56 protein-coding genes and 9 pseudogenes (2 of these 65 cut by a window edge) are annotated in these 57,671 nt (G+C 44.1%); 55 read left to right on the forward strand and 10 right to left on the reverse strand.

The genetic code is table 11. The features are described from left to right. Window positions 1–399: pseudogene (rpsD, locus tag JCM19037_RS05010) on the reverse strand (30S ribosomal protein S4); it reaches 203 nt to the left of the window's first position. 291 nt (window positions 400–690) lie between these two features. Between rpsD and deoC the strand changes: the two are divergent. The 4 genes from deoC (at window position 691) to JCM19037_RS24925 (ending at window position 2,195) form a co-directional block, all read left to right on the forward strand. After that, a complete protein-coding gene (gene deoC / locus JCM19037_RS05015; RefSeq protein WP_042398509.1) occupies window positions 691–1,365 on the forward strand; it encodes a deoxyribose-phosphate aldolase in 675 nt (224 codons plus the stop codon). An 80-nt stretch (window positions 1,366–1,445) separates the two neighbouring features. Continuing rightward, window positions 1,446–1,619, forward strand: a complete 174-nt coding sequence (locus JCM19037_RS25520; RefSeq protein WP_193744657.1) for a hypothetical protein — start codon at window positions 1,446–1,448, stop codon at window positions 1,617–1,619. Then, the gene (locus tag JCM19037_RS25525; RefSeq protein WP_193744658.1) at window positions 1,580–1,855 is read left to right on the forward strand and encodes a hypothetical protein; all 276 of its coding nucleotides are present in this window, start codon (window positions 1,580–1,582) and stop codon (window positions 1,853–1,855) included. The genes JCM19037_RS25520 and JCM19037_RS25525 overlap by 40 nt, the downstream gene beginning before the upstream one ends. A 16-nt stretch (window positions 1,856–1,871) precedes the next feature. After that, window positions 1,872–2,195: a PRC-barrel domain-containing protein gene (locus tag JCM19037_RS24925; protein WP_193744659.1), complete on the forward strand. Its 324-nt coding sequence runs from the start codon at window positions 1,872–1,874 to the stop codon at window positions 2,193–2,195. Window positions 2,196–2,241: 46 nt separating this feature from the next. On the opposite strand, the gene JCM19037_RS05030 is transcribed toward JCM19037_RS24925, so the two are convergent. Beyond that, window positions 2,242–2,727 carry a GAF domain-containing protein gene (locus JCM19037_RS05030; protein WP_042398518.1) on the reverse strand — a complete coding sequence of 162 codons (486 nt, stop codon included), beginning with the start codon at window positions 2,725–2,727 and terminating at the stop codon, window positions 2,242–2,244. 144 nt (window positions 2,728–2,871) lie between these two features. Here JCM19037_RS05030 and refZ point away from each other — a divergent pair, with 144 nt between their 5' ends. After that, a complete protein-coding gene (refZ, locus tag JCM19037_RS05035; RefSeq protein ID WP_193744660.1) occupies window positions 2,872–3,519 on the forward strand; it encodes a forespore capture DNA-binding protein RefZ in 648 nt (215 codons plus the stop codon). Here the strand turns inward: refZ and hisJ are convergent. After that, on the reverse strand, window positions 3,499–4,332 hold the full coding sequence (gene hisJ / locus JCM19037_RS05040; RefSeq protein ID WP_042398522.1) for a histidinol-phosphatase HisJ: 834 nt from the start codon (window positions 4,330–4,332) through the stop codon (window positions 3,499–3,501). The two genes, refZ and hisJ, sit on opposite strands and share 21 nt — an antisense overlap. A 201-nt stretch (window positions 4,333–4,533) precedes the next feature. Here hisJ and JCM19037_RS28225 point away from each other — a divergent pair, with 201 nt between their 5' ends. The 10 genes and pseudogenes from JCM19037_RS28225 (at window position 4,534) to tpx (ending at window position 13,963) form a co-directional block, all read left to right on the forward strand. Beyond that, window positions 4,534–4,869 carry a septation ring formation regulator EzrA gene (locus JCM19037_RS28225; RefSeq protein ID WP_042398525.1) on the forward strand — a complete coding sequence of 112 codons (336 nt, stop codon included), beginning with the start codon at window positions 4,534–4,536 and terminating at the stop codon, window positions 4,867–4,869. A gap of 31 nt (window positions 4,870–4,900) precedes the next feature. After that, the gene (locus JCM19037_RS05050) at window positions 4,901–6,202 is read left to right on the forward strand and encodes a septation ring formation regulator EzrA (protein ID WP_081829076.1); all 1,302 of its coding nucleotides are present in this window, start codon (window positions 4,901–4,903) and stop codon (window positions 6,200–6,202) included. Window positions 6,203–6,584: 382 nt separating this feature from the next. Then, on the forward strand, window positions 6,585–7,574 hold the full coding sequence (locus JCM19037_RS05055; protein ID WP_307189732.1) for a cysteine desulfurase family protein: 990 nt from the start codon (window positions 6,585–6,587) through the stop codon (window positions 7,572–7,574). Beyond that, a pseudogene (gene thiI / locus JCM19037_RS05060) lies at window positions 7,571–8,772 on the forward strand (tRNA uracil 4-sulfurtransferase ThiI). The gene JCM19037_RS05055 and the pseudogene thiI overlap by 4 nt, the downstream one beginning before the upstream one ends. Window positions 8,773–8,845: 73 nt before the next feature. After that, entirely contained in the window at window positions 8,846–10,450 is a 1,605-nt protein-coding gene (locus tag JCM19037_RS05065; protein WP_042398530.1) for an amidohydrolase, read from the forward strand. Window positions 10,451–10,464: 14 nt separating this feature from the next. Continuing rightward, entirely contained in the window at window positions 10,465–11,457 is a 993-nt protein-coding gene (gene sppA / locus JCM19037_RS05070) for a signal peptide peptidase SppA (protein WP_042398533.1), read from the forward strand. 15 nt (window positions 11,458–11,472) lie between these two features. Next, window positions 11,473–12,039: an RDD family protein gene (locus JCM19037_RS05075; RefSeq protein WP_052363565.1), complete on the forward strand. Its 567-nt coding sequence runs from the start codon at window positions 11,473–11,475 to the stop codon at window positions 12,037–12,039. Window positions 12,040–12,251: 212 nt separating this feature from the next. After that, window positions 12,252–12,929, forward strand: a complete 678-nt coding sequence (locus tag JCM19037_RS05080) for a DUF2953 domain-containing protein (RefSeq protein ID WP_193744661.1) — start codon at window positions 12,252–12,254, stop codon at window positions 12,927–12,929. Window positions 12,930–12,935: 6 nt separating this feature from the next. After that, the gene (gene ytfJ / locus JCM19037_RS05085; RefSeq protein WP_042398540.1) at window positions 12,936–13,379 is read left to right on the forward strand and encodes a GerW family sporulation protein; all 444 of its coding nucleotides are present in this window, start codon (window positions 12,936–12,938) and stop codon (window positions 13,377–13,379) included. Between the two features lie 77 nt (window positions 13,380–13,456). Then, window positions 13,457–13,963, forward strand: coding sequence for a thiol peroxidase (tpx, locus tag JCM19037_RS05090; RefSeq protein ID WP_042398545.1), 507 nt, complete (start codon window positions 13,457–13,459; stop codon window positions 13,961–13,963). Window positions 13,964–14,533: 570 nt separating this feature from the next. Here tpx and JCM19037_RS22125 read toward each other — a convergent pair. Then, entirely contained in the window at window positions 14,534–15,160 is a 627-nt protein-coding gene (locus JCM19037_RS22125) for a hypothetical protein (RefSeq protein ID WP_052363566.1), read from the reverse strand. 221 nt (window positions 15,161–15,381) lie between these two features. Here JCM19037_RS22125 and JCM19037_RS22130 point away from each other — a divergent pair, with 221 nt between their 5' ends. The 6 genes from JCM19037_RS22130 to argH all read left to right on the forward strand — a co-directional run bounded on the left by JCM19037_RS22130 (window position 15,382) and on the right by argH (window position 20,062). Beyond that, window positions 15,382–15,723 (forward strand): hypothetical protein, encoded by a 342-nt coding sequence (locus JCM19037_RS22130; RefSeq protein ID WP_052363567.1) that lies wholly within the window; start codon window positions 15,382–15,384, stop codon window positions 15,721–15,723. A gap of 14 nt (window positions 15,724–15,737) precedes the next feature. Then, window positions 15,738–15,863 (forward strand): hypothetical protein, encoded by a 126-nt coding sequence (locus JCM19037_RS28230; RefSeq protein ID WP_255357849.1) that lies wholly within the window; start codon window positions 15,738–15,740, stop codon window positions 15,861–15,863. After that, window positions 15,863–16,372: a class I SAM-dependent methyltransferase gene (locus JCM19037_RS22135; protein ID WP_052363568.1), complete on the forward strand. Its 510-nt coding sequence runs from the start codon at window positions 15,863–15,865 to the stop codon at window positions 16,370–16,372. The genes JCM19037_RS28230 and JCM19037_RS22135 overlap by 1 nt, the downstream gene beginning before the upstream one ends. 20 nt (window positions 16,373–16,392) lie before the next feature. Continuing rightward, entirely contained in the window at window positions 16,393–17,226 is an 834-nt protein-coding gene (locus JCM19037_RS05105; RefSeq protein ID WP_042398548.1) for an EcsC family protein, read from the forward strand. A 254-nt stretch (window positions 17,227–17,480) separates the two neighbouring features. Then, window positions 17,481–18,686, forward strand: a complete 1,206-nt coding sequence (locus JCM19037_RS05110; RefSeq protein WP_042398550.1) for an argininosuccinate synthase — start codon at window positions 17,481–17,483, stop codon at window positions 18,684–18,686. After that, window positions 18,683–20,062 (forward strand): argininosuccinate lyase, encoded by a 1,380-nt coding sequence (gene argH / locus JCM19037_RS05115; protein ID WP_042398553.1) that lies wholly within the window; start codon window positions 18,683–18,685, stop codon window positions 20,060–20,062. Before JCM19037_RS05110 ends, argH begins: the two co-directional genes overlap by 4 nt. Window positions 20,063–20,093: 31 nt before the next feature. On the opposite strand, the gene JCM19037_RS05120 is transcribed toward argH, so the two are convergent. After that, the gene (locus JCM19037_RS05120) at window positions 20,094–20,531 is read right to left on the reverse strand and encodes a universal stress protein (protein WP_042398556.1); all 438 of its coding nucleotides are present in this window, start codon (window positions 20,529–20,531) and stop codon (window positions 20,094–20,096) included. 244 nt (window positions 20,532–20,775) lie between these two features. Between JCM19037_RS05120 and JCM19037_RS05125 the strand changes: the two genes are divergently transcribed. The 6 genes and pseudogenes from JCM19037_RS05125 to JCM19037_RS05150 all read left to right on the forward strand — a co-directional run bounded on the left by JCM19037_RS05125 (window position 20,776) and on the right by JCM19037_RS05150 (window position 25,841). Beyond that, the gene (locus JCM19037_RS05125) at window positions 20,776–21,540 is read left to right on the forward strand and encodes an SDR family oxidoreductase (protein ID WP_042398559.1); all 765 of its coding nucleotides are present in this window, start codon (window positions 20,776–20,778) and stop codon (window positions 21,538–21,540) included. Between the two features lie 110 nt (window positions 21,541–21,650). Then, the gene (locus JCM19037_RS05130; RefSeq protein WP_042398561.1) at window positions 21,651–22,007 is read left to right on the forward strand and encodes a hypothetical protein; all 357 of its coding nucleotides are present in this window, start codon (window positions 21,651–21,653) and stop codon (window positions 22,005–22,007) included. A gap of 68 nt (window positions 22,008–22,075) precedes the next feature. After that, a complete protein-coding gene (ald, locus tag JCM19037_RS05135; protein WP_042398563.1) occupies window positions 22,076–23,194 on the forward strand; it encodes an alanine dehydrogenase in 1,119 nt (372 codons plus the stop codon). A 66-nt stretch (window positions 23,195–23,260) separates the two neighbouring features. Then, on the forward strand, window positions 23,261–23,941 hold the full coding sequence (locus JCM19037_RS05140) for a metal-dependent hydrolase (protein WP_042398565.1): 681 nt from the start codon (window positions 23,261–23,263) through the stop codon (window positions 23,939–23,941). Between the two features lie 217 nt (window positions 23,942–24,158). Continuing rightward, window positions 24,159–24,410 (forward strand): hypothetical protein, encoded by a 252-nt coding sequence (locus JCM19037_RS05145; protein ID WP_042398568.1) that lies wholly within the window; start codon window positions 24,159–24,161, stop codon window positions 24,408–24,410. Between the two features lie 121 nt (window positions 24,411–24,531). Beyond that, window positions 24,532–25,841 (forward strand): annotated as a pseudogene (locus JCM19037_RS05150) (DRTGG domain-containing protein). A gap of 31 nt (window positions 25,842–25,872) precedes the next feature. On the opposite strand, the gene JCM19037_RS26735 reads toward JCM19037_RS05150, so the two are convergent. Further along, window positions 25,873–26,088: a hypothetical protein gene (locus JCM19037_RS26735; protein WP_042398571.1), complete on the reverse strand. Its 216-nt coding sequence runs from the start codon at window positions 26,086–26,088 to the stop codon at window positions 25,873–25,875. After that, window positions 26,088–26,381: pseudogene (locus tag JCM19037_RS29890) on the reverse strand (hypothetical protein); the annotation flags it as partial. The gene JCM19037_RS26735 and the pseudogene JCM19037_RS29890, both read right to left, overlap by 1 nt. On the opposite strand from JCM19037_RS29890, the gene JCM19037_RS05160 reads away from it, so the two are divergent. Further along, on the forward strand, window positions 26,269–26,883 hold the full coding sequence (locus JCM19037_RS05160; RefSeq protein ID WP_193744663.1) for a bifunctional oligoribonuclease/PAP phosphatase NrnA: 615 nt from the start codon (window positions 26,269–26,271) through the stop codon (window positions 26,881–26,883). The pseudogene JCM19037_RS29890 and the gene JCM19037_RS05160 overlap by 113 nt on opposite strands. 35 nt (window positions 26,884–26,918) lie before the next feature. Further along, on the forward strand, window positions 26,919–27,227 hold the full coding sequence (locus JCM19037_RS24930; RefSeq protein WP_152548950.1) for a bifunctional oligoribonuclease/PAP phosphatase NrnA: 309 nt from the start codon (window positions 26,919–26,921) through the stop codon (window positions 27,225–27,227). On the opposite strand, the gene ytrI is transcribed toward JCM19037_RS24930, so the two are convergent. Together ytrI and JCM19037_RS05170 are read right to left on the reverse strand one after the other, a co-directional pair. Then, window positions 27,211–27,714 (reverse strand): sporulation membrane protein YtrI, encoded by a 504-nt coding sequence (ytrI, locus tag JCM19037_RS05165; protein WP_042398572.1) that lies wholly within the window; start codon window positions 27,712–27,714, stop codon window positions 27,211–27,213. The two genes, JCM19037_RS24930 and ytrI, sit on opposite strands and share 17 nt — an antisense overlap. Next, window positions 27,711–28,049, reverse strand: coding sequence for a YtrH family sporulation protein (locus tag JCM19037_RS05170; RefSeq protein ID WP_042398575.1), 339 nt, complete (start codon window positions 28,047–28,049; stop codon window positions 27,711–27,713). The genes ytrI and JCM19037_RS05170 overlap by 4 nt, the downstream gene beginning before the upstream one ends. Window positions 28,050–28,164: 115 nt before the next feature. Between JCM19037_RS05170 and JCM19037_RS05175 the strand changes: the two genes are divergently transcribed. The 16 genes and pseudogenes from JCM19037_RS05175 (at window position 28,165) to JCM19037_RS05240 (ending at window position 45,058) form a co-directional block, all read left to right on the forward strand. Next, a complete protein-coding gene (locus JCM19037_RS05175; protein WP_052363569.1) occupies window positions 28,165–30,525 on the forward strand; it encodes a DNA polymerase III subunit alpha in 2,361 nt (786 codons plus the stop codon). Then, the gene (locus tag JCM19037_RS22140) at window positions 30,464–31,237 is read left to right on the forward strand and encodes an OB-fold nucleic acid binding domain-containing protein (RefSeq protein WP_193744664.1); all 774 of its coding nucleotides are present in this window, start codon (window positions 30,464–30,466) and stop codon (window positions 31,235–31,237) included. The genes JCM19037_RS05175 and JCM19037_RS22140 overlap by 62 nt, the downstream gene beginning before the upstream one ends. Beyond that, complete coding sequence (locus JCM19037_RS22145) at window positions 31,234–31,485, forward strand: hypothetical protein (RefSeq protein WP_152548951.1); 252 nt, start codon at window positions 31,234–31,236, stop codon at window positions 31,483–31,485. Before JCM19037_RS22140 ends, JCM19037_RS22145 begins: the two co-directional genes overlap by 4 nt. A gap of 184 nt (window positions 31,486–31,669) precedes the next feature. Continuing rightward, window positions 31,670–32,905, forward strand: a complete 1,236-nt coding sequence (locus tag JCM19037_RS05180) for an NADP-dependent malic enzyme (protein WP_042398578.1) — start codon at window positions 31,670–31,672, stop codon at window positions 32,903–32,905. A gap of 104 nt (window positions 32,906–33,009) precedes the next feature. After that, window positions 33,010–33,893: pseudogene (accD, locus tag JCM19037_RS05185) on the forward strand (acetyl-CoA carboxylase, carboxyltransferase subunit beta). After that, window positions 33,890–34,834, forward strand: a complete 945-nt coding sequence (accA, locus tag JCM19037_RS05190; RefSeq protein WP_042398580.1) for an acetyl-CoA carboxylase carboxyl transferase subunit alpha — start codon at window positions 33,890–33,892, stop codon at window positions 34,832–34,834. Before accD ends, accA begins: the two are co-directional and overlap by 4 nt. Before the next feature lie 34 nt (window positions 34,835–34,868). Beyond that, window positions 34,869–35,827: pseudogene (gene pfkA / locus JCM19037_RS05195) on the forward strand (6-phosphofructokinase). 18 nt (window positions 35,828–35,845) lie between these two features. Beyond that, window positions 35,846–37,599, forward strand: a pseudogene (gene pyk, locus JCM19037_RS05200) (pyruvate kinase). A gap of 43 nt (window positions 37,600–37,642) precedes the next feature. After that, window positions 37,643–38,017 carry an FxsA family protein gene (locus JCM19037_RS05205; RefSeq protein ID WP_052363572.1) on the forward strand — a complete coding sequence of 125 codons (375 nt, stop codon included), beginning with the start codon at window positions 37,643–37,645 and terminating at the stop codon, window positions 38,015–38,017. Between the two features lie 520 nt (window positions 38,018–38,537). Then, window positions 38,538–39,653, forward strand: a complete 1,116-nt coding sequence (gene citZ / locus JCM19037_RS05210; RefSeq protein WP_042398586.1) for a citrate synthase — start codon at window positions 38,538–38,540, stop codon at window positions 39,651–39,653. A gap of 59 nt (window positions 39,654–39,712) precedes the next feature. Next, window positions 39,713–40,981 carry an NADP-dependent isocitrate dehydrogenase gene (gene icd, locus JCM19037_RS05215; protein WP_042398589.1) on the forward strand — a complete coding sequence of 423 codons (1,269 nt, stop codon included), beginning with the start codon at window positions 39,713–39,715 and terminating at the stop codon, window positions 40,979–40,981. Window positions 40,982–41,006: 25 nt separating this feature from the next. Further along, complete coding sequence (mdh, locus tag JCM19037_RS05220) at window positions 41,007–41,951, forward strand: malate dehydrogenase (RefSeq protein WP_042398590.1); 945 nt, start codon at window positions 41,007–41,009, stop codon at window positions 41,949–41,951. A gap of 197 nt (window positions 41,952–42,148) precedes the next feature. After that, window positions 42,149–42,370, forward strand: coding sequence for a twin-arginine translocase TatA/TatE family subunit (tatA, locus tag JCM19037_RS05225; RefSeq protein ID WP_042398593.1), 222 nt, complete (start codon window positions 42,149–42,151; stop codon window positions 42,368–42,370). A 165-nt stretch (window positions 42,371–42,535) separates the two neighbouring features. Then, the gene (locus JCM19037_RS05230) at window positions 42,536–43,258 is read left to right on the forward strand and encodes a response regulator transcription factor (RefSeq protein WP_042398596.1); all 723 of its coding nucleotides are present in this window, start codon (window positions 42,536–42,538) and stop codon (window positions 43,256–43,258) included. Then, window positions 43,255–44,037, forward strand: coding sequence for a HAMP domain-containing protein (locus JCM19037_RS05235; RefSeq protein WP_042398599.1), 783 nt, complete (start codon window positions 43,255–43,257; stop codon window positions 44,035–44,037). The genes JCM19037_RS05230 and JCM19037_RS05235 overlap by 4 nt, the downstream gene beginning before the upstream one ends. A 217-nt stretch (window positions 44,038–44,254) precedes the next feature. Next, complete coding sequence (locus tag JCM19037_RS05240) at window positions 44,255–45,058, forward strand: cell wall metabolism sensor histidine kinase WalK (RefSeq protein ID WP_052363573.1); 804 nt, start codon at window positions 44,255–44,257, stop codon at window positions 45,056–45,058. A gap of 1,035 nt (window positions 45,059–46,093) precedes the next feature. On the opposite strand, the gene JCM19037_RS05245 is transcribed toward JCM19037_RS05240, so the two are convergent. Next, entirely contained in the window at window positions 46,094–46,462 is a 369-nt protein-coding gene (locus tag JCM19037_RS05245; RefSeq protein ID WP_042398602.1) for a YusW family protein, read from the reverse strand. Window positions 46,463–46,593: 131 nt separating this feature from the next. On the opposite strand from JCM19037_RS05245, the pseudogene polA reads away from it, so the two are divergent. The 10 genes and pseudogenes from polA to ytxC form a co-directional block, all read left to right on the forward strand. Continuing rightward, window positions 46,594–49,229, forward strand: a pseudogene (gene polA / locus JCM19037_RS05250) (DNA polymerase I). A gap of 12 nt (window positions 49,230–49,241) precedes the next feature. After that, window positions 49,242–50,061: pseudogene (gene mutM, locus JCM19037_RS05255) on the forward strand (DNA-formamidopyrimidine glycosylase). A gap of 84 nt (window positions 50,062–50,145) precedes the next feature. After that, window positions 50,146–50,805 (forward strand): sporulation membrane protein YtaF, encoded by a 660-nt coding sequence (gene ytaF, locus JCM19037_RS05260; protein WP_042398605.1) that lies wholly within the window; start codon window positions 50,146–50,148, stop codon window positions 50,803–50,805. A gap of 14 nt (window positions 50,806–50,819) precedes the next feature. After that, window positions 50,820–51,416 (forward strand): dephospho-CoA kinase, encoded by a 597-nt coding sequence (coaE, locus tag JCM19037_RS05265; RefSeq protein ID WP_042398608.1) that lies wholly within the window; start codon window positions 50,820–50,822, stop codon window positions 51,414–51,416. 98 nt (window positions 51,417–51,514) lie between these two features. Further along, window positions 51,515–52,543, forward strand: a complete 1,029-nt coding sequence (locus tag JCM19037_RS05270) for a glyceraldehyde-3-phosphate dehydrogenase (protein ID WP_042398610.1) — start codon at window positions 51,515–51,517, stop codon at window positions 52,541–52,543. 128 nt (window positions 52,544–52,671) lie between these two features. Next, a complete protein-coding gene (gene nrdR, locus JCM19037_RS05275; RefSeq protein WP_042398612.1) occupies window positions 52,672–53,145 on the forward strand; it encodes a transcriptional regulator NrdR in 474 nt (157 codons plus the stop codon). Between the two features lie 54 nt (window positions 53,146–53,199). Continuing rightward, window positions 53,200–54,594 (forward strand): replication initiation and membrane attachment family protein, encoded by a 1,395-nt coding sequence (locus JCM19037_RS05280; protein WP_152548953.1) that lies wholly within the window; start codon window positions 53,200–53,202, stop codon window positions 54,592–54,594. A gap of 3 nt (window positions 54,595–54,597) precedes the next feature. Continuing rightward, window positions 54,598–55,539, forward strand: coding sequence for a primosomal protein DnaI (gene dnaI / locus JCM19037_RS05285; RefSeq protein WP_042398614.1), 942 nt, complete (start codon window positions 54,598–54,600; stop codon window positions 55,537–55,539). A gap of 86 nt (window positions 55,540–55,625) precedes the next feature. Further along, a complete protein-coding gene (gene mqnC, locus JCM19037_RS05290; protein WP_042398616.1) occupies window positions 55,626–56,750 on the forward strand; it encodes a cyclic dehypoxanthinyl futalosine synthase in 1,125 nt (374 codons plus the stop codon). 150 nt (window positions 56,751–56,900) lie between these two features. After that, on the forward strand, window positions 56,901–57,671 hold the 5' portion of the coding sequence (gene ytxC, locus JCM19037_RS05295; RefSeq protein ID WP_042398618.1) for a sporulation protein YtxC. It continues 75 nt past the right edge of the window; 771 of the gene's 846 nt are visible here — the first part of the coding sequence; its start codon is at window positions 56,901–56,903; its stop codon lies off the right edge, out of view.

Raw genomic sequence — 57,671 nt, forward strand, 5'->3', positions numbered from 1 at the left:
TAAGCGTGTAAGACGGGATGTCTACGCGCTGACCATCAACAGTAATGTGACCGTGGTTTACGAGTTGGCGCGCCCCACGACGCGTACGAGCAAGACCTGCACGATAAACGAGGTTGTCTAGGCGAGATTCAAGAAGGATCATGAATTCTTCACCGTGTACGCTCCGCGCTTTGCTGCTTTATCGAATGTGCGCTTAAACTGACGCTCAGTCAATCCGTACATAAAACGTAGTTTTTGCTTCTCTTGAAGCTGGACACCGTACTCTGTCAATTTCTTGCGTTGAGTCGGACCGTGTTCACCCGGAACGTAAGGGCGTTTTTCTAGTTCTTTACCTGTACCGCTTAGTGAAATACCAAGACGGCGTGATTTCTTCCAAGATGGACCTGTATAGCGAGCCATAGTATAGCTCCTCCTTTTATCACGTTTATCGTGAAAAAGACGGGCAGGGGTAATCTCTTAGACGCTCATTTTGTTTTCACACATCTTCGCTCCGACAGCGGGGAGTTAGTGATGCACCTCGATTGTGATCAGCCGCAGTCGAGGAACAAAATGAAAGACGAAGTAAGTTTACCTTGGCTGTCTTTTAGCACAACTATCATTGTATAAAGTCCTTGCATAAAAGTCAACCTCAACGAACGAATAAAAACATGATATAGTGGGGGTGACTGAAAGAATGGAAGGTGAAGAATGATGAACAAATCAACACTCGCATCATACATTGATCATACGTTACTGAAACCTGAAGCATCAAGATCAGCCATTGTTACGCTTTGCGAGGAAGCCAAGACGCATGAGTTTAAAACGGTTTGTGTTCACCCGTATTGGGTAGAAACGGCTGTCGCTCTTTTAGAAGGTAGTCAAGTAGGTGTAACAACAGTCATTGGCTTTCCGCACGGCATGAATGTGCCAGAAGTTAAGGCTTATGAAACAGAAATTGCTATCAAACAAGGCGTGGCAGATGTGGATATGGTTATAAACATGGGAGCGCTCAAGTCTGGGGATGACGATCATGTGCTTCGCGATATTCAAGCCGTCGTAAACGCGGCAGCAAATAAAGCGACAGTGAAAGTAATCATTGAAACGAGTCAGCTTACCGACACTGAAAAAGTAAAAGCTTCTGAGTTGTGTGTACAAGCCGGAGCGGACTTTGTTAAGACATCCACAGGGTTTCACACCGGTGGCGCAACGCTTAGTGACGTTCGTTTAATGAAAGAAACCGTCGGTGATCATGCAAAAATTAAAGCTTCAGGCGGTGTGAAGAATGCGGCCGTCGCTGAAGAATATATTGAAGCAGGGACAGATCGAATTGGGACAAGTTCTGGCATTGCGATTGTTTCAGGTGCCGAGTCAGGAAGCGACTACTAGTCTCGATAAAAGATTTCGGGTTTACAATCGGCGCAAAACAGGAAAATTCTCTATAACAACCTGTAAAGGAGAGAGAACCTGTGTTACTACGTGTCGAGGACTTTAGAGACTTTTCACTGTCAGCTACTGACGATGATTTCGGAGCGGTTGACGATGTGTATTTTGACAGTACGGGTCGTTGGAGAGTTCGTTATATCGTTGGGGATACGCGGCGTTGGTTTTTTGGCGGGAAGGTACTCATCAGCCAGAGTTGATTACAAGGCTTGAAATTACTGAACAGCTCGTTGATTTAGACGCTACGAAAGACCAAGTGAAGGACAGTCCGAAGCCAGAAACAGATCAGCCAATCTCAAGGCAATATGAAGCAACGTTGCTTGATCATTACGGCCTTCAGCATTACTGGACCGTTTCGCCTGCGACGCCAGCAGGGTTCCACACTTTCCATATGCAGGGCCAATTGCGCCGTTTCGGGAACGCCAAGTCCAGATGATGTTGCGGGTTCACGTTTGGACGAAGAGAACTATCATTTGCAAAGTTCAAAAGATCTAACATCCTATTCGGTGTACGCCAACGATGAAAAGATGGGCTCCATATCTGATATTTTGTTCGATAGCACAACGTGGCAAGTCCGCTTTATAGAAATTGAGTCAGATGGCATTATGGAACGCGATCGCTACGTTTTGCCAGTCCAAGTGTTTAAAGACTTTGACCCATTGGAAAGTAGAGCTCATGTGCCGGTTGCTTTGCAAGTCATTGAAGATGCTCCGAAATCGGAGACGTTAACCGATGACGACGAGAAAGAGTTAAACGCATATTATGGTATCAAATAAAAACAAAAGGCAAGCTCCTTCAACCAGGAGCTTGCCTTTCTTCATACTAACGTTGTAAGTGAGGAACAAGGTGCTCAACAAATACAGTGAGTAGGCGACCCTCTTCTTCGGAGAAACGCGCCTTTTCTGGAGAGTCAATATCCAAAACACCATAAACTTGATCGTTAATAATGATCGGGACGACTACCTCCGATTGTGAAGCAGCGTCACAAGCGATGTGGCCAGGAAATTGATGCACGTCCTCAACGACTTGCGTTTCTCGTATCTTCGCTGCGGTACCACACACACCTTTGCCGACTTGAATACGTACACAAGCGGGCAATCCTTGGAAAGGCCCGAGCACCAACTCGCCCTCTTTTAAAAGATAAAAACCGACCCAGTTCGTACGATCTAGAAATTGTTGTAACAAGGCAGCCGCATTGGCTAGGTTCGCTGTAGGATCATCCTCATCTTCAAGCAAGGCATCCAGTTGTTTATAAAGCATGTCATATTTCTTCTGCAAATTTCCGTCGTAATTGACAGGTTCAAACATTCGTGTACACCCTCCCCTATATAACACTGTCTAAACTCATAATAACATGTAGAAAGAGTAAATAAGAAGTCGTAAAGCCTTTGCAGGATCGCACCGTCATAGAGCGAATGTATTCGTTAACCGAGTCATGAAAGGATGGAGCAAGTGAGAACTGAAAAACAAAACACAAAAGAAGCTGTCCAAACCGCAGCCATTGACTTGTTTATGACAAAAGGGTTTACGGGGACATCCGTCCGTGCAGTTGCCGATCGAGCGAACGTGAACGTCGCTTTAATTTCATATTACTTTGGTGGAAAAAAAGGTTTGTTAGAATATATTTTGAATGACTATCTCGCTGGATATTTACAAGCAATTGAAGAAGCCATTTCTTCGTCTGAATCTAGTTTTGATCAGCTATTGTCGATGGTGGAGCGGGCGATGGTGTATCAACAACGGCATGATCGTGCTGCCCGCCTCGTTCTACGTGAATTGACGCTCGATTCAATGCTCGTTCGCGAAGTGATGTCGAGTTATTTCATGAAAGAAAAGCATCTATTTTCTCTCGTCTATGATCAAGGAAGAAAAGCGGGTGTGTTCACGCAAATGCGAAAGGAGTGGGCGATCTTACATTTGCGTGGCATGATTACGATGCCGTTTTTACATGCGCAATATATTCGCGAAGTCTTCCATCTTGAACCGAGAGACGAGACGTTTATTGGCAAGTATATGGGTCATGTTCGTCAGTTTGTGGAGCGACAACTTTGTTCGACGCGCATAGCAGATTCCCCGACTTCAAATCTTGTTTACGTCTAAAGGCACTTGCAGTCGGACGCCTCTTAGCTGCTCTCGTCCTTGACTAAGGCCATGAGGGTGGTGAGCATCGGAGCCGTACACGAGGTGAAGTCCTTCCGCTTCTTTTTCTTTTAGGAACGAAAGAGGCGGATACGGTTCTTGACAGCCAGGTTTATTCACACCTGCACCGTTCACATCCACTTGCATCCCTTCGTTTTTTATACAGAGGAGAGTGTCTCTAATCCATTGATCATCCGTTGGGTATGGCAGACTCTTCTGGAATTTACGAGCCAGTGTTGGATGTCCGATTCGTCTCGGTTTGAATACCCCTAAATGACAAGTGACGGATCGTTGCACTGTTTTATAGTAATGCCACACCGCCTCATCTATAGAGGAAAACTGATTTGCGTACATTTGAAACACTTCTGCACTATAATCAATACAAAAGTAACCCGCACTCGTGTGAATGAAATGAACCGAGAGAATGCTATCATCTAGAAAACGTCCGTATTCATCAAGAAAGGCTTTGGTTTCTGTTTCGTACCCTTCGATATAATCAACTTCTAAACCAACGTTTATCGTCAATTTCGATTCGTATTCTTTTTTCAATTTCTGCAATTCATCCAAGTATTTTGCGAGGGACTCCAGTGTCATTGCACTGTCTGAGTTTGGGGTAGGGTCAACAAACCTTTCAGGAAGAGGCGCATGCTCGCAAAACGTCACCCCTTCATACCCGTCGTGAATGAGGGTCTCAATGTATTCTGATATTGCCGCTGAACTTCCGTGGGGACAATACGGACTGTGAACGTGGCCATCGTATACGATCGATTTCATATTTCTCCCACCTTCTTTCCAATTTTCCACTACTCTATTAGGTTACATGTTAATATAGTAATACACCAGTTCAATTCTCTTCAAAAATCGTCAGCGATGTCGATATAATTTAGAGGAGTTTGGACGTATTTGTTGAATTTTGTAAATGGGTATTATTATATACGAAACTAATTATCGATGGAATATATTGGAGTGAGAGAAATGGTTCCTGTAATCATCATTGCCGTTAGCATCCTTGTCGTTGCTGGAATTGCGTATGGTGCCTGGTCAAGGCGGCGGGTCTACCAAAGTGTAGATGAGTTAGATAAAAGAAAGAACAATGTGATTAATGAACCGATTGCGGATGAGATCAGCCGTGTAAAGGGGTTAACCATTTCTGGGGAAACAGAAGAGAACTTCGAGCGGTGGCGAAAAGCATGGGATTCCATCGTTGAAGATCGTTTTCAAGAAATAGAACTCGACTTGTTTGATATTGAAGAAGCCGCAAATAAATATCAGTTCAAGAAAGCGAAAGAAAGATTGAAAAGGTTAGCGTAACATTAACTAGCGTAGAAAACGAAATTGTTCCATCCGTGAAGAAGTGGATGAACTCGTTAGTAGTGAACAACAAAATCGCGATGAAATTGAGGCCGTATCCGAGAAATTAAAAGATACACGTGCGATGTTGTCTCGCCAACAAAAATCGATGGGTGAATCGGTGGAAGCGATTCGTGAAGAAGTGGAACATTGCCGCAGTGAGCTTGACAACTATTACGAAGATACTGCGCAAGGAAACTACATGAGTGCAAGGAGTCGTTTATTAACGATCTCTGAGACGATTGAAAGACTTGACCACTTGATGAATAAGATTCCTGGCATGCTCATGGAAGTTAGCGTCTCCTTGCCAGAAGAAATTCGCAATTTAAGAAGTGGAATCGAAGAGTTATCAGAACAAGGGTTTAACTTTGATCATTTTACGATTGAAGCGGACTTGCGTGAATTGACAACGTCGCTTCCGAAGATTAAAGAAGCGGTTGATCGTTTGCAAGTAGAGTATGGGGAAGAGCAAATTGAACGCTCCAAAGAGCAAATCGAAGAGATGTACCAAACGCTAGAACAAGAAGTCGAAGCCAAGCAACGTGTGGAACATGGCGTGAAGCAACTTGGTGAAAAATACGAAGCGGTTCGTACAAAACTGGAACACTTAGAAAAAGAACGTCAGAAGGTGAAAGAAAGCTATCAACTTCCTGAAGAAGAAACGAATCTCTATGAACAGATGAAAAAGGAACTAAAAGATGCGGAGAAGGACCAGCAAGTGTTTGCTGATTTGCACGCCAATCGTAGACAGTCTTATATCGACTTAGAGCAGACGATGGTGAAACTTCAAGACAAGCTACAGACAGTTAAAGAAGATATAGATTCATCAATGGAACGACTCGATGAGCTTAGAAGTGAGGAGCTAAGTGCGTATGAGCAATTAACGACGTTACGAAGACGGATGAAGTCGATTCAAATGAAAGTACACAAGAGTCACATCCCTGCTATGCCTGAGCATTTGCTCTCGCAGTTGGATGATGCAGAGAAAGAGTTGGAAAAGGCGAGAGCTCAATTAGACGTGACTCCGCTGCAAATGAAAGCGGTGAAAGAAGCGATTGAGCTCGGTCAGCATCAAGTAGGAAAGGCTGCTCATACGGTTGACGATACGTTGGCGCGTTCCGCTTGGGCAGAGCGGTTGATTCAGTTTGGCAATCGCTATCGCAACGAACATCCTAGTCTCAGACAAGTTCTTAAAGAGAGTGAATGGCAATTTAGGAATGGCTATTATGACGATGCGGTTGAGAACTTGACAGAGGCGTTAACCGAAGCTGTACCTGTCGCACTAGGAATTTAGAATCGTCTTGGAATGAAAGTGAAGAAAGTGTTTATCAAAACGCTTAAATGAAGATGTGACAAGAAGAGCTGGGCAAACGAGCCTAACGTTGAAGCACAAGTGCGATCATAACGCACTGTGCTTCTCGTTTGTTTACTCCACTTCTCGGCACACAGGTGAATTTATGATATAATGTTCCGTTGCTAGCGAACAGTTGAAAACAAGAGGTGTCAAGCTCAATGATCTATCTAGATAATAGTGCAACGACAGAACCTTATCCAGAGGTTATTCATACATTTGTAACGGCTAACGAACGTTACTTTGGGAACCCATCTTCATTACACCAAAAAGTTCTGAAGCAGAGAACCTTCTGCGGGAAGCGAGACGGGCCATCGCTCGACTGCTGAATGCACAACCATCAGAGGTTGTGTTTACTTCAGGTGGCAGTGAAAGCAATAACTTGGCAATCCAAGGAATCGCAAGGGCGAGAGAAAAGCGGGGAAGGCATCTGATCACAACGGCTGTTGAACACCCGTCAGTACTTGAGACGTGCGAGTTTCTAGAAACGGTTGGGTTTTCAGTGACGTATTTGCCAGTGAACGAAGAAGGTGTCGTATCTTTAACTGACTTAAAACAGGCAATAACGGAAGAGACAATTCTCGTGTCGGTCATGCATGTAAATCATGAAACGGGGGCTATTCAACCAGTACTAGAGTTCGGCGAATACTTGAAGAAGTTTGAGAAGATCCGTTTTCATGTTGACAACGTCCAAGGGTTCGGGAAGGTCGATCTCGACCTGCAATCTGTGGGCATTGACCTTTGTTCTGTATCCGGGCATAAGATTCATGGCTTAAAAGGGACTGGTTTTTTATACGTTAGAAGCGGAGTGAACATCCAACCGCTTGTATTTGGCGGAGGGCAAGAATTTCAACTTCGTGCCGGTACAGAAAATGTTCCTGCAATTGCTTCACTTGCGAAAGCGGCTCGTATGGCGATGGAGAAAAAGGAAGTACAAAATAGTAAGCTTGCTCGTATGAAAGAGGAACTACTCGAGTGGTTTGACGCTCAAGAAGGGGTGCACGTGAATACCCCGAAAGAAACAAGTGCGCCGCACATTATGAATGTTTCCATCGAGCGGACAATGCCGGAAGTGCTTATCCAAGCCCTCAGTAATAAAGACATTCACGTATCATCAAAATCAGCGTGTGCTTCCAAACAACCGAGCAAAAGTGCAGTACTCCTAGCACAGTTTGGTGAAGAAGACGAAAGAGCAGCGACGGGGTTGCGCGTGAGCATGTCATGGCAAACTTCACAAGCAGACCTGGAAGCTTTAAAAGCCGCATTGAGTCAAATCGTTCCACAGGTGAGAGAAATGAAGGAAGTGAAATCGTGAACATTGAGCATATACTCGTAAGGTATGGAGAAATTGCCTTAAAAGGAAAAAATAGAAATGAATTTGAACGGGCATTAAAAGGGAACATCAACAGTGTGCTTAGAAAGATTGGCTCATCTCGAGCGAAACGAACGTTTGGACGACTTATTGTTGAACTGAACGGCGATGACCCGAATGTTGTAATTTCTAGACTGAAAGATATATTCGGCATTATCTCACTATCAGTGGCAGTAAAAACGAGTCATGACGTCCATGACATCCAAAAAGTTGCGCTGCAACTAATGAAAGAAGAAACCGCAGCGAAGACATTTAAAGTGTCAGCAAGCGTTCATTTAAGAAAACAGAACTTGACTCACAAGCGCTCAATTATGAAGTCGGTTCCTACGTGCTACGAAACACAGACGATATTACGGTGGATGTGCATAACCCCGACGTTGAAATTAGCGTTGAAGTCCGCGAGCACGGCACGTATATTAGTGCAGGTAAAGTTCAAGGTAGAGGCGGATTGCCTGTAGGTACGTCTGGAAAAGTTATGCTCATGCTTTCGGGCGGGATTGATAGCCCAGTGGCGGGATACCTCGCGATGAAGAGAGGGTCGATCGTCGAAGCGGTCCATTTTCATAGTCCTCCATTCACGAATGAACGAGCGAAACAAAAAGTTATTGATCTTGCTAAGCAGCTGTCACTCTATGGAGGCGCAGTGAGGCTGCATGTCGTCCCTTTCACTGAAATTCAACAAGAGATTCATCGGCAAATCCCATCATATTATGCAATGACGATTACGAGAAGAATGATGCTAAGAATTACAGAGAAGATTGCAGCAGAACAAGGCGCACTTGCGCTAGTGAATGGGGAAAGCTTAGGTCAAGTTGCTTCGCAAACGTTGGAAAGTCTGCGTGCCATTGAACAAGCAGCTGAAATCCCGATATTACGTCCGTTAATTACGATGGATAAAATAGAAGTGATGGACATTGCCAAACAAATTGGGACGTATGAAACATCCATCTTGCCGTATGAAGATTGTTGTACGATCTTTTTGCCAGAGCAATCAAAAACAAAACCGAAGCTTGAAAAAGCCTTGCAGTTTGAAACCTCACTCGATATTGATGCGATGGTCGACAAAGCCGTTAACAATCGAGAGCCATCTCTTATTTCAAGTGATTCACCAACCGATAACAATTTCACGGAATTATTGTAAGTTCATTTTTACACCGTCATCCTAAATTTGTTTGCTTTTTTAGGGTGACGGTGAACGTTCTAGGAGGTTGACGATGCAAACCATTTACTATAACGGCAAAGTATATCCGATGACTTCTGAACATTCACTCGAAGAAGCCGTTTTTGTCAAGGACGGAGTTATTCAAGCGGTAGGGTCAACGAGTGAAATCATGAATACCTATAAACAAGCAGAAGTTGAGCTCATTGATCTCGATGGGCACGTCATGTTTCCAGGATTTGTAGATAGTCATGCACATATGCTTGGTTATGGGTTTTCCCTAAAACGCTTGGACCTTAGCGGTGCAAAAAGTAAAGAAGATGTGATAGAAAAACTCATTCGTAAAGCAGAAGAATTGCCTCAGCATGAGTGGCTTATTGGAGAAGGATGGAATGAGAATGAATGGGTACAGCCTCATAGTATTCACCGGAATGAACTCGATGCTCATTTCCCAAATCGTCCAGTAATGATTACGAGAATATGCCGACATGCGATGGTTGTAAACAGTCGAGCGCTTGAGCTTGCCGGTGTTCATTCAAATACACCTGATCCTTCTGGCGGTGTTATCGGTCGCGACGATACAGGATTGAATGGTTTGCTTCTCGAAAATGCACAAGATATAATACATGCTGTGACACCTAACTTTACCTCAGATAGTATGACTGACGCGTTAACGCTCGCTTATGAGCAGATGACATCTCTCGGTTTGACAGGCGTACATACGGAAGATCTCGCTTATTATGGAAATACAGAGGCGGTTTTGGATACGTACCGGGCAGTATTAACAAAACGAGAGCGTCAGTTTCGTGTGCACCATCTTATTCACCATGAAGCCGTTGACGATTGGGCGAACTGTGTCGGTGGTGTAGACGAAGATTGGTATGGGCAAACATTTAGCAGCATGAAGATCTTTGCAGATGGCTCGCTCGGTGGGCATTCTGCTTGGTTGTCAGAACCTTATAGAGGTGAAGGGTTGAACCGAGGGGTTCCGATTCATTCAGATCATGAATTAGAGGTACTCGTTCAAAAAGCACGAAACTTGGGACTGACGGTCGCCGTACATGTAATTGGTGACGCTGCACTTGCACAAACATTAGACGTACTTAAGAAGCACCCACCCGTCGGTGAGAAAAAAGATCGGCTCATTCATTTGCAAATTACGAGTCGATCACTTATTGAAAAGATGCAAGGTATGCCCATTGTTCTTGATATTCAACCGCAGTTCACTGTATCAGACTTTCCTTGGATTCAAGACGCAGTACCAGAGCCATTGCTTCGCGTTTCGTATGCATGGAAAACATTATTGGATCACGAAATCATTTGTGCGGGTGGATCAGATGCACCGATTGAACCGCCAGATCCTCTTTTAGGAATTCATGCAGCAGTCGCAAGACGCAAACAAGGTGAGCGACATCCGGGTTACATTCCAAGTGAGAAACTCACTGTCTATGAAGCCATTTCTCTGTATACTTCAGGAAGTAGCCAAGCTTCTGGAGAAGCGCATATGTACGGAGTGATTCAGCCGGGGTTTGCTGCGGACTTTACAGTTCTTGATCAAGACCCTTTTCAGCTCCACAACATCGACGAACTTCTTAGTACAAATGTAGTGTATACCATCGTCAATGGCACGACGGTGTTTTCTAACAAGCAAGAGAAATAGAGGAGGAAGAGAATTTGACTGTTAAACGTTGGATTGCCATAGGGATTGCTGCTCTAGTACTCGTCATCTCCGGTGCGTTTCAGTTAGCAATGACTGTCGCATCCGCAAGCTTTTCAGATATGATTGACTTGGACGGCGGAGATTTCAGGCAAGAAATTATGGAAGTAGGCTCAAACGGACAGATTGCGGTCATAGACCTTAATGGCATGATTATGGATACTGGAGCAGACGATGGATTGTTCGCATCCGGAGGCTACAATCACCGCACGTTTTTACAAAAGCTAGAAACCGCGATGGAAGACACGATGGTCGACGGTATCGTTATTAATGTGGACACACCTGGTGGAGGCGTCGTTGAAAGTGCGTCGATCCATGAGCGAGTTGTAAGAGCCCAAGAAGAGTATGATACCCCGGTGTATATTTCTATGGGAGGGATGGCTGCTTCTGGTGGGTACTATATTTCTGCGCCTGCTGATTACATTGCCGCTCACCCAGCGACAATGACTGGTTCACTCGGCGTCATTATGGACTCGATAAATTTTTCCGAGTTAGCGGAAGAATGGGGGATTTCCCATGAAGTCATCAAATCAGGTGACTATAAAGATATGGGTAGTCCAACGCGAGAGATGACTGACGATGAGGAAGCGATCTTGCAAAGTATGGTTGATGACATGTATGAGGATTTTGTGAAAGTCATTGTTGATGGCAGAGATATGCCTGAAAGCGAAGTTCTTGAACTTGCCCAAGGTCAAATTTTCACTGGAAATCAAGCGCTCGAAAATGGGCTCATTGATGGATTAGGTGATTTGGAACATACCATTGAACATATGGAAGAACAGTTGGAGCTTGATGCAACGGTTATCCATTATACAAATAGTTTTGGAACAGGTTCAATTTGGGGATTGATGGCAGAAGCTGTATCTGGTGATAACCTTACATTAAGTCATTTAGAAGAGCTCGTCACGCATTCTAGTGCACCGAGGCTCATGTATCTCTACCAAGAATAAAGGAGGGACGGTCAAATGGAAATTCCATATGATGAAAACGACAATCGGGCATCTCGCCACCGTGAAGATGAGCAACCGATGCGCACCGCACCGCCCTCAACATATCAAGTAAGTGTGTATGGTGGTTTTTGGCTTCGCTTGTGGGCGTACCTATTGGACCTCATCGTTGTAGGGTCTGTAAATGGTTTGTTGATCTCTCCCATCTTCATCCTATCAGACGCCAATCCGGAATTCTTAACGATCTTTACCGTACATGGAATACTCACGTCAATTATGGCTTACGTGTATTTCCTGTTGATGACAAAGTTTTTTGGGCAAACGCTCGGGAAGATGGCCTTTGGGTTACGCGTCGTGTCTGTCGGTCTTACAAGACCAACATGGGGCGAGGTATTCACACGAGAAGTGCCAGGAAGAATGATTCATCGTGTGCTCGTGATCACGAACATTATGTACGTCGTTGTCGGTTTTCACCCTCATAAAGCGGGTGTACATGACCTGTTGGCAGATACGAGAGTCGTTCGTGATGTTGAGCCGATCCGTGAAGATGATCAAGAAGACGATGAAGACCGCGTAGAAGCATAATAAGAATACACAAAACGACTTCCTTTTTGGAAGTCGTTTTTTGTATGAGGTCAAACGTGTAGCTAGAAGAACCGGATCTATTAGTGAACAAGGCATAGAGGTCACCATTTATATATCCCATGGCTGAAGGGTTATCCCACCTCGTGTACCGTTTAAGGTTTGGATCGTTTGTCTATACTGATGGCAAAGAGACGGGAAAGATGTGGTCAAACATGCTCTATCTGGTGATTGCCATCGTTTTGTTCATTATTATCGTATCGGCTCTCTGGTGTATGAAAATTTCAATTCATGTTCACTATATGCAGGCAAACTTACATGCCGAAGGCGTTATTCGCCTCTCCTTTTTGAAAGGGTGGATGAGTAAGACGTGGAGAGTTCCGAACGTAGAATGGGATGATGAGGAACTATCGGTAAAGTTTAAAAAGAACGAAGATCATTGGTTCAAACCTTCAGAACAATCGCAAATCGAAGAAGAGACGCCGAGGGATTTGTTACATCAATGGGAAGCGTCACGAGCTTTCTTACGCAAAGTGAAAGGTTTTTATGTAATTGTACAAAAGTTTATGGCGACAGTTAACGTTCATGAAATCCAATGGAAAACCCAGTTAGGTACTGGTGATGCTGCTACGACAGGAACGATGACGGGAATGATTTGGACGGTAAAAACGACCGTGATTTCCTTTTTCTCAAATCGAATGAAACTAAAGCAAATGCCGAAAATGAGTGTGCTGCCATTTTATCAAGCGGCGGTATTTCACACCGAATTTACGTGCATACTCCGCTTTCAGGTCGGGCACGCTGTTCTTATGGTCTTACGAGTGCTCAAGCATAGGAAGAAGAGCACACACACAGTATATTCTAACGTGCAATCAGTAAAGAGAGGGGCTTAACTTACAATGTCTGAACATCCAATCCAAGGGCTTATGAAAACAGCCATGGAAAATATTAAAGAAATGGTCGACGTAAATACCATTATTGGAGATCCTGTAGAATCACCTGATGGAAGCGTCATTCTTCCAGTTTCAAAAGTCGGGTTCGGCTTTGCAGCAGGTGGAAGCGAAATCACGCTAAATCGTGCGGTTGATGAAGAGGAGCGCCACCCATTCGGTGGGGGAAGTGGGGGTGGTGTATCCATTACGCCTGTAGCATTTCTCATTGTAGGCAATCACGGTGTGAAAATGATTCACCTAAATAACCAAACACACTTTTATGAGAAATTGTTGGAGTTGACTCCGCAAGTGGTTGAAAAAATTAAGGATCTACTGTCGGATGATCCGAAGACGAAAAACCATACGGAAGTTATCACACATACCCATAAAGACCAAGAACCGCCAATTTAAAGTACGATTCGTTGCTTGTTGCCTCCTAACCCAGTACACTAGTAGTAGTTAGTAGATTGAAGGAGGCAACAATAATCATGGCAAAAGTTACCTTTAAAGGCAACCCGATGACATTGATTGGTGAAGAAGTAAGCGTTGGCGAAAAAGCACCAAACTTTACAGTTTTAAATGCAAGTCTTGAAGAGAAGTCTTTAGAAGACTACCGAGGGCAAGTTGTAGCAATTAGTGTGATCCCATCTATTGACACTGGTGTTTGCGAACAGCAAACGAAGCGTTTCAATGAAGAAGCTGCCCAATTAGAAGGGGTGCACGTACTTACGATTAGCGCCGATCTGCCATTTGCACAAAAGCGTTGGTGTGCAGCAGCAGGTGTAGAGAATCTAACGATGCTGTCAGACCACAGAGACTTCTCGTTTGCAGAAAGCTTCGGTGTTGGCATGAAGGAATTACGATTATTGGCTCGTTCGGTATTCGTCCTTGATCGTGACGGTGTTATTACGTACAAGGAATATGTAAAAGAAGGAACTGAACATCCTGATTATGAAAAGGCGTTACATGCGGTGAAGCAAACGGTCGATGCCTAAATAGAAAATCCGAGCAGGAAGTTTTGACTTCTTGCTCGGATTTTTATTGTGAAGTCATAAAGTTTTTGGTTGTGGGGCTAAACAGAAATGTTAACATCATCGGCGTAGCAGGAAAGACGATAATTTTATGAGAATTGTATACAAGTTGAACTTCAGAATTTCAATGATAGGATCAACATCGCTCTTTGCCGAAGGGTAAAAAGACGTGATTGACGTTTACCACCTGTCACTTATGTGACCATTCTACTCAAACCGGGCACTTTCGGCCCTCAATGGTCACATATATCGCGCTTTGTGACCGTTGACTCCGTTTATGTGCGAATTCACGCTTAAAATCATGATTTTTCTTTCTCAAGTGTCACAGTAATGAATATATGGAGCATTTGGACTTCTTTCCACACACTTTAGCCAGTAGGTAAAAAAGTGAATCGTGTCGCCCTTATTCTCTAAAGAATAAGTTTCTGCTTATAAAGGAAAGCAACGACCACAGCGCAAATGAGAAAAAATTACGTTCATTCTATATCGATCGTCCACAAATAAAATCGCCACCCAATTTCGGGGGTGGCGATTTTATTTGGAATGTTGAACACGTTCGTGGGCAGGATTCGTCGTAAGGGAGTAACACTCGTAGCAAACAGATTCATATACTTGTGAAGCATTGCCAAAGTCTTCAACATTTATTGGGGACCCACTCGTTTGCAACTGTCCATCTAAATAGAGCAAGTGGTGCGTCGCGTCTTGTGAGCAATGCACACAAGGCATCGACAGGTGATGAATGGTAAATCCGCATTCCATCGCTCGTTTGACTGGTTCAAACATCATTCCTGTGTAAGAGATCATCAGTCCGTATGCTTGAATTGTTGAATCATACGCAATGGAGGCAGCAGATAACGCTTCTACTTGTTCATCTGTAAAAAACTGAAGTTCGTCAACAAGAACAACATCGGGTTGAAACGACTCAATTGTGGATAAAAGAAGTGTTCCGTCGTCATATTTTGGAATGACGGTAGCAGGTCGTTTTGTATGTAGCGCGCGGGAAGACACAAAGGCTCCGTCCCGTAAGTCTGTTTCAGGCTTTAAAGTCAGGACACGTTTGCCTTGTTCGTCTAGCTGGTGACCATTCATTATGAGATGTGCAGACTTTGAAGATTTCATAGTACCTAAGATTAGATGACGAACTTTATTCGACCTAAGCATTGTGAACACCTCTTACGTGAGTATATTTCATGAGTAAACGACGTTCGAGTCAAAGCGACATCGAGTGTTGTACAAGATATTATCTTGTCACAGTTTCCACCGAGTTGCAAGATGAGATATCGTATGAATGGTTTCGGAAAAATGTTCGGTTTGTGGAACTGAACTGGAGAAAGAGTGCCGGGTCATGCTAGAATCGAGTGAGACAGATTTGAGGTGGCGTAATGAAACGACAATTAGATGTAGATCAATTATTTCATACACTAGATACAATGACGGAAATCTTAACCGAAGAAGGCCACGGTCAGTACCTTGAGGCGTTGGCCCAAACAGGAGAGAATTTGTTTCGAGGAGAAATTCTCCAAGAACCGCTTTCTGATGGGGCGATTGCTAAGATGGACGCCTTATTCAAACAAGTACATGATACGAGCATAGAGAAAGAAACGGTAAGAAAAGCGTTTCAACTAGCAATTATTAAAGGCATGAAACAGTCGGTGCAACCACACCATGCAATGACCCTGATGGGATCGCAGTATTTTCATCTTACCTTATTCAGCGCCTCATAGGAGCTGATCAAAAAGTGACGGTTTATGATCCTGCAGTTGGTACAGGGAACTTGCTAACTGCGGTTATGAACCATACCGACAATATTCAAAAGGGCATTGGGCTGAAGTCGATGAGTCGCTCATCAACCTTGCGTATGTGATGTCGAATCTTCAACAATATGACTTAGAACTGTTACAGATGGACAGTGTTCGTGAACAAGGCATCCCAGACGTAGATCTGATCCTTTCTGACTTACCAATCGGCATTTATACAAACGATGATGTCATCGAATCATTTGAATCGAAACCTGACGAAGCACGGATGCCAGCAGAGTATGCGCTTATAGAGAACAGTTTGAAGTCTTTAAAGCCTGGTGGTATTGGACTGTACCTCATTCCGAATGACATGTTTTCGAGAGACCACTCCGAGAATTTTCGCTCCTTCATGAAACGAGAAGCGATTACACTTGGCATGTTGCAGTTACCGGCTTCGATGTTTAAAGCAGAAAAGCACCAAAAGAGTATATGGATGATTCAAAAGAAGGGGCCGGGGGTAACGGCGCCGTCACAAGCACTGCTTGCTGAACTCCCGTCATTTCAACGTGCAGATGCACTTTCTGACATGATGACGCGTATTAATGATTGGTTTTTGAAGTATTTCAGCCGCTAATATCCGGGAGGACAAATGATATGGACCAAGATCAGCGATATGAAAGACAGCTTGCTATATCGGAATGGGAACGTTTATATTTTCAACAATCATCGAGTGGCGTTACCACTTCAGAGCCATGGGCAGTAGATACAAAAAAAAGAATACCGGAGAGGTATGAAAAGCGGCTTATTGATTTACTAGATCGGTTTGTTTTTTATACGCAGACACTTATTCTTAATTCCAGCACACAGCATGACACGGAACAGCGTATGCTCACAACGGCTCGAGTGTTTGACGATCGCGTTCAAGAGATCGCCGACTTAAAACAGTTGCGCTATGAACAAAATCGCTTCTTACTCGAACAGAGTACAGCGAAGCAACGGCTTATTTCTTTTGGTCAAGGCGGACTCACGGGCTTAGGAGGACCGATGCTACTTGCGGCAGATCTTCCATTAATGTTGGCGATTAATTTGCGAACTGTGCAATTATCCGCGATGTCATTTGGTTATGATTTGCGGCACCCTGCGGAAATGATGATTGCGCTGAAAGCATTCCATACCGCAACATTGCCCCGGAAGTTGCAACACGCAGCCTGGATCGAGCTTCAACATGAGAAAGAACGACTCGCTACCAGTTTCCCACTGTTTTATGATGGTGAAGAAGAAGTGATTACGACCGAATGGTTACAACAGCCTCTTCGGCAAATTGGAAAGTTGGCAATCATTACGATGCTTCGCAAGAAAATGGTGCAAGGCATACCGGTTGCGGGCATTTTCTTAGGAGCGATGAGTAACTATCAGTTCAGTCGGCAAGTGTCAGAAATCAGTGCCCATTATTATGAGAAACGGTATTTAGAAGACATGGCTGATTGATTTAATTATGCAAATTAATATGTAGCCTCAAAACCGAAACCTTAATTATTCAGGGTTTCGGTTTTTGATTTATACATTTTTATAAAAATGTATGTATAAGTATTGAGTTATTTTGCACGTGATGATACAGTATGAGTAGAATAAAAAACAAACAGTTTTGCATGTTTACTAACCCATTATGAATAAAAATAAAAGCGAACGCTCGTATAAGGAGGTGAACAAGAGAAGTGGTGCGCTTACTTCTCTTGTAAACAATGAATAAACAAAAAGTTGTGTTAGCATACTCAGGTGGTTTGGATACATCCGTTGCCGTTCGTTGGTTGATGGATCAAGGATATGAAGTTATTGCTGTTGGTCTAGATGTTGGGGAAGGCAAAGACCTAGAGACGGTTAAACAAAAAGCGATTGATGTTGGGGCAACCCAGTCATATACGATTGATGCAAAGAAAGAATTCGCAGAAGAGTTTGTACTTCCTGCTTTACAGGCGCGAGCAATGTACGAAGATAAGTATCCACTCGTTTCTGCATTATCAAGACCGTTAATTGCTAAGAAACTTGTGGAAATTGCTGAGCAGACAGGCGCTGGAACGATTGCGCACGGGTGTACTGGGAAAGGAAATGACCAAGTCCGCTTTGAAGTTTCCATTCAAGCGCTAAATCCTGACTTTGATGTCATTGCCCCAGTTCGTGAATGGGGTTGGTCACGTGACGAAGAGATTGAATATGCAAAACAGCATAACATCCCCGTTCCTGTTGATCTTGAGAATCCATACTCCATTGACCAGAACCTTTGGGGAAGAAGCAATGAGTGTGGCATTCTTGAAGACCCTTGGGCGACGCCGCCTGAAGGGGCTTATGACTTAACGAAGCCATTAGAAGATACACCCGATCAACCAGATATTATTGAAATTGAATTCCAAGCAGGAAAACCTGTAGCGATTGACAATAAAGCGTATGAACTAGATGAATTAATTATGCAGTTGAATAAAGTAGCAGGAAAACATGGTGTCGGTCGTATCGACCATGTGGAAAACCGCCTCGTTGGCATTAAATCAAGAGAAGTCTATGAAACACCGGGGGCGACAACGTTGCTAACGGCTCATAAAGAGCTAGAAGATCTCACATTGCCTCGTGAAGTCGCTCATTTCAAACCGGTTGTGTCTAAGCAATTAACAGAGCTTATCTACCAAGGTCTTTGGTTTTCATCATTGCGTCCGGCATTGCTTGCGTTTTTAGACGAAACGCAAAAGAATGTTACTGGGAAAGTACGCGTAAAACTATTTAAAGGTCATGCAATCGTTGAAGGACGCCAATCTCCGTTCTCACTTTACGATGAGAAATTGGCCACGTATACGTCCGAAGATGAATTTGATCATAATGCAGCCGTTGGTTTCACGAAGCTTTGGGGCTTACCGACGAAAGTTCACAGTCAAGTGGTAAAGAACGGTGTGAACGTATGACGAAGCTTTGGGGTGGACGATTTACTAAAGAAGCAGAAGCTTGGGTAGATGAATTTGGAGCTTCCATCGGCTTTGATCAACAGTTGGTTTTTCAAGATTTGGAAGGGAGCATGGCACATGCGGCCATGCTTTCCTCTTGCCAAATCATTTCTAAAGAAGACGAAGAGCAGATCCAAAAAGGACTCACAGTTTTAAAAGAGAAAGCGGAAAAAGGCGAACTTGTTTTTGATGTGAAATATGAAGACATTCACATGAATATCGAGAAGTTATTAAGAGACGAGATCGGAGACGTTGCCGGTAAGCTACATACCGCAAGAAGTCGAAACGACCAAGTGGCAACAGACATGCATTTGTATGTTAGAAATGAAACGCATGAATTAATCGTAATGGTTCAGGAGTTGCAACAAGTGTTGGTCACGCAAGCGGAGAAACACGTTGAGACGTTAATACCAGGTTACACGCACCTTCAACGTGCTCAACCCGTCTCATTTGCGCATCATTTATTAGCGTATGTATCGATGTTTAGTCGGGATGAAGGGAAGTTGGTCGACAGCTTAAAGCGCGTAAACATTTCGCCACTTGGAGCCGGCGCTCTTGCGGGAACAACATTTCATATTAATCGTCAACAAACGGCAAAAGCATTAGGTTTTGACAACGTGTATACGAATAGTATGGATGCGGTGAGTGATCGGGACTATTTAATCGAGTTTCTTAGCATTGCCTCAACGATTATGATGCACTTATCAAGATTTTCAGAAGAGATTATTCTTTGGTCGAGCCAAGAGTTCAATTTTGTTGAATTGGACGATACGTTTGCGACGGGAAGTAGCATTATGCCACAGAAGAAAAACCCAGATATGGCAGAACTCGTTCGTGGGAAAACAGGACGAGTGTACGGAAGCTTATTGTCTATGCTTACAACGTTAAAAGGTCTGCCACTCGCATATAACAAAGATATGCAAGAAGATAAAGAAGGGATATTTGACACTGTGAAGACGGTGAAAGGGTCGTTAAAGATTTTTACAGGCATGATTGACTCAATGATTGTAAACAAAGACGAGACAGAGCGAGCGACCCAATCAGATTTCTCGAATGCAACCGAGCTTGCAGATTATCTTGCAAACAAAGGCATGCCGTTTCGAGAAGCTCATGAAATTGTTGGCAAACTCGTATTGCAATGCATCCAGCAAGGCATTGTTCTCAATCAGTTGCCATTAGAGACGTTCCATAGCATGAGTGAGTTGTTTGAGCCAGATATTTATACGGCGCTTGATCCTTACGAGGCGGTTGCAAGAAGAACGAGTGAGGGCGGAACAGGATTTACTGTTGTACGCGAGGCGATTGCCGCTCATAAAAAAGAGTTAGGCTTAAAATAAAACGAGTGTGGGTCCTATGCCCACACTCGTTTTATTTACGGCGTACAATTAACACATCGCAAGTTGCTTGTCGAACGATGGCTTCTGACACACTACCAATCACGATTCGTTCAACTTTGTTGGCGCCTGTAGCTCCTGCCATGATCAAATCAATGTCATACTTTGGCGCGATATAGCGTGTAATTCTGACTTTTGGAGAACCGAAGTCGAGAACCGTTTCAATTTCTTCGACACCATTTTCTTTTGCTTGCTTTTTGTAATTCTCTAACGTTTCTTTCGCTTGTTCTTCTGCTCGTTTCACAATTTGTCGATCAAACCGTTCGATGGTAGCAAAGGATTTTGTATCAATGACGGTAACGATGAACAGCTTTGCTCCTTGGTCTGCAGCGAATTCGCATGCTTGGTCAAACGTATAGTTCGACTCCGTAGAACCGTCCACCCCTACGAGTATTCTGTTATAGCGACGCACAATGACTCCTCCTCACATAACTTAAGTAAACGTAAAATCAATGCAAGATAATAATAACAGTTCTTCTATGTTAGGTGTTACCTTTATGCACCAATTTTAAACCTATTCAATAGGGTTTTTAGGTAAATCGTGAAAAAATTGACGAAAATGAATGAAAGAAGGCGTTTAAGGGTCTCATGCTTTTTATCTACTACGAAACATAGTAAGATCGTGGGTAACGATGTGTAGTTTGGAGGAAGACGGCATGAAGCATGCACTAGTAACCGCAGGTTCAAAGGGATTGGGACGGAAAGTGACAGAAATGCTCATCAAAGAAGGATACGTTGTCACAATCAGTTACCGGAGTGACCGGGCATCTGTAGACGCTCTAAAAACAGACCTCGATGTGGATCGCGACAAACTGTTGGCTGTACAGGCGGACGTGACAAAGAGCGATGACATTGAGCGTTTGTTTAGAACAGCAATCGATCATTTTGGCCGTTTAGATGTGCTCGTAAACAATGCAGGACCGTATATATTTGAACGAAAGAAAATCTATGACTATACAAACGCTGAATGGGATGAAATGATTATGGGCAACTTGACAAGCATGTTTCAAATGGTGAAGTATGCACTGCCCGTAATGCGCAAACAACAGTATGGAAGAATTATTGCATACGGCTTTCAAGATGTTGGACATGCCCCTGGGTGGCTGTACCGTGGACCCTACGGGGCAGCAAAAGCAGGACTCGCTTCATTCATCAAAACACTTGCTCTCGAAGAAGCGCCATACGGGATTACTGCAAATATGGTTGTGCCAGGCAAAATTGTTGGTGAGATGAAAGAAGCCTCAATCGAGGCGAGCCGGCAAATTCCTGACGAACAAACGCCAGTAGGTCGGTCTGGGACAGGAGAAGATATTGCGAGAACGATTGCCTTTTTGATTCATGAGGATGCGGATATGGTAACGGGAAGCATCGTTGAAGTGACTGGCGGAGTCGATGTTCTTCATCAACGAAGGCACGAATAAAACGATGTAGTGACAGTCGTAATCATTGTATAAAGTCACCAAGAATGGTCATCTTATACAGTAGAGGTGATCACAGTCGTGAGAGGATACGTATCTTTTTTGATGCTTTTATGTTTGCTGTTTGCGGGGCCTTTGTTGAAGAAGCGCACGCTGATGAATTAATGGAAAGCTTTTCTTTAAGAGTTACGATTGAAACAAAGGATAATGTGTACCAATGGAAGTATGATAATCCCGATTATTATGAGTTTCAGGACGGAGATCATGTGCTTAGAGCAGAAGACGCGAAAGTGCACGTGGATAATATGTCCGAGCAGCTGCACGTAGATGAACGAGTCACTTCCGATCAGCTTGCAGCCCGAATTAAGGAGTTATTTCCTAAGTTAAAGTCGATGGATGTTCGTTGGCGCAATAAAGATAGTGAACTGTACACGTGGCGATGGAAAAATGACCAAGTGCTGGTTGATTAATCCCCTCTTATAGTCTATCTTTGAGAGAGATAATGAAAGCCAACCTATAATGATAAGGGCGTGGGGAAATGAAGATTGGCGTACCCAGAGAAGTGAAAAATCAAGAAAACCGTGTGGCGATGACACCAACCGGTGTTGTCCTTCTTACACGTCAAAACCATGAAATATTCGTGGAAAAGTCTGCTGGTGTAGGTTCAGGGTTTACGGATGAACAATACATCGAAGCGGGTGCCGTAATTGTTGATTCGGCAGAAGAAGCGTGGTCGAAAGATCTAATCGTAAAAGTGAAAGAACCAGTGAAAGAAGAGTATCAGTACTTTAGAAAAGGGCAGTTGTTGTTTACATATCTTCACCTTGCCGCTGAAGAAGAACTTACGAAAGCTCTTTTAGAGAATGAAGTAACATCGATTGCTTATGAAACGGTACAACTTCCAGATGGGTCTTTGCCGTTGCTTACACCGATGAGTGAAGTAGCGGGCAGAATGTCGACACAAATGGGTGTGCAGTATTTAGAGAAAACAAAAGGCGGTAAAGGCATTCTTCTTGCAGGGGTTCCAGGTGTTCAGCGTGGAAAGGTAACCATCATCGGAGGTGGGGTAGCCGGTACGAATGCTGCTAAGATTGCTCTTGGTCTCGGTGCAAGTGTCACAATTCTTGACTTGAGCCCACAACGTTTGCGGGAATTGGATGACTTATTTGGTTCATCTGTAAACCTTCTTGTTTCTAATCCGGTCACGATCGAACAATCCGTAAAAGAAGCGGATGTTGTCATTGGTGCTGTGCTTATTCCAGGAGCAAAAGCACCGAAGCTTGTGAAGGAAGAGACGATTAAGCAGATGCAACCTGGATCAGTACTCGTTGATATTGCGATCGATCAAGGCGGGATTTTTGAAACTACTGATCGGATTACGACACATGATGATCCGGTGTATACGAAACATGATGTGTTACACTATGCAGTTGCGAACATGCCAGGTGCCGTCCCTCGTACGTCTACCATAGCGTTGACGAATGTGACTACGCCGTTTGTATCTGCATTGGCAAGCAAAGGTCTTGTCAAAGCGTTCCAAGAAGATGTGACGCTTAGTAAAGGTTTGAACACGATTGATGGAAAACTGACGTACCGAGCAGTTGCAGAAGCGATGAATTTACCTTACACATCAATGGAAGAGGCACTGCAACCGTAATCGACGTTTATACAACGTACAAACCGGTAATAGACTAGAGATGAATCTATGAAAAGGGTGATGAAGATGAACCTGACATTCCATGGACAATCTTTTGTAGAGATTCAAACAGGAGACTATACGGTCCTTATTGATCCATTTATTACCGGAAATGATACGTGCGACATTTCACCAGAAGATGTGAACCCAGATGCGATTCTATTAACACACGGTCATGCTGATCATTTAGGTGACACCGTGGAGATCGCTAAAAGAAGTGGAGCACTCGTCGTGGCCACTCATGAACTTGCCACTTATCTTGGTGGGAAAGGGTTAGAGACACATCCATTAAACATTGGTGGAGGATATGAGTTTCCATTTGGTCACGTGAAACTGACACAAGCGTTTCATAGCTCATCATTCCAAGAAGAGGATGGCCAAATTATTTATCTTGGAATGCCAACAGGCATATTGTTTACTGCCGAAGGCAAGACCATTTACCATGCCGGTGACACATCTCTGTTCTCTGACATGAAGCTAATCAGTGAGCAATATGATCTCAAAGCTGCATTCCTGCCAATTGGTGACAATTTCACGATGGGGCCTGCGGATGCGAAACTTGCGGCGGAATGGTTAAAACCAGATCTTGTCATTCCAGTGCACTACAATACGTTCCCGCTCATTGAACAAGACGGTGATGCATTCGTCGATTCGATTGCACCCGTTCAAGGGAATGCGTTGAAACCTGGAGAGTCTGTCGAGATTTAACGTGACGACGTAATGTAAATTCATGTTTCGTGCGAATGATTGCCGGAGCTTCATTTGTTCAACACCCCAACTGTTATTGTTAAAAAGAACGGTTGGGGTGTTTTTATTAGAAATACGTCGTCCAATCCTTCTGGTCACACACGTGTACGAGCATAGTGCATTTGCCTTTTGCATAAGGTGATAAAGACAGACACTTTTTGAAAGAGGTGCACAAGCGATGCGGTTACGCTTATGGATTTGTATACTTGTTGCTGGCTTTTTGCTTTATCATGCAATTGAACAGTTCTATTTAGGCACGGCAGGATTGGCGGGATGGTTTTCCTTGTTTTGGTTTGCATTTTGCTTGCTCGTCATCGGGGGAAACCTCTCTTTGCTGTTAACGAACCGAAAAAGGGTCCTTCGTAATCCAACAGAATGGCGGACAAAAGAAGAATCTACCGTAAGTCAACGAGGGCGTGCTCGCCTTTGAACTTGAACAACGACTAGCGCATCGATATAATTAAACAGACAAACAAAAAACTTGGCACAAGGCCAAGTTTTTCTAGGTGCGCGGAATGGTAACTTGTAAGAAAGAATGAGGTGGTGCGCTTTTGAGTACAAAACATGAACAAATTTTACAATACATTTCGCAATTAAACATCGGCGAAAAAATATCCGTTCGACAAATTGCCAAAGCGTTACACGTGAGTGAAGGAACGGCTTATCGAGCGATTAAAGAAGCCGAGAATCAAGGACTTGTGACGACCATCGAACGAGTCGGAACGATACGGGTGGAACAAAAGTTAAAAGAAAACATTGATCATCTCACCTTTGCAGAAGTTGTGAACATTGTTGATGGACAAGTTCTCGGTGGCAGGGGCGGATTACATAAAACGTTGCAACGATTTGTCATCGGTGCGATGAAAATGGAAGCAATGATGCGCTATGTAGAGCCTGGCAATCTATTGATTGTCGGAAATCGCTATCAAGTGCATCGACTTGCATTAGAGGCCGGAGCGGCGGTGCTTATCACCGGTGGTTTTGGAACAAATGAAGAGATTATTCAGTATGCCAATGAGCAGTCGTTGCCTATTATTACGACGAGTTATGATACATTTACAGTAGCGAGCATGATTAACCGAGCGATCTATGACCAGTTGATTAAAAAAGAGATTGTCGTCGTTGAAGACATTTTGATTCCACTACAAGAAACCTACTTTCTAACAACAGATAATATGGTTGAGCGGTGGCATCAACTAAACGCCAAAACGAGTCATAGCCGGTACCCGGTCGTGAATCATGAGATGAAAGTACAAGGGATGGTTGCGGCCAAAGATATTCTTTCAATGAAAGAAAGCACGCCCGTGGAAAAAGTGATGACGAAAGATCCAATTACTGTTCAAGCTTCAATGTCTCTTGCTTCGGCTGCGCACATTATGGTGTGGGAAGGCATTGAACTTTTGCCAGTCATCGACGATGAGGCGAAACTCGTTGGAGTCATTAGCCGTCAAGATGTGCTCAAAGCGTTGCAAATGGCCCAAAGACAACCGCATGTTGGGGATACGTTGGACGACGTCGTCACTAGGCAAGTGGAAGAAGCGCCGACAGGGACGGTTTATGATTACGTGTGCCATCTCACTCCGCAAATGACAAATCCGATTGGGATGATTTCATACGGCGTGTTATCGACACTCGTCACTGAGTAGGTAGTCGGCTGTTGCGTCGTCATAAACGTGGAGATGTCGTTGTGGAAAATCTATCTTTATACTTCCTGAAGCCAGTTCAAATTGAGAGCTTTATTGAAATGAAAGGCAAGATTCTAGAAGTGAGTAGAAAAAGTGGAAAAGTGGACGTTGAGCTATTCTTCAAAGATGAGCTCGTTGGAAAAGGGTTAATGACAGCACAACTATTAGAACGTTAAAAAACAGCCGCAAGAGCAGCTGTTTTTCGTCTTAGTTTTGCTGAGAGCGAAGCGCCTCGACTTCTTCTTTTGCGTACGGACGAATGATCTTGTTTGAACGAACACCGTAGTATACGAAGATCCCGCCGAGTATTGCAAATACTGCACCAACAACGAGGTCGACCCAGCCGCGGAAAGAAAACAAGAACAGTACACCAGGGCAAGGATGAATACGCCAAGTGCGATCATTGCCTTTGTTTGATACCATTGCTTTAGATGTTCTCCATTCACGCGAAATCGCTTATATTTATAATAGACGTAAAGCGCAATTGCGACGGTAATAATGAGAATGACAGCAATCGAGAAAAAAGCCATGTGGAGTCCCCTTTCTAGTTTCGATTCTAGTGTACAGGAACAAAATGTGAAGCACAACAGAGGAGAAGTGACAGTGAAGCAAAACTTATTGGACACCATCGAAAAACATGACACGATTATTATCGTTCGACACGTTCGCCCCGATCCCGATGCGTTCGGTTCACAAAAAGGGTTGGCAGAACTCATTCAATTAAATACGAATAAAACGGTTTACGTGGCAGGTGAAGACGAACCTTCCCTTTCGTTTCTTGCAACGATGGACAATGTTCCAGAAGACGTGTGGAAACGCGCACTCGTCATTATCTGTGATACAGCAAACCGTGAACGCATTGATGGTAAGCAGTATGAAGACGCCTTAGCGACGTTTAAAGTTGATCACCATCCACCAATTGATCAATATGCGGATGAAGAATGGGTGGATACCGAGTGTAGTTCCACATCAGAGATGGTGACTCGGTGGTATGTAGATGTAGCGAAGCCGAATGGTTGGAAGATGTCAGATGCGGCGGCTACGTTATTGTACGCAGGCATTGTCGGAGACACCGGGCGCTTCCGCCATCCGAATACGACGTCGGACACGCTAAAGGCCGCGAGTGTTTTATTTGAAAACAATATTGATCTACGGAGCTGTTCGCAAATCTTTATAAGAAACCACTCCAGCTCGTCCAACTGGAAGGAGAAGTATTAAGCGAGGTTGCGCTCAGTGAAGCAGGTGTTTCGGTCATGACAATTCGCCGTCACCAATTGGACAAGTACAATGTGAGCGTAAACGAGTCATCTGCGCTCGTTCATTCAATTTCCGATGTTGAAGGGTTACTGGCTTGGGTCATGTTCGTTGAACTTAGTGATGGAACGTTTCGGGTTCGATTGCGTTCGAAAGCACCGGTCATTAACGGTTTGGCAGAAAGGTACGGAGGAGGCGGACATCCGCTTGCTGCAGGTGCTCTTGCTAAAGATGAATCTGAAATCGCCGCAATCGTTTCTGAGTTGAATGCACTCGCCAGTTCGTTCAAAGCTAATCAGACACCGTAACAATGTCAGCGTGAATGGCAAGGGTTGAATAGAAGATTGCCCGGTTCACGACGAGCATATATTCATGATCATTCACGCTAAAACGCTTGTTTTCAATCGTGCGAATGACGAGTTCTTGATTGCTTGCGACATTCGATAACTCTTGATGTAAGAGGGGTTCGAGCTCATCGATTGCTTGTTGCCTAAGATCAAACAACGTTAACTCACTGAGTCTGCTTTCCCGTTCGTTTTCAAACGTAATCTCGATTCCTTCGATCGTTAACGTTTCTTCATCTTCATTTTGCTCTTCTTCTCTCGCAAGGAGAAGCTCGATTTGGTCTTCCAATTGCGCAACTTTGAGCTCGTTTTTTCGCAGTTCTACAACGGTTCGTTCATGAATGTTTCCAAATTGAAATACAAACACAGACCAACCGACAAGGATTCCGATGAGCACGCCCGCCAAAAAACGTTGCCAGTTCGGCCGTTTATGAAAAGGTGGGATTCTCATGGGTACATTTGTTCCTGGGTGATCCATTGGATAATGAGAGCACCTGCATTTGCGCCGGAAAGTGCCGACAATACCATGAATATCGTCTTATAAATATCAATGTGTGTACCTGCAAAAAGTCCTCTCTCAAGGCTTGTGATGGCATCAAAGGTGCCTCCAATTGCTGCTACAAGCGCCCAAATCTTTAGACTACCTGCAAGGTCGTGAATCGCTGTAAGCGGAGGCTTTCCGATAATAAACGCACCAATTCCACCGATCAGTGCACCACCTAATACAACACCAAAAGCAACGAAGAAATCAATGACAAGTGTTGCGGCAAACTCTCTGCTGAACATCTGTCGCGCCCCTTTCTGATCAGCTAGACAAACACGTCTATTAGCATTATGTATATCAAAAAGTGGGCCAAGTTATGAATGAAATCACCGGTATTTCTTGCAAGGAGGAAAATGAATGTCGTCATACGTCCATTTGCAAGTAAAAAGTGAATACACGCTACTCTCGAGTACGTGTCGCATTGAGGAACTCGTTAAGCAAGCGGCGGTCGATTATGACGCGCTTGCCCTCACCGATCTAAACGTCATGCACGGCGCTCGGAAGTTTTACGATGCGTGCTTACGTTACGGTATCCAACCGATTATCGGTTTGGAAGCAGAAATGATTTGTCATGAAACGAAAGGTACAGTGCTCCTATACGCGATGGACAATCGGGGATACGAAGATTTATTAAAGGTATCTTCATATTTGATGTCGAAAGCGACGCCACTCACGGCTAAGCAACTGCTAGATATGACTGGCAACCGAGTGATCATCGTCCTACCTGAAGCCTCGCATCCAATCGCTTCTCACATAGAAGCCGGTGATGATGAAGCAGCGAACCGTAGCCTTTCATTTTGGCGTGAACATGTGCACAGTGACCGTCTATTTGCAGGGGTTTTACCTGATACACAAGCGAGTTTGCATCATCATGAACAGTGGAGACAATTGATGAAGGGGCATGATGTTCCTCTAGCGGCGACGGGGAATGTAACGATGCTTACGCGTGAAGACGAACGGGTAAAACAGCTGCTTACTGCGGTGAAGACCGACCGACCAATTCATGATGTGAATCGTTACGAATGGAGAGATGAGTCGTATCTGTTTGACCCGAGTGAAGTGAACAGGCGTTGGCCTTCAGATGAAGAAGCACTGCACAATGTTCGTCACATTCAACGTTCATGTGACGTTCAGCTCGATCAGATCAAAACGTCTTTGCCTGTATATAGAAGCGGTCCGGACACCGTTGAATTTACGTTGAGAAATTTAGTGATGACCGGAGCAAAAAAGCGATATTCAGAAGTGACTGCCTCAGTTCAAGAAAGAATAAATAAAGAGCTACACGTAATCGAGAGTATGAACTACGAAGATTATTTCTTAATCGTTTGGGACTTTATGGATTACGCACGACAAAAAGGGATCTTAACAGGTCCAGGCAGGGGCTCAGCTGCTGGATCCATTGTCGCCTATTGCTTGTTCATTACAGATGTTGACCCTATTGCCTATGATCTTTTGTTTGAGCGCTTCTTAAACCCTGAGCGCGTTTCATTGCCTGACATTGATATTGACTTTCCTGATCATCGACGGGACGAGGTAATGAGGTATGTGATGTCTCGCTATTCAGAGGAGCGGACGGCACAGATCGTTACGTTTGGGACGTTCGGAAAAAGAGCGGCGCTTAGAGATGCGGCAAAAGCATTAGGGGTGAGAGAAGCCCTTCTTGAAAGAATGCTGAAGTTTTTACCTCAACAAGCACAACATTTACGAGCTGCACGAGAAGAGAGCAAAGATTTGTCTGCACTGCTCGAAGAAAATGAAGAAGCTCATTCATTGTACGAATTTGCATCAGCCATTGAAGGGCTGCCGAGGCATACATCCTTACACGCAGCGGGGGTTGTTCTAAGTGAGCGGCCACTGCAAGAAGTGATTCCAACGATGAAAAATGACCAAGGTATTACCGTCACACAGTTGCCAATGGAAGATTTGGAGGCGTTTGGTCTTTTAAAGATTGACTTGTTAGGACTTCGGAATTTGACGTTGCTTGAGCATATCCAAAGGGCTGTGAAAGCGAATGCGGGCGTTGATATTCACCCGAAAGAAGTGCCTTTGGATGATGCGTTGACGTATTCTTTATTGCAATCTGCCCAGACGACGGGCGTGTTCCAGTTTGAATCCGCGGGCATGCAGCGGGTGCTCCGCAAATTAAAGCCAAATCAATTTGAAGACTTGGTTGCTGTTAATGCCCTCTATCGTCCGGGTCCTATGGAACAAATCGACACGTTTATCCGCGGAAAAAGAAATCAACAATCTGTGTCCTACCCCCATCCGGCATTGGAAGCAATCCTCTCATCAACGTATGGGGTGATGGTTTACCAAGAACAGGTGATGAGTGTGGCGGTAACGATCGCAGGTTACTCTTTAGCCGATGCCGACCTGCTCAGAAGAGCGGTAAGTAAAAAGAATAAAGAAGAACTTGAGCGTGAAGAGGGACGCTTCATTCACGGCGCTAAAGACCAAGGGTTTAGCGAGACAATGGCCGGCCAATTGTTTGCATGGATTGTTAAATTTGCTGATTACGGGTTTAACCGAAGCCACTCGGTTGCTTATAGTTTCATTGCCTATCAGATTGCGTACTTCAAGGCGAACTACCCGTTAGCATTTTACATGTCTTACTTGAACACGATTGGCAATGATCGCACGCGATTGCAACGGACGATTGCCGAAATTAAAGAACGAGGATGGAAAGTCTATCCACTCCATTCAAACAAGTGGCTATGAATTTACGACGGAACGAGAAGGTATACGATTTCCGCTCCAAAGCATAACGGGGATTGGGAAACAAGTGGCTCATCGAATAGTTGATGAACGAATGATAAATGGAAGCTATTATACGTTCGTTGATTTTTGTCGACGTGTAAAGTCCATCGGGTTGAATCGTAAAACAATCGCAAACTTAGTAAAAGCAGGGGCGATGGACGCTTTTGAGTGGAACCGATCCACCCTCTTGCAGTCAATCGATCGAGCGTTAGAGTTTGTCGATTTTGCAGAAGACATTGGCACGTTGTTCCATAGCGGGGAAGGGGATTTCCGTTTTGCCGATGCAGTGCCTTTTACGAAACTTGAAGAGCTAGAATACGAACGAGAAATGACCGGTTTTTATTTAAGTGGACACCCCTTGTCTCATTATGCTCATGTAGCAAGTGTTCGACATCCAAAAACGATACTTCAAGTGCTTGCACTTGAAGTAGCAAACAGTGCTTGGGTTGCAGGTCGAGCGGATGTCGTCACGACCATTCGGACAAAAAATGGGCAAACAATGGCTTTCTTGCAACTAAGTGACGAGACTGGAGAAATGGAAATCGTTATATTCCCCGAAGTGTATCGGCACGTCTATGACGCCTTCATGAAGGGAAATATATACTCATCCAAGGTAAAGTTGAACAAAGGCGCCAACAAAAGCAGATTCTTGCTAGTCAAGTGCTCGATTTGAGTCAATCTGAAAAACAACAAGCAGAAACGCTATACTTGAAAGTTCCTGCACACATGAATCGAGAAAAAACGTTACGTGCGATTAAAGGACACCTCACAGTGTTCCCAGGCTTCTCCCCAGTACTTGTATACGACGACAAAAAGAAGCAACTTTATGAGTTGTCAGCGGAGTATGCCACAAAAATTCATCCCGATCTGTTGTTGCGACTTCGTGAAGTGGTTGGTGAAGAAAACGTTGTCAAAAAATAGAGTCAGAGTTTTACATGTAAAAGGATGATTGCACTGATACAGTTTGTTATAATAGAGACCATCTGTACGACATGAATACATGAACCTACCCGTGCAGGCGTCTCGGATTCAACAGATGAATAGGAACTGTTCTATGCGGACGACTGTACAAAATAATACACTTGGTGAAGGAGTGTGGACATACATGCCAACAACGAGAGAAGAAGCATTGCACATCCATAGAATGAAGCAAGGAAAACTCGAATCAAAGTCCAAGATTCCCGTAAGAAATAGCAAAGATCTAAGTCTAGCCTATTCACCGGGCGTTGCTGAACCGTGTAAAGAAATCTTTAACGATAAACAAAAAGTTTTTGAGTACACAATGAAAGGAAACATGGTCGCTGTCGTTTCTGATGGAAGTGCGGTTTTAGGACTCGGAAACATCGGTCCAGAAGCGTCTCTTCCAGTAATGGAAGGAAAAGCAGTTTTGTTTAAGTCGTTTGCTGGTGTTGATGCGTTTCCGATTTGTTTAGACACGTCTGACCCAGAGAAAATCATCGAAACGGTGAAATTAATGCAACCGACATTTGGAGGCGTTAATCTTGAAGATATCGCTGCACCAAACTGTTTTATCATTGAGGAACGTTTGAAGAAAGAAACGAACATTCCGATATTCCACGATGATCAGCATGGTACGGCCATCGTGACGCTTGCAGGACTAATTAATGCATTGAAAGTAACGAACCGTCAGTTATCTGACATCAAAGTCGTTGCGAATGGTGCAGGAGCTGCAGGTATTGCCATTGTAAAGTTACTTCAAAGCATGGGCGTACGTGAAATTGTCATGTGCGATAGCCGCGGTGCCATTTATGAAGGGCGTTCCAGTGGAATGAACCCGATTAAAGAGGAGATTGCAAAAGTCACGAATTCCGCGAAGAAAACCGGATCTTTGGAAGATGTGATTGCTGGAACCGATGTGTTTATCGGAGTGTCTGTTGAGGGCGCGTTGACAAAAGAAATGATCGAGAGCATGAACGACGATGCCATTATTTTTGCGATGGCGAACCCGAATCCAGAGATTATGCCTGAGGATGCAAAAGCTGCTGGAGCGAGTGTTATTGGAACGGGCCGTTCTGATTTCCCAAATCAAGTGAATAACGTATTAGCGTTTCCTGGTATATTCAGAGGGGCATTGGATGTGAATGCAACGCATATCAATGAAGAGATGAAACGTGCCGCTGTGTATGCCATTGCTGACCTCATTACTGATCAAGAACTCACTCGAGATTACGTCATTCCTGCACCGTTTGATCCACGCGTCGCTCCTGAGGTTGCGGCTGCGGTTGCGAAGACGGCAATGGAGACGGGTGTTGCCCGCAAAGAGGCAGATCCAGAGGAAGTTAAAAGGCGCACGCGTGAAATGGCTATGATTGAAGAATAGCTCGATACGACGAGGTACAGAAGCGATCGTCTCACGAGACGATCGTTTTTAACCATTTGTATGACCGTAGGGTGAGCGGGCGAGAGCAAGAGAGAGGTGATAGCATGTTCAAAGATTTGTTTTCTAAGAAAAGAAAGTATGCAACCATTCCATCGGAACGAACACAACCGAACAAAATGAATGACGGTGTGATGACAAAGTGTCCGAGCTGCAAAACCATTATGTATTCTCGAGAACTAAAAAAGCATCATAATGTTTGCATTGAGTGCAACCATCATTTCCGGTTAACGGCAAGAGACCGAATCAATAGCCTAATTGACGTGGGGACATTCAAGGAATTTGATATTGGAATGCTCTCTCATAACCCGCTCGATTTCCCGGATTATGAAGAGAAGCTAGAGAAAGATCAGCAAAAGACCGGTCTGAATGAAGCTGTCGTTACCGGTGCTGGGGAAATGGATGGCTACCCAGTCATCATCGGTGTGATGGACCCACGATTTCGGATGGCGAGTATGGGAACGGTCGTTGGGAGAAGATTAAACGAGCCATCGAAGCCGCGATTGAAACGAAAACCCCATTTATTATGTTTAGCGCTTCAGGGGGAGCAAGGATGCAAGAGGGCGTTTTAAGTTTAATGCAAATGGCGAAGACGTCGGTTGCTCTCAAAAAGCTTGATGAAGCCCGTGTACCTTTTATTTCGTTTATGACCCACCCGACGACTGGCGGGGTGTCCGCAAGCTTTGCATCACTTGGTGACTACAATTTTTCTGAGCCAGGTGCACTGATCGGTTTTGCCGGCAGGAGGATTATTGAACAGACCATTCGTGAAGAACTTCCCGATGATTTTCAAACGGCAGAGTTCCTGCTTGATCATGGACAACTTGATGGGGTCATTGATCGTAAAGACATTCACAAAACACTTGTAACTATAATTAAGATGCACGCAGTAGACCACCAGGGCAACCAAGGAGGACAAAGTGCACAATGACACAAAAGCTTCCGTTTGAACAACCTGTTGTCGAACTTCAAAATAAAATTGACGAGTTAAAGAACTTCACGAAGGATAAAGATATCGATTTGGAAGATGAAATCTCTTATCTTGAAGGAAGACTTCAACAAGTAGAGTCCCAAATCTATGATCATTTAAAGCCTTGGGAACGCGTGCAAATTGCACGTCATTCAGAGAGGCCCACTACGTACGATTACATTGAACATTTATTCACAGACTTTATTGAGCTCCACGGTGATCGTCTTTTTGGCGATGACGATGCGATTGTTGGTGGATTAGCTTATTACAAAGGACAGCCCGTCACGATTATCGGACATCAGCGAGGACGTAATACAAAAGAGAACATACAGCGCAATTTCGGTATGCCCCACCCAGAAGGGTATCGGAAAGCTTTGCGGTTGATGAAACAGGCCGATAAGTTTGGTAGACCGATTATTTGCCTTGTCGACACAAAAGGGGCATTCCCTGGTAAAGCGGCAGAGGAGAGAGGTCAAAGCGAAGCCATTGCCCGAAACTTATTAGAGATGGGCGGTTTTACGGTCCCATCAATTGGCATTGTCATTGGCGAAGGTGGCAGCGGAGGCGCATTAGCGCTAGGGGTTTGCAACCGTATGTTCATGCTGGAGAACTCAACCTACTCTGTCATATCTCCGGAAGGTGCCGCAGCCATTCTTTGGAAGGACGCATCACTTGCTCAACGTGCGGCAGAGACGATGAAAATAACGGCCCCAGACCTTAGTGAACTAGGGGTTATTGACGGTGTCATCCGAGAAGTAAGAGGTGGTGCACACCACAACGTCGAGGAACAAGCGGGCTACATTGATAGTGTATTGGATCAACACTTGACGGAGCTAATGAAGATGAGTGGAGAACAATTGCGAGAACAACGATACGATAAATTTAGTCGGATCGGCCTCTAAAACAGACAGTGACCCAAAATAAGGGGTGAGAGAGATGAAACGAATAGGTGTCTTAACGAGCGGAGGCGACTCGCCTGGTATGAATGCAGCCATACGAGCAGTCGTCAGGAAAGCAATTTTTCATGATGTTGAAGTATATGGGGTGCGTTACGGGTATGCAGGCCTCATTAGTAATGATATTCATAAACTGGAAGTTGGAGATGTAGGAGATATTATCCACCGAGGTGGAACGATGCTCTATACGGCGAGGTGTGAAGAGTTTAAAACACCGGAAGGTCAGCAGACAGCCGTCGACAATTTGAAGAAGTGTGGCATTGAAGGGCTCGTCGTGGTAGGTGGAGACGGCTCCTTTCGAGGTGCAGAAGCGTTAACCGCACGAGGTTTTCCGACAATAGGTGTGCCTGGAACGATCGACAACGATGTACCAGGTACCGATTACACGATCGGGTTTGATACAGCACTCAACACGGTCATTAATGCCATCGACAAGATCAGAGATACGGCTACATCTCACGAGCGAACGTACGTCATTGAGGTGATGGGGCGCGATGCAGGTGACCTAGCACTATGGTCAGGTCTGGCTGATGGAGCAGAAACGATTTTAATCCCTGAACAACCCCATGATATTCATGAGGTTGTTGAGCGTTTGTTAAGAGGTCATCGTCGTGGAAAGAAGCATAGTATTATCATTGTTGCTGAAGGTGTCGGCAGCGGTGTGGACTTCGGGAATAAAATTCAAGAAGAAACGGGGCTTGAGACACGGGTAACCGTCTTAGGCCATATTCAACGTGGCGGGTCCCGACAGGATTTGATCGGGTGCTTGCGAGCCGACTCGCAGCCAAAGCGGTAGAATTACTTCTAGCTGGTGAAGCTGGAAAGATGGTCGGGATCGTAAACAATGAGCTCGTCGACCAGCCAATTGACGCTGCATTGAAACTAAAACACGAAGTTGACTATACGATGTACAAGCTTTCCCAAGAACTTTCAATCTAACCGAACAGGAGGTCTAGTATGCGAAAAACAAAGATCGTAGCAACGATTGGTCCGGCTTCAGAAGACAAAGCCATGCTGAAGCGACTCATTGAAGCAGGTATGAATGTGGCTCGCCTGAACTTTTCCCATGGAAATCATGAAGAACATGAGAATCGCATCCTACAAATTCGCGAGGCAGCTCGAGAAGTCGGCAAAAACGTGTCGATTTTACTAGACACAAAAGGTCCAGAAATTCGTACCTTTAATATGGAAGATGATGGGATTCACTTAGAGAAAGGCACGTCCATCATTGTGTCTGGAGAAGAAGTGCTAGGAACGAAAGAGCGCATCGGAGTGACGTATCCACACCTTGCCAAAGATGTTGAGCCAGGGAACGTCATTTTGTTAGATGACGGACTCATCGGACTGTCTGTCGATGCCATTGAAGGCAAGGACGTCCGGGCAACGGTTATGAATAACGGATTGTTAAAGAATAAAAAAGGGGTAAATTTGCCGAAAGTAAAAGTGAATTTACCAGGAATGACTGACAAAGATGCTGCAGACATCCGCTTTGGGATTGAGCAAGGCGTTGATTTTATTGCTGCTTCATTTGTACGTCGTGCTTCTGATGTGTTAGAAATTCGTGAACTACTCGAAGCTCATGGTGCAGAAGATACACACATTATCCCTAAGATTGAGAACGAAGAAGGCGTCGAAAACATTAACGAGATTCTCGAAGTGTCAGATGGCCTAATGGTTGCAAGGGGGGACCTCGGTGTGGAAATTCCACCTGAAGAAGTTCCTCTCGTACAAAAGCAGCTCATTAAGAAGAGCAACGCGATGGCTAAACCAGTCATAACCGCAACCCAAATGCTTGATTCCATGCAACGAAATCCTAGCCAACGCGCGCAGAAGCGAGCGATGTTGCCAATGCGATTTTTGATGGAACTGATGCAATTATGTTGTCTGGTGAAACCGCAGCTGGTGATTATCCGTATGAAGCAGTAGAAACGATGAGCAATATTGCAACACGTACAGAATCTGCTCTCGATTACGAAGCATTACTCACTGCCGTAGCGGAGGAGAGCCGCACGACGATTACAAACTCGATTAGTCAGGCGGTATCTAAGACTGCGCTAGCTCTGAACAGCTCTGCAATTTTAACGGCGACAGAAAGTGGGTACACTGCTCGCCTCGTATCGAAGTACCGACCGAAAGCTAAGATCATTGCGGTTACGAGTGATGAGCGTGTTCAACGACGCTTAAACCTCGTTTGGGGTGTACATCCATTGCTAGGTACGAAGGTCGAAACGACCGATGAAATGTTTGATGAAACGGTTTCCGTTGCCCTCTCAAACGATGAAATCCAACATGGTGATTTGGTCGTGATTACCGCCGGAGTTCCAGTAGGGAAAGTCGGTACAACGAATATCATGAAAGTTCACGTGATTGGAGAAGTTGCTGCAAAAGGTCAAGGCATTGGCAGAACGACGGCTAGTGGCCGAGCGGTTGTGGCTGAACAGGCAAATGATGCAAACGAACGAATGTCACCTGGCGACATTCTCGTTACGCGTAGCACCGATAAAGATATGATGCCTGCATTTGAAAAAGCGAGCGCTGTCATAACCGAAGAAGGTGGACTCACATGCCACGCTGCTGTTGTAGGCATAACGCTTGGCATTCCGGTGATTGTCGGTGTAAGTGAAGCGATTCGGATCTTTGAAGATGGTGAGGAACTTACCGTAGATAGTGCGCGTGGCGATATTTATAAAGGACATGCAAGTGTGTTATAGGTGAACGAAGAGAGGAGGAGAATGTAGATGTAGATTTATCGTATTGTTATTGTTACTCATCCCAATTATAGAGATTCTCGGCATCTGGATGGTCGGGAGTTGGCTCGGTGTCGGGTGGACAGTCCTTCTAATGCTCGCAACGAGTGTTATTGGCTTTCTTATGGCAAGGAGCCAAGGCCGCCAAGCTTGGCAGGTGTTTATGTTGCAAGTCAATAATCGTGAAGTGCCTACCGGTACAGCAATTGATGGAGTGTGTATTTTGCTCGCTGGATTTTTACTGATCGCACCGGGATTTGTCACCGACCTCGTTGGCTTTATTCTCCTCGTTCCGTTTACTCGTAACTATGTGAGAGCATTCCTGACGCACACGTTCCATAAATTGATGGCGAGCGGTAAATTTATCGTTATTAAAAGATAAGAGGGCAGAGTCCCTCTTATTCTTATGCGGGCAACCGAAAACGCCTAGCTAGTAATATGTGGGAACCGAAAATAGCAAAACGTCATCATTCCTAGTATACAAACGGTTATCCATTCTTAAATGCTTGTATACAAAAAGACATATTAAAAAAGATTTGTGCGTTTTCGTTCACAAAAGGATGAATAATGTTTATAATAGAGGATGTTGAAAAAACTGGAGAAATCGTAAAGCGCCATAGTATATACGATGATGAGTGCTCGGGCCGACGATGAGGACATCGTTATCTAAGAATAAGAAACGGATAGGGATAACAACGCAAAAAAACGGAGTTACCTTATAGACATTCATGGTGCGCGAATTTTTCTAGTCACAGCAGCCTTCTCGTTTCTACGATCTGTCTGCTTATACACGTCTGCAGAGAGATTTTCTTGAGAAACGCATAATGATGGTCGGGAATAGAAATTCTATACTTTGATTATCATTCAAAAACGGATTCTTGTTACAAAAGGGAGAGATTGTAATGAGTCAAACTAAAGGTCTAGAAGGAGTCGTCGCAACGACTTCAAGTGTAAGCTCAATTATTGATGATGTACTCACGTACCAAGGGTATCACATTGATGATTTAGCAGAGAAATCTTCTTTTGAAGAGGTCGTGTACTTACTTTGGAACGGACAGCTTCCAAATAAAGAAGAACTTCAATCATTCTCTCAACAGTTGGTTGAGAATATGGAAGTTCCCGAAGAGATTTTTAATTATATGAAAGCGTATCCGATTGCTGACGTACATCCAATGGCGGCACTTCGCACAGCGGTCTCTCAGCTCGGGTTGTATGACGCTGAAGCTGACGAGAGTGACATCGAGACAGCGAAGCGCATTGCTGTGAAGTTGCAAGCGAAAATAGCGACTGTCGTTACAGGATTTGCAAGAATTCGTGAAGGCAAAGAACCAGTAGCGCCTAAAAAAGATTTAAGTTTCGCTGCAAACTTCTTGTACATGCTTAACGGTGAGGAGCCGAATGAAACGGCGACAGATGCATTTAATAAAGCATTAGTTCTTCATGCAGACCACGAACTGAATGCCTCGACATTTACCGCTCGTGTTTGTGTGGCTACACTTTCAGATTTTTATTCAGGTATTACAGCGGCAATTGGCGCTCTTAAAGGGCCATTACACGGTGGAGCGAACGAGCGTGTAATGGGAATGCTATCTGAAATTGACACACCTGAAAATGTTGATAGCTATATTCAAGATATGTTTGATAAAAAAGAAAAGGTTATGGGCTTTGGACACCGCGTGTACAAGAATGGAGATCCACGTGCGAAGCATTTACGTGAGATGTCCAAAAAACTTGCCGACATCACCGGTGAAGATAAGTGGTATGAGATGAGTCTTGCTGTTGAAAAGAAAGTGACGGATAGTAAAGGTCTTTTACCGAACGTCGATTTCTATTCAGCGTCGATGTACCATAGCCTAGGCATTGATCATGATCTATTCACACCGATCTTTGCTGTAAGCCGAGTATCAGGATGGAATGCGCATATTCTTGAGCAATATAGTGACAACCGTCTCATTCGCCCACGCGCTGAATATGTCGGTCCAGATAAGCGCTCTTACGTTCCTCTTGAAGAGCGTTAAGCTTACGAATTCGTAAAGTACGTTTAATCTAACCCAATTTATAGGAGGTCATTTTAACGATGGCAAACGGTGAAAAGATTTCAGTAAATAACGGTGTACTCAACGTTCCAGACAAGCCAGTCATTCCATATATTGAAGGCGATGGTATCGGTCCTGACATTTGGGCAGCGGCTTCTCGCGTTCTTGATGCTGCGGTAGAGAAAGCATATGACGGAAAAAAAGCAATTGAATGGAAGGAGATTCTCGTTGGTGGAAAAGCACATGACCAAACAGGTGAGTGGTTGCCAGAAGAATCTCTAGATGCGATTCGTGAATATCTCATCGCGATTAAAGGACCATTAACAACACCAATTGGCGGTGGAATTCGTTCTTTAAACGTAGCACTTCGCCAAAAACTTGACCTCTATACGTGCCTGCGTCCAGTGCGTCACTTCACAGGTGTACCTTCACCAGTGAAGCGCCCTGAAGAAGTAGACATGTCCATCTTCCGTGAAAACACTGAAGACATTTATGCAGGAATTGAATTTAAAGAAGGAACGCCTGAAGCGAAGAAAGTCGTTGACTTCATCCGCAATGAAATGGGCTCTGAAAACATCCGTTTCCCAGAAACATCTGGTATTGGAATCAAGCCGGTTTCTAAGGAAGGTACGGAAAGACTCGTACGTTCTGCAATTCAATACGCCCTTGATGAAGGTCGTAAGAGTGTGACTCTCGTCCACAAAGGAAACATCATGAAGTTCACTGAAGGTGCGTTTAAGAGCTGGGGTTATGACCTTGCTGAGCGTGAATTTGGAGATCGCGTATTTACGTGGAACCAATACGATGAAATCGTAGAAAAAGAAGGCAAAGACGCAGCGAACAAAGCACAAGATGAAGCTGAAGCTGCAGGTAAGATTATCGTAAAAGATTCGATTGCAGATATCTTCTTACAACAAATCCTTACACGTCCAAAAGAATTTGAAGTTGTTGCGACAATGAACTTGAACGGTGACTACATTTCCGATGCACTCGCAGCTCAAGTAGGTGGAATTGGAATTGCTCCTGGAGCAAACATTAACTATGACACTGGACATGCCATCTTCGAAGCGACTCACGGAACAGCACCAAAGTATGCAGGTCAAGACAAAGTAAATCCTTCATCTGTTATCCTTTCTGGTGAATTAATGCTACGCCACCTTGGATGGAACGAAGCTGCTGAACTTATCACTGCGGCAATGGACAAAACAATTGCAAGCAAAGTTGTCACGTATGATTTCGCTCGTCTGATGGACAACTCTAAAGAAGTGAAATGCTCCGAGTTTGCAGACGAACTCATTAAAAATATGTAAGGTAGATTCCTAGGAGGCAAATCGAATGGCTATTAAACGCAGAAAAGTGTCCGTTATTGGCGGAGGCTTCACAGGAGCGTCTACGGCGCTAATGGTTGCACAAAAAGAACTCGCAGACGTTGTACTCGTTGATATTCCTGACCAAGATGGTCCTGTAAAAGGAAAAGCTTTGGACATGCTTGAAGCAACACCTGTTGAAGGTGCGGATGTGAACGTAGTAGGTACTTCTGATTACAGTGAAACAAAAGATTCAGATGTGGTCGTCATTACAGCAGGCATTGCAAGAAAGCCAGGCATGAGCCGTGATGATCTTGTAAACACGAATGCGAACATCATGAAATCTGTTACTGAGCAAGTTGTGAAGCACTCACCTAACACGTACATTGTTGTGCTTACAAATCCAGCTGACGCCATGACTTACGCTGTATACAAAGCATCCGGTTTCCCAAAAAACCGTGTCATTGGACAATCAGGTGTATTGGATACTGCTCGTTTCCGTACGTTTGTCGCTCAAGAGCTCAAGCTTTCGGTTGAAGACGTGCAAGGATTTGTTCTTGGTGGCCATGGTGATGATATGGTTCCACTCATTCGCTATTCAAGTGTTGGCGGCGTACCGCTAACAAGCTTGCTTTCACAAGAGCGCATCGATGCAATTGTAGAGCGCACACGTAAAGGCGGCGGTGAGATTGTATCCCTCCTCGGAAATGGAAGTGCATATTACGCACCTGCAGCATCTCTTACACAAATGGTAGAAGCGATTCTAAAAGATAAGAAGCGCATTCTCCCATCCATTGCTTACCTTGAAGGAGAGTATGGGTATGAAGATGTTTATGTCGGTGTGCCGACGGTACTAGGTGGAGATGGCATTGAGAAGATCATTGAGCTTGATCTTACTGATGATGAAAAAGAACAATTTGCTACTTCTATTGCATCTGTTCGTAACGTCATGGAAGCTCTTCCTCAACAATAATAATTCAAAACAAAAAACCGGTCGTTGCCGGTTTTGTTTTGAATCTAACTTTCTTATGTTTGGAAAATCGTCTTAATTTGTTTTTGTCCGAAGCGTAACAATATGATATGATGAGTCCGTAGTATATTTCAAAGTTTCCAGGTCACACTAATCATACTTACGCTACGTAATCGACATATTTTGAAGGAGGAAATACGATGGGCATTCCAAATATTGGCATTCCGAGTTTAATTCTCATTCTTGTGATTGCGCTTTTAATCTTTGGGCCTAAAAAGCTCCCTGAAATTGGTGGCGCGTTCGGCAAGACACTCTCTGAGTTTAAGAAATCTACGAAGCAGATGATGGACGATGAGCCGGACCGTAAAGATATTGCTGAGCAACCAACAACGACAGAAACCGGTAAACAACATCAATCATAATGGACTCATAACTGACACATACGCTGTGTCAGTTTCTTTGTGTTGTTTTAAGGCAATGTAAAGACTGCGAAGAATTGGTAAAGATCGTAGAGGTTTGCTTGAGCAGTGTCAGTCGTTCGATTACGATATAAGAACAGATTGTTATACATAAAAGGAGCCACGTTCATGAGCTATCGAATTCTCGTTGTTGATGATGAACCATCCATTGTTACGCTACTCACATATAACTTTGAGCAAGCAGGCTATTCCGTAGACGCTGCAGTAGACGGTGAACAAGCCGTAGAGCAAGCGCTCGCTCATGTGTATGATGTAATCGTTTTGGATTTGATGCTGCCGGTGTTTGATGGCTTGGAAGTGTGTAGAAGACTGCGGGAGCAACAAGTTACAACGCCTATTTTAATGCTGACGGCAAAAGACGAAGAGTTTGATAAAGTGCTAGGGTTGGAACTTGGCGCTGATGATTATTTGACGAAGCCGTTTAGTCCGAGAGAATTAATTGCTAGAGTGCGCGCGATTATTCGGCGTGTAGAGCAGTCGGGCAAAGGACAAAATCAACAGACAGAAGAAGATGCCAATGAAAAGCAATCGATTGGAGATTTGGATGTTTATCCAGATTACCATGAGGCCTATATAAATGAATCGCGCCTAGAGTTAACGCCAAAAGAATTTGAGTTGCTCCTGTATTTGGTGAACAATAAAGGACGTGTACTTACACGTGATCAGTTGCTCAAAGCAATTTGGAATTATGAATTTGTCGGGGACACAAGAATTGTAGATGTGCACATTAGTCATTTGCGAGAGAAGATTGAACCGAATACGAAAAAACCTGTCTATATTAAAACGGTACGTGGGCTTGGGTATAAAATGGAGAATCCACGAAGCCGATGAATACCTTTCGTGCGCGTTTAATGTTTGCATTATTACTCATTATCGTTACGGTACTAACTGCCCTCGGTCTGCTCCTCGGTTCTTTGATGAATGAGATGAATATGGAGCAAACGGTGGACAGGTTGCAAAAGGAAACAAAACTTCTAGCATTGCAAATCAACCCTTTAGACGAAGACCAGTCACTTGACGTTTATATTGAAGAAGCTAGCAAGCAGCTTGATGCTAGGATTACCGTGATTAACGACGAAGGAGCGGTCATCGCAGAAAGCCATGCAAGTTATGAATCCAGCACAGTTGATTATTTGCAAAGACCCGAAATTAGAAATGCAGGGGTAGACGATACGGCTGAGGTGAGAACGAGCGAATCTGTCAATGAAGAGATGCTCTATTACGCAGAGCCGATCGGAAACGGTGAAAATGTGGAAGGGTTTGTTAGAATGGCCCTTAATATTGAGCATATTCACGAGGCGACCGGTCGGGTTTGGCTGTTTATTGGCATTAGCTTCTCTGCGGCACTCCTTATCATCATGATCCTCGGATACCGGGTCGGTCATCAGCTCACTCGACCGATTTATGAGCTCACTGAAATGTCAAAGCAATTGGTGAAAGGCAACTACAAAGCTCGAGCCTATGATGATTCTAGCGATGAAATCGGTCAACTTGCTCGATCTGTTAACTTACTGGCATTGAACTTAGACAAAACAACTAGGCGATATGAACGAGAGCATGACCGATTGCGGGCACTTATTGATCATATGGGAAGCGGTTCATTTTTATAAACCGCCACGGGATCGTCAGTGTAGCAAACCGAATTGGAAGAGAAATCTTTGCTGATGGAGAAGAATTCGAAGGGTTATATTACGAAATTATATCCGATCAAACCCTTGTAAACTTTATTCAATCGGTGTTTATGACCGAAGAAAACAAGCAAGATCGATTACGCTTGTCACGTCGCCAGCCAAAGAGAGCTATTATGAGGTGTACGGCACACCGATTATGAGTGAGCGTAGTGAACTAGAAGGTGTGGTAATCGTCTTGCATGACATATCAGATTTAAAGCGATTAGAGCAGATGAGAAAAGACTTCGTTGCTAACGTATCACATGAATTAAAGACGCCCGTCACTTCCTTGAAAGGTTTTGCTGAAACACTGTTGGATGGCTCTCATGAGGACCCAGTCATTCGAAAGCAATTTTTAGAAATTATTGGGAAAGAAAGCAGTCGACTCCAAGACCTTATTGAAGATTTGCTTGAGCTATCACGTATTGAGCACCATACGTTTCAACTTCATCCTTCGGCGTTCTTTTTGACTGAAGTCATTTCGGAATCATTGACACTTCTTCATAAAAAAGCAGAGAAAAAACACATTCGACTTGAGGAACGATTCCACGAAGAAATGGAAATGGTCGGTGACGCAGCGAGAATTAAACAGCTCGTCATTAATCTCGTCACCAACGCGATTGTGTATACGCCAGAGAACGGACATGTCACCGTGGAGGCGTTTAGAGACGAGGAGAGTCATCGTTGCGTCATTCAAGTAAAAGACAACGGGATTGGTATTGATGAACAGTCCTTGCCTAGAATCTTTGAAAGGTTCTACCGGGTCGATCGTGCCCGTAGTCGAAATTCAGGTGGAACAGGTTTAGGTTTAGCCATCGTCAAACACCTTGTAGAAGCTCAACAAGGTACAATTACTGCAGAAAGTACAGTGAACAAAGGAACGACCTTTACCGTTCGCTTACCATGCTCAGTAACGAATGAAACAAACCGAGTTCCGAAGAGTGAGGCACTCGTGCGTTGACTTGATTTAAGAACTATAAAAAGGGCTGTCTAAAAGTTTCTAACGTAAAATCGGAGTACAGATCGTTTTTGATCTGTACTCCGATTTTTGTATGTACGTTTTTTATATGAACTGTATTGGCGGGCGAGGCCCATCGTTTTCTGCAAAGTGTGGAGTATCCCGACTGATCGGAACGAAAGAATTTCATGGGGTGCTAGCATGTGGAGGTTCCATTGTGGACAAAAGTGGAATCACTCCAAGAGTATTTACACAGGGTGGGGCAGGGCATCGTTCGCATCGTGTGCGTAGTTTGTTCCAACTGGAGCGCAGATTGGACTAAACTTAACACCTTACGACCGATCGGCCCAGCGGGGCCGATCCGAAATCGGTCTCGATTCGGCGCGACTCGCGCCGACAGAATTATCGGTTTTCAAATTAGGGTTCGGGGCAGGGAGTGCGATTCAATCTTTGTGGCGTTGCGCGGACGAATGTGAACATCGCTTTGGAACTAGATTGCCGTTTATTCTCGTTAAAGTGCTGATTCTGATTCCATTAACGGATGTTTGGAAGTAGATGCCGATCGATTGGAATCAGAAAGAGGCTAAACGGGCACATATGAGTGAATCTGGTTCCAATCGGTGATCTTTGGAACTCGTTCTCCCGCCCCAGCCTCAAAAACCGTGCAACTCAGAAAGAGATTTTAGCATAGGAACTCCTATGGTAAAATTTCTCCTCTTTTTCGCACCCAGGTGTTGCAAATCCTACCATAGAACAATGGTGTGATTTTAGCTAAATCAACTTCCAAAATAGAAAAAATCTTACCATAGCCAGAAGCCACCCCGAGGTTTGCTTAAAACGCCAAGTCTTTAAAACCGTAGCACTGTCTACACTGCTCGTTCTCATCGCCCTCGTCGTTAGACCGAGGAGGCCTCCGCGACCTTGAAAACACGGAGGTCGTCTTATGCCACCGAGGTTACACTGCTCGTCTGGACTGCATAGAAAAACGGGCTGTGCCGAAGGTCTATTCTAAGACCTTATCGATCAGCCCCTTTACGATTACTTCACCGTTTGCGATTTCCCGCCATCAAACGTAAGTTCTAGTGAAAAGTCTTTTACTTCTTTTTCCGATAACTGAAGTTTGTCCAAAACCTTTAATTTAACTTGCTCATCTTGAAGGTCTTGGGTGAGTCCTAAACTGAATATAAACGATTCAACTTCAGGTTTCGCTTCTTCACCGCTAAGCTCCTGGTCATTCATCTGATACTCGTACGTTTCATCAAACAAATGGTATGTTATTTCATACGTTTCTTCTGCATGTACAACCAACTCAAAATCGGTAATACTCGGACTGGCGTAACCAATTGACGATACAAACCCGCTGAACAAGATCAGAATGAGTAGCAGGATGATGATGACTTTCTTCACAGAATTCCCTCCTTTGTGTACGCATTTCATATTTTTTACCAATAAATGAATGACTATACTACTGAAAGAGAAACGCTAAGCGAGATATGATAAAATATGAACAGCAATAGAGAACGGAAAGGGGTCTTCCATTGGAGAAACTTGTACTTATAGACGGAAATAGTATTGCGTATCGAGCATTTTTTGCATTGCCACTCCTGACAAATGATAAAGGGGTGTACACAAATGCGGTGTACGGATTCACGAATATGCTAATGAAAATTCTTGAAGAGCAAAAGCCGACACACATTCTGATTGCTTTTGACGCTGGGAAAACGACGTTTCGACACAAACAATATGAAGCGTATAAAAGTGATCGACAAAAGACACCACCAGAGTTGTCAGAACAGATGCCGATCATTCGCGAGGTGCTAGAATCATTAAGCATTCCATCGGTTCAAGTTGAACTATATGAAGCGGATGATATTATCGGAACGCTTTCTAAGCGGGCTGAAGAACATGGACAAGACGTGCGTGTGTTTACAGGAGACAAAGATTTATTGCAACTCGTAAGCGAGCGTACTCACGTCGCCATTACAAAAAAAGGAATTACGAATGTTGACTGGTATGATGAAGCGGCAATGAAGGAGACGTACGGCATTCCAGCTATACAGATTCCTGACATGAAGGGACTTGCCGGTGATTCGTCCGACAACATTCCAGGGATTCCTAAAGTTGGAGAGAAGACAGCACTCAAGCTACTAAAAGAGTTTGGCGATATTACTGACGTGCTGGACCATGCAGATGATGTATCGGGTCCTAAATTGCAGGAACGATTAAAAGAGTTCCGCGATCAAGCGCTTATGAGTAGAGAGTTGGCGGTCATTGACCGTGATTCCCCTGTTGATATGAGCATCGAGGCATTGGCTTATTCAGGCTTTGATTCGTCGGCTGTGCGGAAACTATTTAAGGAGTATGGCTTTAATTCCTTAATGAAGCATCTCGACAACGACGATGATCACCCAGAAGAAGCGAGCGCTGAATTGGACGATTTTACATTTCAACATGAAAACGATGTGACGAGTCAAATGCTCGTCTCACCCGCTGCACTGATCATTGAAGACCCTGTGGAAAATTATCATCATGCGGACCTATGGGGGATGGCAATTGTAAATGAACAAGGTTCGTTCACCGTGCCAGTAGAAGCTGCGCTCGCGTCGGATGATTTTAAAGGCTGGCTCGCTGACAGCACGAAAAAGAAGTATCTGTTTGACGCAAAAAAATCTACGGTAGCACTAGGTTGGCGAGACATTGCACTCCAGGGGGTTGAGTTTGATGCGCTCATTGCTTCTTACTTAATTGACCCGTCATTATCTAGTCACGACCTTGCCGACATTTCAGAACGAAGAGGTCAACATACCGTGCTTACGGATGAGGAAGTGTATGGCAAGGGTGCAAAGCAAAAGAAGCCAGAAAAAGATGCGCTACTTGATCATATTGCAAGAAAAGCAGCGACGCTTTGGAAACTCGTTCCGATGCTGTCAACAGAACTCGAACAGAACGATCAAAAAGACCTTTTTGAGACGTTAGAACTTCCTTTGTCCACAGTACTAGCTGAAATGGAGCTGTTTGGGGTGTCTGTTGACCAAGAACAGTTGAAAGTGATGGGGACAGAACTAGAAGAGCGTTTAACGACGTTAGAAAAGGACATCCACACACTTGCAGGCACAGAGTTTAATATCAACTCACCGAAACAGCTTGGACCGATTCTTTTTGAACGCTTGGAGCTTCCGGTCATTAAAAAGACGAAAACAGGCTATTCCACAGCGCAGATGTATTGGAGAAGCTCGAGGACAAGCATGAAATCATTCCGAAGCTGTTGCTCTACCGTCAAGTGTCCAAATTGAAATCTACGTACGTAGAAGGCTTATTGAAAGTGATTCATGAAGATACAAACAAGATTCATACTCGGTTCAACCAAGCGCTCACGCAAACCGGCCGATTAAGTTCTGCGGATCCGAATTTGCAAAACATCCCGATTCGACTTGAGGAAGGACGAAAGATCCGAAAAGTATTCGTCCCTTCAAAAAAGGATTGGGTCATTCTAGCTGCTGACTATTCACAAATTGAATTACGTGTGCTTGCACATATGTCTGGTGATGAGAAGTTGATGCAAGCTTTTCATGAAGGTGAAGACGTGCATACGAAAACCGCTATGGATGTTTTTGATGTATTGAAGTCTGAAGTGACGAGTGAAATGAGAAGAAACGCAAAAGCGGTCAATTTTGGCATTGTGTATGGCATTAGCGACTACGGACTGTCTCAAAACTTAGGGATTACGAGAAAAGAAGCACAGTCTTTCATCGATAAATACTTTGAAACGTATCCGAAAGTGAAGCAGTATATGGATGACTCGATTGCACATGCAAAAGATGAGGGTTATGTGAAGACGTTATTAAAGCGTAGACGGTATTTGCCAGACATAAACAACCGGAACTTTAATTTGCGTGGATTCGCAGAAAGAACGGCGATGAACACACCGATCCAAGGCACTGCAGCTGACATCATAAAAAAAGCGATGGTTGACGTTGCGAATGCACTGACAGAACGAAATTATGAGAGCCGCTTGCTACTACAAGTGCACGATGAACTCATTTTTGAAGTGCCGAAGAATGAATTGGCGGATCTTCAACAACTGGTTACGCAGTTAATGAGTGAAACTCTTCCGCTTGATGTTGAACTCGTCGTAGATGTCGAGCACGGAAACACTTGGTATGAAGCAAAATAAGGAGCTAGACGTATGCCGGAACTTCCTGAAGTAGAAACAGTCAAACGAACGCTCATCGAGCTCGTCGAAGGAAAAGAGATTGTAGAAGTTCAAGTCGGATGGCCAAAAATGATTAAGCGTCCAGATGATGTTGAACATTTTAAAATGCTCGTTCGTGGTCAGCGTATGGAAACGATAAAACGAAAAGGAAAGTTTTTGATCTTTCATCTGAGTGATTACGCCCTCGTTTCTCATTTGCGTATGGAAGGAAAGTACTCTCTTGTGACGACGAATGAGCCGGATAAGCATACACATGTACGGTTTCTTTTTACCGATGGTACGACGCTTGAGTACCAAGATGTGCGGAAGTTTGGTACGATGCATCTGTTTGATAAAGGTGATGAGCTCATCCATGCTCCATTGAACAAGCTAGGCCCAGAGCCCATTCTTCCTGATTTCACAGCCGAGTACCTTCTCGGAAAAATAAAAACAACGTCTCGGTCCATTAAAGCGGTGCTTCTCGACCAGTCCATCACCGCAGGTCTTGGCAACATCTACGTGGACGAGGCGTTGTTTCGAGCTCGTATCCATCCTGGGAAGATCGCGTCTCAGCTCGATGCTGAAGAAGCAACCCGAATTGTTATCCACGCAAAAGAGACGCTAGAAGATGCCATTCGAGCGGGCGGCTCTTCCATCCGTTCTTACTTGAATGGCAACGGGGATATGGGTATTTTCAACAACAGTTATTTGTTTATGGCCGTAAAGGCGAACCGTGTAAAGTATGCTCCGCCCCGATCGAAAAAATGTAACAGCGGGAAGAGGCACACATTTTTGTAGTCACTGTCAGCGGTAACGAAAAGTACCTCCTCAATACGTACGTCGGATAAGTCTAAAACATAGGCTATTGTGAGTACGTAGTTTGAGGGGGCTGACTCGTTTGGATTCCTTTGTTGCAATACTTATATTGGCGTTTGCCGTAAGTGTAGATGGTTTTGGTGTTGGGATGACGTATGGATTAAGAAAACTGCGGATTTCAATGATCCCGATATTGCTCATTGGTTTGTGCTCGTTCTCCGCAGTATTATTATCGGGGATGGTAGCCAACGCCTTGTTTCAATATATACCGGTAGCGTTTGGTGACTACATTGGTGGGGGCATTATCATTCTCATCGGGGTGTACGCCATTATCCAAGCCGCACACCACTCTAACGAAGCAGGGACAGTACCATCTGTGCAAATCAAACCGCAAGCAGATGAAAAAATGCTCAAGTGGGAGTTTAAAAAGCTCGGATTAGTGATTCAAATTCTAAAAAAACCGACCGTTGCTGATATGGATAACTCCGGAAGTATTGGCGTGAAAGAATCCGTGCTTCTTGGAATTGCCTTGTCTTTAGATGCGTTTGGCGCGGGATTTGGTGCCGCAATACTTGGTTACTCCATGATTTGGTTTGCTTTGTTAGTTTCGGTGATGTGTGTGTCATTTTTAATACTCGGAAAAAAAAGCGGACGAAAACTGGCAAACGTAAAGATGTTCGAAAAGCTCGCATTTGTCCCAGGTTTATTACTCATTTGTATTGGTCTCATTAACTTTATTTAAGGAGCAAGGTACGTATGATCATCGGGCTTACAGGTGGAATTGCAAGTGGAAAAAGTTTTATTGCTGAACTGTTACAGCGAAATGGCTTACCGATTATTGATGCCGACCAGATTGCCAAAAAAATCGTCGAGCCAGGAGAAAAGGCGCACGCGCTAATCAAGGAGCGATTTGGGAACGGCGTATTTCACGATGACGACACGCTCCACCGCAAAAAACTCGGTGTTATTATCTTTAACGATGAAAAAGAGCGCCAAGCGTTAAACGACATTATGCACCCGCTCATTCAGGAAGAGTCAACCCGGCAACAAAGACATTACGAAGAAAAAGGTCATCGGACGATTGTGTATGATATTCCTTTACTTGTAGAGAATAATCGCATGGATAGCGTCGACCAGGTACTTCTCGTATTTGTGGACGAAAAGACGCAATTAGAGAGGCTAATGGAGCGTGACAACAGTAGCGAGGAAGAAGCGAAGTCCAGAATGGCTTCGCAAATCCCTCTAGATGAGAAGAAAAAATATGCGGATGAGATTGTTGATAATTCAGGATCTAGACTTGACAGTGAAAAACAAGTAGAGAAGATTCTAAAAAAATGGAATGTGCGTTCTTAACGTACAAATAGAAGAAAAACATCGTACAAGTATATGTTATATGATATACTAATTAGCGAATGAAGAATGATTAGTATATCATATTAGGGGGCACCGAGATGAAAGCAAAAGTTGCGATCAATGGATTTGGAAGAATAGGCAGAATGGCGTTTAGACGCGCCTTTTTCGAAGATGATATTGAAATCGTTGCAGTGAACGCAACGCATTCTCCAAAAACCCTCGCACATTTGTTACAACATGACAGCACACATGGGAAATTTAGTGCTCAAATTGATACAACTGATGATGCGTTTATTGTAGATGGTAAAGAAATTCGCCTTATTCAAAATCGCAATCCATTGGAACTGCCATGGGAAGAGCTTGGCGTGGATGTCGTTATTGAAGCTACGGGCAAGTTTGTCACGGGTGAAACCGCAGGCATGCACATTCAAGCAGGTGCAAAGAAGGTCGTTATTACGGCTCCTGCTAAAGATGAAGATGTGACGGTCGTTATGGGTGTAAACGAAGAGGATTATGACCATGAACATCATCACGTCATTTCCAATGCGTCGTGTACGACGAACTGCTTAGCACCTGTCGTGAAAACACTTGATGACGTGTTTGGTGTGGAAAGTGGTATGATGACAACGGTTCATGCGTATACAAATGACCAAAAGAACATTGATAACCCACATAAAGATTTGCGCAGAGCGAGAAGCTGTGGGCAATCGATTATCCCTACTACAACAGGGGCAGCAAAAGCGATCTCCCTCGTTTTACCTCATTTAGAAGGGAAGCTGAACGGGATGTCGCTGCGCGTACCAACGCCTAACGTTTCGCTCGTTGACTTAGTATGCGACTTGCAAAGTGATGTGACTGCAGAAGAAGTGAATGAAGCATTTCGATCTGCAGAAGAGAAAGAAATGCAAGGCATTCTCGGTGTTTGTGACGACCCTCTCGTCTCCATTGATTTTAACGGAGATGATCGATCATCGATTATAGATAGCATGTCGACAATGGTCATGAATAAGCGCCAAGTAAAAGTATTTGCATGGTATGATAACGAATGGGGCTATGCATGCCGTGTCGTAGACCTCGTCAAGTTAATTGGTAAGAAGATCAATGAGACGACGGCTATTAAAGGTTAACATTAAGGCGCAATGAAGACGTTACGTTTTCATTGTGTTTTTTCATGTTTTCTCGGAATGGAACAGCTGTTCAAGACATGGTATAGTATGAGTAGAATGCAAATGATAAAGAAATGGGGAGTCCAACAATGATCTGCCCGGTATGTCACTCGAATGGTACACGAGTGCTTGATTCAAGGCCGCATCATGAAGGTCGTTCAATCCGTCGACGCAGAGAATGTGAAGAATGCTCCCATCGGTTTACGACATATGAAACGGTCGAAGAAACGCCGATGATCGTCGTGAAAAAAGACGGTAATCGTGAGGAATTTAGTCCTGATAAGATGCTTAGAGGATTGATTCGCGCCTGTGAGAAGCGGCCGGTATCCATGGATACGCTTAAAGAGATTGTGCATGAGACTGAAAAGCAATTGCGAAGCGACCCGGCGCTAGAAGTACAAAGCGGCCGAGTGGGAGAATTAGTCATGGAACAACTGTCCGAAGTCGATGAGGTGGCATATGTCCGCTTCGCGTCTGTGTATCGACAGTTTAAAGATATTAATGTGTTTATTGATGAACTGAAAGATCTTATGAATCGCAGTGATGAAGGGGCCAAGAAGTGAACGATTCCGCTGAAGGGCCTTTTTGTGTGTAGAAAGAGAAAGCAGGTGTTGGTTTTGTCTTGGACATGGAGCGAAGTTCGGCCCGTTGATGGATATCGTGTGCGCATGATGGGACCGTTTTCGGAAATGGACCAAAAAGCACTGGTGCTGTTATACCAACCTTTAATTGGCGCTTTGGCCGTTAATGTCTATTTAACGTTATACTATCGGTTGGAAAGAGACACGTATATGTGTCAAGGAAGCACGCATCGTGAATTAATGGTTACTTTAGGCGAACAGATGCATTTGATTTTAGAAGCACGCAAAAAACTAGAAGCAATTGGGCTGCTAACGACGCTTATGCAACACCAAAACGACGGTGAAGACCGGATGTTTGTTTATGATTTAAAGACACCGTTATCAGCGAAAGAATTTTTGGAGGATCCGCTGCTCGGTGTTTTCCTGCAAAATCGCATTGGAAGAAACCGATTTAAAGAAGTTCGAAGAAGATTTAGTACTTCAAAACTTACCGGTGAATGGGAAGATAAAACGGTGGCATTTAATGATGTGTTCCAAGCGATAAAAGATTCTGAGCTTCAACAAGATCCTGTTGACGAGCATGTGGACACAGCCACAAGTCGACAGACTGAACAGCCGGTCATTGCAGGAGAACCTCTTGATCCGGTTACGTTAAAGACATTTTTGCCTCCATTCTTTTTACAAGAAAAGTTGCTTACGAACGAAGTGTTAGTCGTTGTACAACAACTGGCGTTTATCTACAAAATTGATGAAAAGACGATGAGTCGTTTTCTCGTCGAGGCAATGGTAGGTGACGACACGATTGATACAGAACGCTTACGGTTGAAAGTGAAGGATTGGTATCGGACGACCCATGGGCAAACCCCGCCAAAACTTGGGATGCGTACGAGTAAAGCGAGTCAAGATTCAAGTAAACAACCCGTAAGTGAAGATGATAAGATGGTACAGTACTACGAGCGAATCTCTCCACTGGACCTTCTTACTAGTCTATCTGATGGTGCTTCTGTATCCCCTGCAGACTTACGCTTAGCAGAGTCACTCGTTCACGATTATCAATTTTCGCCAGGTGTAGCGAACACACTCATTGATTATGTGATGCGAACGAACGATAAAAAGCTTGACGCTGCTCTCGTGCAGAAGATTGCGGGTCATTGGTCGAGAAAACGGATTAAAACCGTGGAAGAAGCGATGCGCCTTGCTAAACAGGAATACAAAAACCGTAAAGATGCAAAGCATAAACAAACCAATGCTCAAAAAGCGGCTCCGCGAAAAGCACGTAATCAAGGGTCAAACAGGCAGGATAAATTACCGAAGTGGTTGACAGAAGAGCCTAAGGAAACGAGCGAAGATACAAAGAAAAAGAAAACGAAAGAAGATCGACAAGCATTTGAATCTTTATTGGAACAATATCAACGAGGAGGTGGGGAGTAAACAATGGAACCGATTCGTGATTCAATTAGAAAGTATATGAATGAGAGTGGCTGGAATTCGAGGTTGAAACAAACGAGTGAACGTTTGTTTCAAGACGAGCGAATTGAGCAATGGTTACAAACGCATCAGGATGAGTTAGAAGATGGAGCTATTCAGCAAGGACTTTCACAGCTATATGAATACAAAAGTGCAAGTATCGACTGTGATCGGTGTACGAGCTTGGATAGTTGCACAAACTTGATGCGTGGGCATCAGCCTGAGCTTTATGTTGAAAATGGTCAAATTCAAATGCGGTACCTACCGTGCCCGAGTAAAAAAGCACATGATGCAAGGCGAGTACGAGAAGGGCTTGTCAAAAGCATGTACGTATCCGAAGAGTTTAAAAAGGCTTCTTTTAATGCGATTGATTGGGATGAATCAGATGATACAAGGGGAAAAGCTGTCATTCAGTCACTTCGGTTTGCTAATGAAACCCATCCAGGTGAGCAAGGTGAAGGCCTTTATTTGCACGGAATGTTTGGCGTCGGCAAAACGTATATTGCAGCGGCCATCCAGAACACGCTTGCAGAAAGAAACATCCAATCCATGCTCGTCTACGTTCCTGAGTTCTTTCGAGAAATGCGACAGTCGGTTGCCGATGGAACCGTCACTGAGAAATTAGAAGCGGTTAAGCGTGTACCTGTGTTGCTACTCGATGACTTAGGAGCAGAAACGATGTCAAGTTGGGTGCGCGATGATGTTTTAGGTGTGATCTTACAATACCGCATGACAGAAAAGTTACCAACGGTGTTTACGTCTAATTGGGATTATGATGAATTAGAAGATCACTTGAGTTTCTCCCAAAAAGGGGGAGAAGAACGCTTGAAAGCTAAGCGGGTAATGGAACGAATTCGACCGCAAACGACAGAACTTTTTGTAGCGGGAAGAAACCGACGCCACACATGAATGAGCAAAGATTGTCGCAGCAAAGAAACACACTATGTTACGATAGATGTTGAATAGAATTTGATTCGGGATTAGGAGGAGTCTTCATGAGTATCGATCACATCCTTGAAAGAGCAACGGCTGGGGAACGATTGACAATGGAAGATGCGGTTAGGCTATATGAAGTTGATGAGAACAACGAACAAGAAATGGAGAAGCTCGGAAAAGCTGCGGATACAATGATGAAAAAGTGGCATCCCGATCCGATTACGACGTTCGTCATCGGACGGAATGTAAATTATACGAACTTTTGTGATACGTACTGTCGTTTTTGTGCGTTCTATCGCCCACCAGGACATGAGGAAGGCTATGTTCTCTCCGACGAAGAAATCTTTAACAAAATCCAGGAAACCGTTGATGTAGGTGGAACGGAGATTCTTATGCAAGGTGGAACGAATCCTGATTTGCCGTTTACATACTACACCGACCTGCTAAGAAACATTAAAAAACGCTTCCCAGACATTACGATGCACTCATTCTCACCTGCTGAGATTTATAAGATGATGGATGTTTCGGGCATGGAACTTGAAGAAGTGTTGCAAGCGTTGAAAGATGCAGGGCTAGACTCATTGCCTGGTGGCGGGGCAGAGATTCTTACAGAAGAGAATCGTAAGGCTGTAAGCCGTCTGAAAATTGACTGGAAACAATGGATTGAATGTATGAAGACAGCTAAGAAAGTTGGCATGCACGGAACAGCTACGATGGTCATCGGATTTGGCGAATCTAATGAAGAACGTGCCCTGCATTTACAACGAGTGAGAGATGCACAAGACGAGACGAACTGCTTCTTAGCGTTTATCTCGTGGACATTCCAACCAGATAATACCCGTATGAAAGGGGAGAAAATTACCCCGAACGGTTATCTGAAAAACGTAGCCATTAGTCGACTGTTTCTAGATAATGTCCCGAACTTCCAATCTTCATGGGTAACGATGGGACCAGAAACCGGTAAGCGTTCTTTACATTTTGGTTGCAACGACTTTGGAAGTACAATGATCGAAGAAAACGTAGTGTCTGCAGCAGGGACTACACACAAAGTAAACAATAACCGGGCGCTAGACATTATTCGTGAAGCAGGTAAAACGCCTGCCGTACGTGACACGAAGTATAATACACGCCACGTATTTGCTGAAGATGAACGAGTATCCCGAGACTTTGAAATGCAAAACTAAACACTTGATCGAGAAGAAGTCCTAGCGACTTCTTCTTTTTATACCAATTTATTGGCATGTTTGTCCCTCATAAGCCATATGATGAATCAGAGTGAAGCGCTGAACGGTACGCGTACTGTAATTGACGTAAGGCACAGAGGGGGCTTGGGTGTGCATTCCATTGAATTTAATGATGGCATTAATAGTGTAAGTGTTTATGAAAGACTAAAAGGAAGCATTCGGGAAATCGCCGCTGATTTCTCCGTCGAGCAGCAAGAAGGACAATTACGTGTTCAACATTCAGGAACGAGTGATGAATGGTTAGAATCAATTGTTCCGTATGTGGCTACGATATTAACCGATGAGATTGTAGAGCGTTATGAAAGCCAATTGATGATCCAAAAATTTAAAAAAAGTCATGCATTGAAAGACCGTACCGAACAAGAACAAGTAATGGAATTGATGAAAGCCATACTATCAGGTGAAAGAACAGAGATTCCCATTGGAAAGCGAGTGAATCAACGTGTTGATGCGCTCTATCATTGTGTATATCGGCACCTTCAACAGTACTCCGTATTTCAATGGAACCCCTTCTTAAACTTTTGCATTGGAAGTTATATTCATTATTTAGATGATTTAACTGCAGCCGTTTTGGAAGAGTATACACTTGAACAAGAATATCAGACGATTGTAGAACAGCTTAGGTCTTATGTAGAAAGTTCAGAACCACAATGTACAGAAGTTCATCTATGGTATCCGAATCAAACGGAATTCCGCTTTTGTGATCAATCTGGTGTAGAGTGGGGACTTGCAAGAAGAACACACCATACGGATGGCACTCTTGTCTTTGAAGAGGGACTGCTTCCGAAAGAACGCATTATAAGTCCAATCGCAAGTCTCGCACCAAAACGACTTTATGTTTACACTGACCGGGATGACGGT

It is taken from the genome of Geomicrobium sp. JCM 19037 (genome assembly GCF_000698105.1).
Taxonomy (GTDB): Bacteria; Bacillota; Bacilli; order Bacillales; family Marinococcaceae; genus Geomicrobium_A.

Bases quoted from the DNA above. Each gene is read 5' to 3' on its own strand.
- deoC (WP_042398509.1), top strand. From the start codon at position 691: ATGAACAAATCAACACTCGCATCATACATTGATCATACGTTACTGAAA.
- JCM19037_RS05030 (WP_042398518.1), bottom strand. From the start codon at position 2,727: ATGTTTGAACCTGTCAATTACGACGGAAATTTGCAGAAGAAATATGAC.
- hisJ (WP_042398522.1), bottom strand. From the start codon at position 4,332: ATGAAATCGATCGTATACGATGGCCACGTTCACAGTCCGTATTGTCCC.
- JCM19037_RS28225 (WP_042398525.1), top strand. From the start codon at position 4,534: ATGGTTCCTGTAATCATCATTGCCGTTAGCATCCTTGTCGTTGCTGGA.
- JCM19037_RS05065 (WP_042398530.1), top strand. From the start codon at position 8,846: ATGCAAACCATTTACTATAACGGCAAAGTATATCCGATGACTTCTGAA.
- JCM19037_RS05075 (WP_052363565.1), top strand. From the start codon at position 11,473: ATGGAAATTCCATATGATGAAAACGACAATCGGGCATCTCGCCACCGT.
- JCM19037_RS05080 (WP_193744661.1), top strand. From the start codon at position 12,252: ATGCTCTATCTGGTGATTGCCATCGTTTTGTTCATTATTATCGTATCG.
- ytfJ (WP_042398540.1), top strand. From the start codon at position 12,936: ATGTCTGAACATCCAATCCAAGGGCTTATGAAAACAGCCATGGAAAAT.
- tpx (WP_042398545.1), top strand. From the start codon at position 13,457: ATGGCAAAAGTTACCTTTAAAGGCAACCCGATGACATTGATTGGTGAA.
- JCM19037_RS22125 (WP_052363566.1), bottom strand. From the start codon at position 15,160: ATGCTTAGGTCGAATAAAGTTCGTCATCTAATCTTAGGTACTATGAAA.
- JCM19037_RS22130 (WP_052363567.1), top strand. From the start codon at position 15,382: ATGAAACGACAATTAGATGTAGATCAATTATTTCATACACTAGATACA.
- JCM19037_RS22135 (WP_052363568.1), top strand. From the start codon at position 15,863: ATGTCGAATCTTCAACAATATGACTTAGAACTGTTACAGATGGACAGT.
- JCM19037_RS05105 (WP_042398548.1), top strand. From the start codon at position 16,393: ATGGACCAAGATCAGCGATATGAAAGACAGCTTGCTATATCGGAATGG.
- JCM19037_RS05110 (WP_042398550.1), top strand. From the start codon at position 17,481: ATGAATAAACAAAAAGTTGTGTTAGCATACTCAGGTGGTTTGGATACA.
- argH (WP_042398553.1), top strand. From the start codon at position 18,683: ATGACGAAGCTTTGGGGTGGACGATTTACTAAAGAAGCAGAAGCTTGG.
- JCM19037_RS05125 (WP_042398559.1), top strand. From the start codon at position 20,776: ATGAAGCATGCACTAGTAACCGCAGGTTCAAAGGGATTGGGACGGAAA.
- JCM19037_RS05130 (WP_042398561.1), top strand. From the start codon at position 21,651: ATGTTTGCTGTTTGCGGGGCCTTTGTTGAAGAAGCGCACGCTGATGAA.
- ald (WP_042398563.1), top strand. From the start codon at position 22,076: ATGAAGATTGGCGTACCCAGAGAAGTGAAAAATCAAGAAAACCGTGTG.
- JCM19037_RS05140 (WP_042398565.1), top strand. From the start codon at position 23,261: ATGAACCTGACATTCCATGGACAATCTTTTGTAGAGATTCAAACAGGA.
- JCM19037_RS05145 (WP_042398568.1), top strand. From the start codon at position 24,159: ATGCGGTTACGCTTATGGATTTGTATACTTGTTGCTGGCTTTTTGCTT.
- JCM19037_RS26735 (WP_042398571.1), bottom strand. From the start codon at position 26,088: ATGGTATCAAACAAAGGCAATGATCGCACTTGGCGTATTCATCCTTGC.
- JCM19037_RS24930 (WP_152548950.1), top strand. From the start codon at position 26,919: ATGACAATTCGCCGTCACCAATTGGACAAGTACAATGTGAGCGTAAAC.
- ytrI (WP_042398572.1), bottom strand. From the start codon at position 27,714: ATGAGAATCCCACCTTTTCATAAACGGCCGAACTGGCAACGTTTTTTG.
- JCM19037_RS05170 (WP_042398575.1), bottom strand. From the start codon at position 28,049: ATGTTCAGCAGAGAGTTTGCCGCAACACTTGTCATTGATTTCTTCGTT.
- JCM19037_RS05175 (WP_052363569.1), top strand. From the start codon at position 28,165: ATGTCGTCATACGTCCATTTGCAAGTAAAAAGTGAATACACGCTACTC.
- JCM19037_RS05180 (WP_042398578.1), top strand. From the start codon at position 31,670: ATGCCAACAACGAGAGAAGAAGCATTGCACATCCATAGAATGAAGCAA.
- accA (WP_042398580.1), top strand. From the start codon at position 33,890: ATGACACAAAAGCTTCCGTTTGAACAACCTGTTGTCGAACTTCAAAAT.
- citZ (WP_042398586.1), top strand. From the start codon at position 38,538: ATGAGTCAAACTAAAGGTCTAGAAGGAGTCGTCGCAACGACTTCAAGT.
- icd (WP_042398589.1), top strand. From the start codon at position 39,713: ATGGCAAACGGTGAAAAGATTTCAGTAAATAACGGTGTACTCAACGTT.
- mdh (WP_042398590.1), top strand. From the start codon at position 41,007: ATGGCTATTAAACGCAGAAAAGTGTCCGTTATTGGCGGAGGCTTCACA.
- tatA (WP_042398593.1), top strand. From the start codon at position 42,149: ATGGGCATTCCAAATATTGGCATTCCGAGTTTAATTCTCATTCTTGTG.
- JCM19037_RS05230 (WP_042398596.1), top strand. From the start codon at position 42,536: ATGAGCTATCGAATTCTCGTTGTTGATGATGAACCATCCATTGTTACG.
- JCM19037_RS05235 (WP_042398599.1), top strand. From the start codon at position 43,255: ATGAATACCTTTCGTGCGCGTTTAATGTTTGCATTATTACTCATTATC.
- JCM19037_RS05240 (WP_052363573.1), top strand. From the start codon at position 44,255: ATGAGTGAGCGTAGTGAACTAGAAGGTGTGGTAATCGTCTTGCATGAC.
- coaE (WP_042398608.1), top strand. From the start codon at position 50,820: ATGATCATCGGGCTTACAGGTGGAATTGCAAGTGGAAAAAGTTTTATT.
- JCM19037_RS05270 (WP_042398610.1), top strand. From the start codon at position 51,515: ATGAAAGCAAAAGTTGCGATCAATGGATTTGGAAGAATAGGCAGAATG.
- nrdR (WP_042398612.1), top strand. From the start codon at position 52,672: ATGATCTGCCCGGTATGTCACTCGAATGGTACACGAGTGCTTGATTCA.
- dnaI (WP_042398614.1), top strand. From the start codon at position 54,598: ATGGAACCGATTCGTGATTCAATTAGAAAGTATATGAATGAGAGTGGC.
- mqnC (WP_042398616.1), top strand. From the start codon at position 55,626: ATGAGTATCGATCACATCCTTGAAAGAGCAACGGCTGGGGAACGATTG.